Below are 57,671 nucleotides of genomic sequence, written 5' to 3'. Positions count from 1 at the left end.
GCCATTTGGTCGACCAACGCGCATTTTTTGAATGATCCTACCGAATTCGTTCATGCCCTTACTTTCGCGAAATCGATCGCTAACTACTTTTTCGACCACGACTACTTCGAGCAATTTGGCGCGATGCTGCATAGGCACGTGGGAAAATTGAGGGGGGAAGGGCTCTACGTTTCGTCCTTCAGCGAAAAGCCAGATCTTTTGAGTCAGTGGCGAGGATATTGTCCTGGCGGAAGCGGATACTGCCTCGGGTTTGATCGAAACATCCTCCAGCAATATTGCGACTCTCGAGGGTATCGACTTGAAAAATGCGTTTATGGCCACGACGATCAGCAGGCTGAGGTGACCGGTATCGTTACCACCGCAATGGCTCTATTCCCAGCAATGGAGGTCACACCGGAGCAGTTTCACGGCCTGCCAAATAAAGACAAGATGGAATATATGGTCGCTTTTCATGAGCATTTAGAAGGAGAAGGCGCCAATCAAGCATCCGGGGCAATAGCCTTGATATGCGAGTCGCTTCTTGAGCTGGCTCCCCGATTTAAAAATGCCGGGTTCGAAGAGGAGGCAGAGTGGCGAATTATCGTAAATGAGCCTGATACGAAGGCTATTTCCTTCCGCGCTGGCCCGTCCTATTTGATTCCTCACATAGCCCTAGATGTTATTAAGGCGAATCGAGATGTGGTACGCAGTCTGATCGTTGGACCAAATCCCAACCAAGCTAGGGCGGTGAAATCAGCGGAAGCTTTTTTCCAGTCCCTCGGTTACTCACCAAATCTTGTAACTGCTTCCAGCATTCCCTTCAACTACTGGTAATCAGGGGGGGGGAGCTCACAAGCGTGTAGCGCGGTGGAGGTCGAGCACTTCATGCTTGGCTGCTAAGTGAGCATTGGGCGACTCCGGGACCGGCTTGTGCATTTCATAGTCAATTGGTCGGCCCTGATACGGATCCCCTTGCCCCTGTAGCGGCGCCTCCGCCAGCGAGGGAGAAGATTGCTGTTGGCTGGCAGCACTGGATACGTCACGAAGGTCGTGAGCTTTGAGCTCAATGCCCGCTATGCTGAGGTGTAACACTTATTGATCATGTAACACCTCCTTTCGAGAGCACAGTACGAACGTGTAACGCCTATAAAACCATTTAAAATCAGGTGCTTAACGGTCCTCGTAACATGGGTAACACCCGTAACATGGTTTTTGAAGTGCATCCCCTAACCCCGTGTTGCAGCGACTCCCTCAGCGAGGCAGCCTGAGGATCAGTTCGAGCTTGCAGTCTTTGGCGTTAGTACGTTCTCACGCACCACCCGATTGGTTTTGTTATCAATCTTGTAGACGGTGGTACCGACTAGTAGAAACGTACTTTTTGCATCTGACACCACCAGTTTGCCAGTGAGGCGCTGCTTTTCCTTCGTGACAATGGTGTACTCCTTGTTGACGCCTCTGCTCCAATCCAATCCTGTATTTGATTGAAGTCCAACCTTTCCGCGTTCCAGGCCGTGCATAACACCCAAAACTGGAGCTATGAATAGTGTCAAAAGAAGAACCGCCCCAACCAGCGCCATCGAGAGGTTGTCAGCCATCTTCTTCACACCACTCATCAGCATCGTAACGAATGCAAGAGCGATGATAAAAAAGATGAAAACAGGCACAACTGGACCTAGATACGGGACGTCGTCAACTGAATTCATAATGCTTGAGAAACTGTAGCTATAGCCCGCGCTCAAGATTGTTGATGTGCCGAGCTCAAGCTCGCTGGTGTAGATTCCGAATTGCTCATAGAACGCTGAGAGCTCCAGATACCCGTAAACGGTCAAAGCTGTCTGGAGGAGAATCGCGAAGCCGGCCACCAGCTTAAATGCGAAATCTTTGTCCACAGTCTGTACAACTGCAGCGGGTGTACCGCTCTGCTGAAAGCTTGGGCAGTTGGCCGAGGTGATCATCACCGGTGTCACCATCTCTACCTGAATTCTCTTATCACTCTTCCAAAACATGTGGCATTCCTGAGTCGCGTTTCTTCAATCTAGGGTAAATCATGCGGGGGCCCCTGAGGGTTTTCGTTCCGCACGGGGTCGGAAACCCGCGTGACTGAGTTAGTGGGAGGTTTCCAAAGTTACTGAAATTTCAGTCATTGAAATTGAAAGAATTCGGTTGAAAAAGGGTCATCGTTACCGCATCGGTAATGATGACCCTTTGTGTTGCTGATTATCCACACACCGAGCCGTCAACCGAGTCAACCTGTCAACCAATGTAGAAAAATCAGCCACTACCAAGATCGCGCGGGTTTTGTTCCCCGTGTCCTTCAGAAATTCTCAGGGTCCCCGGCCACTTCTCGTAACCTTGTGCGATTGCACTGGTGAACTGTGAGTTCACCCGGTTCACCTGTTCACTAAGCTGGACACCTTTTCGCTAACACAGTCCCGCGGGTTTCCGACCCCGTATCCACTAGATAACCCCAGGGGGCCCCGGCCCGTGTTTGCTAGTAGCACTTCGATCATCGAACCGAGACATGCTCGGAAGTGTCCCCCGAACTCAAAGTCGAGGCGGTGTTTCCGCTGAGGGCGTCGCTACTCATGGGGTGTGGGGGAGTTTGTTCAGAAATTCGTGTTACGGGTGTTACGGGTGTTACGAATTACAAAAAGCTATTGAATTTATTGGGTTTAGATGCTGTTACACATTGGTCGTGGTTCACTTTCGCTGCGTGTTACAGATGTAATGCGTGTTACAACGCTCCAGCAACTCTGGGTTCGAGCTTAGGCTGCATTCGGCCAAAAACGGGCCGATATTGTAGTTGTGTCAAAAGCCTCCTGCCCCGACTTTTACCGTCAATTCTCTCCCCCTCAAATCATCCTATATAGCCGGCTCTCGGGACGACTCGAAAGGTGCAACCCAGATGCGCTCCTTCTTTATCTACTAGCCCTGCTTTGGAGGTTTTACCCATGGTATACAGCAGCTCTAGAATGGCTATCTACACCAGGCAGGCGACTGTACGACTATGAGGAAGCATTGATGAGAGATAAGCACCCGTTTCCTTTTGACACCGAGGCCAGAGGCGTCACGAGTGCCTTCATGCAGATAGTCGGAGAGAGATTTCGCCTTGCTCAAGAGAGCTATGTGTCAAGTCACAACGTCCAAATTTTCAGCCACGGCGGGGCTTGGCAATCTCATCATAGCTATGACCCTGATCGAGTTGATCAGGTAAAAACCCACCAACACGAAATGACCTTTGATATTAACGAAATCGTTCTAGGGCGATTGGACTACATCGAGCAGTCGCTAACGGAAATAGTGAACAGCATGGCAAATAGCTTTGCGCAGTCCTTCTACCAAGTGATATCGGACACCTGTGAGGAGCATGGCAACGTAGTGGAGGAAGCTGGCACCCTCGGTGAGCAATTTCTCAAGGCACTCGAGGGTATCGAACTCTCGGTGGATCGGGATGGTAATGTAAACCTTCCTGAGCTCAGGGTTGGAAGAGTGATGGCCGAACGCATCAAGAATGACGCCTCGTTACACTCGCCAGAGCATCAGGCAAAAGCCGACGCGATTACGCGGCTGAAATCGGCTAAAGCGATGGAAAGGGAAGCAGCTCGCAAAGCAAAGTTTCGCAAGGGAGAAGCATGATGTCCGCCAGGGTACTGTTGAGTATTGGTTGTGATGACTATCAGCACATGCAAAAACTCGGCGGAGCCGAGCTGGATGCGTCCTCGATTTATGGGGAGCTGACGTCTGGCGATCTGAGCTGCATCCGTCCGGAGGACGCGCAGCTATTGGCATCCCCCACTAAAGATCAACTGATCTCAGCCCTGCTTAATCTCCAGGATCAATATAACGAAATCGAGAGCCTCACTATCTTCTTCGCGGGCCATGGTGGTGAAGCGAACGGTAGCTACTTCCTTTGCTTGAGTGACAGCCGAGCGGATCGACTTTCGACGACCGGTTTTGCCCTGAGTCATCTCTTCGAGTACCTCAACGAGCTGAAAGCAGCCCATTGCAACGTTATTATTGATGCCTGCAACGCTGGTGGGATGATCTCGAACATGAATAGCTTGTTGAGGCCTGAGGTTATCGGAAAAGCGAAGACCTTCGGCGTCTCGTTCTTCGTGTCCTCTGCCTCGGATCAGTTCGCTTCCGAAGACAATTCGGGGGGATATGGGACTGGCGCGATCCTCAAGGTTTTAAGGGGGGAGATCGATACAGGTTCTAGAGGAAAATATCTAGACCTTGTGGACATTGGTCGACCCGCCGCGCAGCACGTCGATAAGATTACCTCCGGTGAGCAGATGCCCTCAGTGTGGGGAGTGAACCTCTACGGATACATGCCGATCTTTGGTAACCCGCATGCAAGCGAGACCTCCGCGTCATCATTACTCTCTATGACGGGTATATCTCCATCGTCACCCGCTGGACGTGCCATCAGCGAACATTCAGCAGCCCTTTACACCCTGATGTTCGCACCAGAAACCGAGCTGAACCCAGAGAAGCTTTTCCCTATTCTGTCCCAGTTCGTGCAGCGCCTGGAAAACATCCCAGGAGCTGCTGGTATTTTCGTAGAAGGCATCTGGCGGTCCTTGGAAAAGAATGCAAAACGCCAGACGAACTCGTTCGCTCCCATTGAGCTCTCTGCTACCTGCGTTTCGCTACTGCTAGCCTCATCTCAGCAAGACGAAAACTCGGCGAGATGTATCTGGGGCCTTGCTCACGAAATCGTTGACGAAAGCCATCGCCTCTTGCGGGAAATTGCCGTTGCGCTTCAAAAAAATCCCATGTCGCTCTGTCGTCATGGCATCCCGGATTTGTTCTACCTTCGCCAACGGATTACGAGAATTCTTGGTTGGGGAGGAGCTGCGCTCCATATCGCCCGCGACGTGGGGCTCGACACCAATATCTTGAGGCAACTGCTGAGTGAAATCAGCCGCCACCTGATGGAACACTATGCCTCCGCGTGTGCAGGCATGAGTGAGGCAGAGGCGCCATTCTGGGCCGCGTTTCTAACTGCTATTGACGACGGAGAAATGAATGGTATGGGGGAGCTTGTCGTGAGCACCCTGTACAACGCCCTGATCGAAAATGGCGGTGGATTGGCCAAGGCTGATCTGGACGCGGAGGATGTGTATGCGTACCTAGTTGCGCGCGCTCAGCAAGACCAGAAATCCCTCGAGCGCCTGAGCGGTTCTCCCTCAGAAACGCTTGCTCTCGTCATGCTTTCCAGCGTGCGCCACTCTCTTCGGGACGAGGTCGATGTGAACCTGGACAAGCTGGATCACGCCTATCTCAATATCTTCATCCCGAGTGACTATTTGGACTTCAGCCAGCCGTGCATTTCCGATGGCATCAACCATGTTTTTCAGATCGGCCATAAGGTCTGGACAGTGGAAAATTTCCTCGACCGCTGGGGAACTGTGTGCATGCCGCAGATCATACAGAGCGGGTCGCTCAACAGCCCCACGACGAGAATTGGGGCACTATGTTCAGCGCTACTCTTCCCGAATCGTGTGCCATGGTTTTTGTTCGCGGAATCAATCCAAGGAGAGCCTATGGACAATGTTCGCGGTAGAGAGAGCACCGCGTAAGCACGAAGGAATTTAGCTAAGAGAGCACAACGATCAAGAACTTAGCAAATCTATCTCTTTTGATAGTATCGCCTCTGTTGAGCTTACAGAGTGCCCAGGAAGCCGGGGGCGGTTCAGACTGAAAAACCGAAGATGCCTCGCTACCTATCAGGAGCTTCAAGAGTTGAGCGGCACATAGCGCGTGTTGCTCTGTGTCGACCGACAGCACTGTTGTTGCAGATAGTCTCGATATTGGCTTACCAATCGTTGTCACAAGTCCTGCTACTATCTGCGGAGAAGTACTACGAGTCAGTGCTCAGTGCCTGGAAGATAGAAGATGGATCACCTCGACGATCTACCAACGCGTCACAGAAACCATGCAACGGAAAGCAAGGCCGAAGCTGCGTTCCAGAATCTGCTATCGAACTCTGAAGACTTTGTCCTCCAGGCACCGGATCGCAAGGATTATGGAACCGATTGCCAGATCGAAGTTATCGAACGCGAAAGTGCGACCAACGTCAGAATCCACGTTCAATTGAAGGGAACGGAAGGGGACGTAAATGCAGACGGGTCGGTAAGTGTCGAGATACGGCGATCCAATCTTAATTACCTGCTGGCGCAGCCACATTCCTTCTTCGCCTGCTATCACGTTCCGACCGGCACACTTTGGTACTGCTCCGCCGACGCTGTGATACGGCGGTACGAACATAGTGGGCAGAGTTGGACTCAGCAGCAAACGCTAACCGTGAACTTCACGGAACTCCTTACTCGCGCACGCCTAAAGTCCTTGGCAGCTTTGGCGAGATCCGGCGCTGCATCATCGCGGGACACGCGGGTCGCACAAATAACCGCTCGTCCTGAAGATCTGCCCGGTATCGTAAAAGCTGTCCGCCCGGATTTGCATGTCCCGGAAAACGAAGCACAGGCTGCTGCGATTCTTTCCAGCTTATATGACAGTGGCGCGGATGGCGTTATTAGTTCCGCGTTTGAGAGGTTCGCCTCCGTCCTACCTCGCGACGATGATGCGATGATTTTTTGCTATATGGCGGAGATCAATCTCGGCATGGCTGGCATTCAAGTTAAGGCCGCACGCATTGAGGATAGCATTTCCTATCTCACGTCCAAGCTCGACACTGGTCGCTTTGATGTTGGACACCTCCACTACTCAATTGGCAACGGTTTCTCGGCGCTTGGACGTGAAGGTGAAGCCGTTAAGGCATATGAGGCCACTCTTAGGCATCTGACTGACGACAACAGCATCATATTGCTGGCGGAATGCTACAAGAACCTCGGTTCCAGCTACGAGAAATTAGGCGACGGAGAGCGTGCAGTCGCATCCTTCCGCGAGGCCTTGCGCCACAATTCCCAACTTCCAGAAGCGCACTACGCCCTAGGACTTTATTGTCACCGAAAGGGTGAGTATGGAGAGGCGTTGAAACATTTAGATCAGGTGGTTTTTTCCGAGCATACGCTAGGAAAACGATCGTCCATTTCGGGGTGGCGAATAAACGTCCTTTTCAATCTCGGTGACGGGATGGCAGCGTTTCGAGAGATCAATGTGTTGCTGAGTGATGCGGGGGAGGAAGCCTGGATCTGGCCATGGTGTGGTCAGCAAGTCACCAGCTTTGGGCGCACCTCGCCAGAGAATGCGAAGCTAAGCATTCCGTTCTGGGATCGATATTTGAAGGCGTATCCGAACTGTCCTAGCGGTGTACGGGAGCAGCTTCTAATCAGATTGTACCTGCGTTCGGAGGGGGGGGGCGTGGACATGACCTATACCGCGTTCAAGACTGAGTTCGAGGCAAGTATCCAGTATGTAGAAGGCGATTCAGCCGCTTATTTATGGGATCGCTTGGGGCATTGGGCGCAGGAAGAAGATAATTGGAAGGAAGCAGAGAGCTGCTTTCGGGTCGCGTATAATCTTGTCGGCGGGCACTACGGCTATTGCTTAGGCACTGCACTGAACTTCCTAAATCGACCCGAGGAGAGCCTGCCAATTTTGCTGTCCCAGGCCGAGGAGATCCAGCCGGACGATATGAGTTGGTTCCAGCTCGCAGTAGCTTACGAGAAACTGGGGCGCGTGCGCGATTCGATTGCTGCTTATAAGAAGGTCACTAAGCTGAACTCTAACTACGAGCTAGCGTGGTTCAACATGGGCGGTGTGCATTGGAACGCCGGAGAATTTAAAGCAGCAAGCCGGGTGTGGAAAACAGCTGTGAAAAAATTTCCAGATCACGAGCTAACAGCTCGGCTGCACCGCGACCTTCCCTTTGCCCTTCGTTAGTAGAAAAGTGCTTTATCGGATCAGTTATTTATAGCAGATTGGTCCCGGCAAGGTTTCAGCGTTGGGCTTTACCATCCCCCCCGAGCTTCTTCCCGCTAAGGAAATTAGGCGAAAAGCGGACGCTCGGATCGGGTCATCTTTCGGCCAGAATCAGCAGTAAAGGAGTCTAAAAACCCAGATGCGACGCACTAATCATCGCAGCAGCAATCATAAAAAATTCAGTGGTATATACGACGTCAGGGGCGGTTAATGTCTCAATCTATTGATTACATATTTTATGGGATTCAAGCTCAAAAAGACTGGTCGGATTGGTTTATACCAATTATGTCTGCAGTTCCAGCTTTCATCGCGTTATGGTTCACATACAGGCAAAACAGTCTAACCAAAAAACACAATAGGCTTATGGTGAAACCTCACTTGGATGACTTGACCCATGAGGATATCCATGGGTTTCAGTATAAATATTCAATTGTAAATAATGGTGTTGGGCCGGCCATTATTGCTGATGTAAAGGTGACCATCGATGGGGCTGTAATCGACTCTAAAAAAGATCTTCCAGATATTGTTAGAGTTCTTTTTCCAGATATCGCAGATGAGCAGTTTGGGCATCATTCAATAGCAGTTGGCAGCTATTTGTCACCCGGGAAAGATATATCAGTGCTTACGATAAATTGCGCCAGTAAAGCAATTTTGCTGGAGGTCAAAAATGGAATACGTGATAGGGCGCGGTTAGTTATTAACTACGAGTCTGTATATGGCGATAAGCTTGTATTCCGGTCGCACCCGTCAGAAAATTGATTAGGTAAGTTGGCATTAAGGCTGCGTCTTATGGCGGAGTATATTGAGGAAAGTAGCCGCTTTGGCGTTTCTGTATATTTTAATGGAAAACAGGCTTCTCGGCGTACTTCTGTCAGTCGACTTTTCCATCTAGGGTGAACATCTATTTTGGCCAAAAGCGGACTCTTCAGAATGTCCACTTTTGTCCCCAGCCTGCTTGTTGATTTAACTTGCAGTTAAATCTCGGAGAGCTCACGCTGGGCTTTATTTTCGTTTTTTCAGCTTGTTGTCTATCAGCCCCATTTCTGCATTAATTGCATTGATGGTGAGTTTTTGTATCGCGGTGCTTCTTTCGGGTTTGGTATCCATGATCTTGAGCAGGCCCGTTAAGTGGGCTTTTCTCGCTTTGAGCGTTTCGGAAATGGTTGAGCTGTTTTGTGTCGCTACGTTCATCACTTCGATCCTTGTAATTAATTAAACAGCCCGCGAAAGCAGGCTGTTTCAGGGTATATCGACAGTTAAAGCGAGAGCAGGTCCTGCACGCGATGCTGACGGCTTCGATCTGCTAGCTCACCCCATTTCCAACTCCCGAAGTTTTCACCTTGCTCGGGGATGTCCAGCTTCATTAAGGACACGGGGTCACGGCCTATTAGCCGAGCTGAGGCGTAAAGCTTACCTCCCACATCCAGCAGCGCTCGTGCCGCTTCATTCCACCTTTCCTCCAAGGCGTTATGGGCGAGGCGTAAAGCTTTTTGCTGTATGTTCTGGTGTTCCTCCTGAGCTTCGGTGATGTGTCGGTCTACGGTGACCAGCTCTTGTTCCAGTGCGGTGATGATTAAGTGCTGACGACGATTGTAGTGGTCAACTAATCCCGGACACGACGTTAAGTTTTTTCTCGGCCTGAGCTGGGGCCAGTCCGTTGTTGAATTGGTGCGGTCTAATCCAGTTGTACCGATGCATCAGGTAATGACTGATGTCGCGGTGCGCTTCTTGAGCTGTCATGTAGCCCACGGTTGGTATCCACTCAGTTTTCAAGCTGCGAAACACACGCTCCATCGGCGCATTATCCCAACAGTTTCCACGACGGCTCATGCTTTGGCGCATGCGGTAACGCCAGAGCCGTTGGCGAAACTGAAGGCTGCCATATTGCGAGCCCTGATCCGAGTGAAACATTAGCCCTTGAGGCCTGCCACGCTGCTCATAAGCCATGTCCAACGCCTTGATGACCAGATCCGCATCCGGCTTGTTTGACAGCGCCCAGCCCACAATCCGGCGTGCGTAGAGATCCAGAACGACTGCCAGGTAATGCCATTTCCCTTGAGCCCAGATGTAGGTGATGTCGCCACACCAGACCTGGTTGGGTGCCGGAACATCAAACTCTCGATTCAAGATATTCGGAATGTCAGGCCGCTCGACCGTCGCTTGTTTGTAGGCATGTGATCCAGGTTGTTTGCTGACTAGCGCCAGTTCCCGCATCAGGCCTCGCACCTTGAACCGCCCGATCTGCTCGCCGTCTTCCTGCATCATCGACACGATACTGCGGCTACCGGCAGCGCTTCGACTTTGCGTAAACAGTTCGTTGACCCGACTGCGCAACCGAAGCCGCTCAACGTCGGGACTTCGGCGCCTGAGGCGGTGGGCGTAGTAACACGAACGAGTGACATCAAAGACTGCGCAAAGCCAATCGACCGGCTCTTGGGTACTTAACTGATCAATCAGCGTGTGCGCTCGTGCTCTTCCGACATCAAGAGCGCGGTAGCCTTTTTAAAATGGATTTCTCCCGCTCAAGTCGAGCGATTCGAGCTTCCAATTCCTGGATTTTCTGTTGCTCTGGCGTCAGCGCTTTACTCTGCGGAGTAACGCCGGTGCGCTCCTGCTGAAGCTGATTAACCCAGCGGCGCAACGCGGACTCAACCACACCAAGCGAGCGGCTGGCTTCGATATGGCTATAGCCTTGATCGAGCACGAGGCCTGCGGCCTCGCGTTTGAATTCAGCGGAAAAGGAACGACGTTGTTTGGTCATCAGACACCTCTATCTGGCGAGCATTCTCGCCTAAATGGGTGACCGGTTTCATTAGACCACTACAGTTAATTCTCTTGTTCAACAATTAAGAGACGAGATCACCGCTTCGGATTCAGATCACCTTAAACGTCTTCTCGCACGTTTTGATTCTATTCGATAATGACTATGACTAAGTACTATGAGTACATGGATTGGGGGGAGTGGACCATGGATTTTCCCGAGCTGGATAAAACTCCTTACGGAGGGCCTGGCTGGGAGGATTACCCCGCATGACATATGGAGGGGCGTAGTGAAGATTCAAGACCTGCGCGACTTGAATCAATACATGAGTGCTGTGATTACCAGCACTCGCTGAGATTGAGATCATTCGGCTAGTTGTCGCCGTTCTCCTCGAACTTGCCAATCGAGGTGCTGACCCCGCTCAGCTGACGACGTCCTTTGACCTCATAGGTACGTCCACCGTCTTCCGGGTCTGGCTTGCGCACGGTCATTTGCGCAAATAATCCGTCCTTCTCGCTGTAGGCGCCGAACCAATTGTTCATCCGGCCGATAAAACACTCCTTGCCGATGAACACCGGGAAGTCAGCGACCGACTCGATGGCGTAATAGCCGGCTCCATAGCTGTAATACCCCTCAGTATCGGTGGCCGTTGGTGGAATCGGGCAGATCGGTGTTCTCTGCTCGCTGGCCTGAGTCTGACTTTCAGTTACATGAGTCAATGCTTGGTTGAGTGACTGATGCAGAGCTGGCTCCAGTTTGAATGTCGTCTTGCCGTCCTCATTGTGCTGAGTCCGGGGAACGCTAAGTCGGTAGTCGTAGCGAACCTCGATGATGGGCACTTCGTGGTTGATTTGCAGGGGGTTGAGCAAATACACCCGATCAACTCCGTACGCGCCGGCGCGATAAGCCGCGTAAACCTTGCCACCAATATTGACCCAGTTGACCGACTGGTTGGCGCCGCGGTCGTTGGTAGAGTAGAGCGAACCGCCAATGGATTCGCCGTCGGACGCCGGGGTTCTGCGGTTGAACTTGTCGCCCTCACGGCGAAAGGTCTCGACGAACGTGTACAGGCCGGTGCCGCCCGTGTAGGTCTCGACTATCAGGTCACGTTGCCGGTCACCGTCAAGGTCAATCAGGGTAAACATGGTCCGGCCCAGGGCCGTATCAGCGTCGAACTCGGTGGCGCTCAAGGCCTTCCATTCGTCTTGGGAAACGCCTTTGGGCCGAGTCTTGGGGAAGTGCGTTTTGTCTGAGAATTGATCGGCGTCCGGGTCGGCGGAAAACGTGGTCCCAGGGCTTTTCAATGACAGTGAGGCGAGTGTCCGTTCCAGGGCAAATTGCGGATCAGTTTTGCTCGCGGCCCGAATACTGTTTTGGAGGTCATCCAAGACCTGTTTATCAACACCATCCGGTTGATGGGCGGCGGACTGTGTCCACTGCGTTTGCAAAAGTTGCAGGCGCTCGCGATAGCGCAAATCCAGGCAGGTAACCTCGTCGGCGCACTCATTGCGTGTTTTCAACCAGCTACGCTGCGTTTGCTTCAGGTCAGGTTGGGCTTGCGCAGAGGTGGTCATCAGTTGCCGATAGAGCATCCCCATCTGCGCATCCAGGTCATACAACCCTTTATTCGCGCAAATCGTCTTTTCGACGGTATTCGAAGCTTTCGCACAATCCATTCCAGCCGCCATCGCTTGCTGGATAAACAGCAGCGCACAGGCGGACACGATGTAACGTCCTTTGATGTACACGAGATAAACCTTGTAGTGGAAAGGTAAGCCGGCGCGCAGGGTAATCGCTGTACGAGGAATCTTGAAGTGTCCGCTTCAGGGAACGTCACTTGTGGCCGATAACCCACTCGGTGACTTAAAAGTCGCGTGAAATCGCTTGATAGCATTTGGCCGGCAGCTATCATCTGCGCGCCTGAAATTGCCCTCACTTCAATTGCCTGGAAATCTTCGATGCTGTCGTATCACCAAAAGAGTTTTCTGATCGTCGATGATTTCTCGGATTTCCGCAGTTCCGTGCGTTCGATGCTGCGTGAGCTGGGGGTCAAGGATGTGGACACCGCCGATACCGGCGAGCAGGCGCTGAAGATGTGTGCGCAGAAGTCCTACGATTTCATCCTGCAGGATTTCCATCTCGGCGACGGCAAGAAGAACGGCCAGCAGGTGCTCGAAGACCTGATGTCGGAAAAGCTCATCAGCCATGAAGCGGTGTTTGTCATGGTGACGGCCGAGACCAGTCAGGCGATGGTGCTCAGTGCCCTGGAGCATGAGCCGGATGCGTACCTGACCAAACCGTTCAACCGTTCCGGCCTGGCGCAGCGCCTGGAACGTCTGGAGCAGCGCAAGACGTTGCTCAAACCGATTCTGCAAGCCCTCGATCGCGGTAAGCCGGTCGAGGTGCTCAATGCCTGTATTGCGCTGTGCAAGCAGGACATCCGCTATTCGCCGCTGTGCCTGCGTTATCGCGCCGATGCACTGCGTGACATGAACCAGAACGAAGCCCTTGAGCGCCTTTACGACGGCATCATTGCCGACCGGCCGTTGCCGTGGGCGTTTGCCGGGTTGGGCAAGTTGCTGTTCAAGCGCGGGCAGGTGGCGCAGGCCAAGGGCGTCTATGAGAAAGCGCTGAAAGTGTTTCCGATGATGCCGGCGTTGTACGACGGCATGGCCGATGTGCTGGTCGCCGAAGGCGATACCAAAGGCGCGCAGCGGGTGCTGGAAGAGGCGATCCGGTTGTCGCCGCTGGCGGTGCGTCGGCAAGCGCTGCTCGGCAAACTGGCAATGGCCAACGAAGACTTCGACACCGCCTCGCGCGCTTATCGGCAAGCGGTGGCGCAGGGCGCGCAGTCGCGGTTCAAGGATCCGGAAAGCAACCTTGGTCTGGCTCATGCGTTGATCAGCAAGGGCAGCGAGCGCGGTCTCGACACCCGCACGCGGCTGGAGATCAACACCACCCTCAGCGCGGTGGCCAAGGAGAACCCGACCGACCCTGGCCTGCAGATTCGTGCGCGCCTGATGAAGGCCACCAGCCTGTTGCTCAACGACGCGGAAACCGCTGACAAGCTCACCGAGCAAGCGCTGATGCGTCTGGACGGCATGGAGCAGTTCATGAGTCCTGAAGCGGCGCTGCTGGTCGCCAAGCAGTTGCAGATGCTCGGTCAGGCCGAAGCCGGCACGTCGATGCTCAAGAGCTGCGCGGAAATCTATGGGGATGATCCGGCGGTGATGAAGGACATTGCCAAGCTCACCGACGACCCGACTATCCTCAGTTCGAGCAACGCCGCCGCTGACCTCAACCGTCAGGGCGTGCGTGTGTACAAGACCGGCAACCTGGTGGAGGCCCGCGAGGTGTTCCGCAAGGCGCTGAAGATGCAACCGAAGAACATCAGTATCGCGCTGAACATGGCCCAGTCGCTGCTGCACGGCACCGACACCAATGTGCCGTCGGCGGAGCTGGAAGAATGTCAGGCCTGCCTGAAAATGGTCGGCCTGATGCCCGACACCGACGCGCGTTATGCGCGTTATCAGAAGCTGAAAAGCAAGGCGTTTGGCGAATGAACCAAGACGAGCAGGCGCTGGATTTCTCCACGGTGATTGCCTCCACCGTTCACGACATGAAGAACTCGCTGGCGATGCTGATGCAGGCCCACAGCCAATGGCTGGCGCGCTTGCCTCAAGCGCAGCGCAGCGGGGCAGAGCAGGGCGTGATCGACTTCGAGTTCGCCCACCTCAACGGCATGCTGGTGCAGTTGCTCGGGCTGTATAAGCTCGGCGTCAACCAGATGCCGCTGCAACCGGCGTATCACGAGCTGGATGATTTCATCGAGGCGCAACTGGCGGCGCATCAAGAGGTGTTCGCCAGTCGCGGCATTATCGCCACATATGAAGTCGATCCGCTGAGCCCGCTGGGGTTCTTCGATCGCGAATTGGTGGCGTCGGTGTTGGGCAACTGCATCAACAACGCCATTCGTTATGCCCGCGAGTCGCTGCTGATTACCGTCAGCGACGAGGCCGGGCAACTGGTGTTGAGCATCAACGATGACGGCGACGGTTACCCGGCCGAGATGCTCGAGCGCCAGGCCGATTACGTGCAGGGCATCAATCACAGCAGCGGCAGCACCGGCCTGGGCCTGTATTTCGCTAACCGCATTGCTGCTTTGCATCAGCGCAATGGCGTGGTCGGGCATACCGAAATCAGCAACGGCGGGCCGTTGGGTGGCGGGGTGTTCAGCCTTTATCTGCCGTGACCCGGATTTTTGTTTGACGCTGCTTGATATTCCGAACAGCCGGAGCCTATTTTGTACGGGTCGCCGTTCGCGGCTCGCACAATAACAAGGATTGCGTCATGACAACCGATGGCCAGCGTTCACTCGCGCAGCGACTGACCGGCATTGATGAGATTGAGTGCGTCACGCCGGATTTGAATGGCGTGCCGCGAGGCAAGGTGATGACCGCCGAGGGTTTCCTCGAAGGGCGGCGTTTGCAGATGGCGCGGGGAGTGCTGTTGCAATGCATCATGGGCGGTTATCCAGCGGCGCGGTTTTACGGCAGTGATGACGGCGACCTGGCGCTGGTGGCCGAGCCGAGCATGATCCATCCCCTGCCATGGAGCGACGAGCCGCGTGCCCTGGCCATCTGCGATGCCGATGAACTGAGTGGCGAAAGCTCCAATCTGTCGACCCGTGGTCAACTCAAGAAAGTTATCGCTCGTTACGCCGCTCGCGGTCTGGCACCGGTCGTGGCGACCGAACTGGAATTCTTTGTCTTCGCGCCGAACACCGATCCAACCCAGCCGTTCCGTCCGCCGGTTGGCCTCGACGGGCGTCGCGAGGATGGCCAGTCGGCGTTCAGCGTCAGTTCCAATAACGGTCTGCGGCCGTTCTTCAGCGAAGTCTATAAATGCATGGCGGCCCTCGGTCTGCCGCGCGATACCTTTATGCATGAGATGGGTGTCAGCCAGTTCGAGATCAATCTGCTGCACGGTGATCCGCTGTTGCTGGCCGACCAGACGTTCCTGTTCAAGCACCTGCTCAAGGAAGTCGCGCTCAAGCACGGCCTGAGTGTGGTGTGCATGGCCAAGCCGCTGGCGCACACACCGGGCAGTTCGATGCACATTCACCAGAGCCTCGTTGAGATCGCCACTGGCAAGAATGTGTTCAGCGACGAGAGCGGCCAGCCGACCGCGATGTTCCGCCATTTCATCGGCGGGCAGCAGGCGGGTATGGCGGATTTCACGGCGCTGTTTGCACCGAATGTGAACTCCTATCAGCGTCTGTGCCACCCGTTTGCGTCGCCAAATAACGCCTGCTGGTCCCACGATAACCGCGCCGCAGGGCTGCGGATTCCGGCCAGTTCGCCGGTCGCTCGTCGGGTCGAAAACCGGTTGCCGGGGGCCGACGCCAACCCCTATCTGGCCATCGCCGCCAGTCTGGCCGCCGGTTTGCATGGCATCGAGCATGAACTCGAACCGACCGAAGCGATTCAGGGCGAGTTCGAGGTGCCGGACAATCTTTCGCTGCCGTGTACCTTGCATGCCGCACTCGAGCGTCTGAAACGTAGCCAATTGGCGAGGGAACTGTTCGGACAAGAGTTCATCGAAGGCTACATCGCTTCGAAGACCATGGAGTTGACCAGTTTCTTTGACGAAATCACTCCCTGGGAACGGCGTGTTCTAGCAGCCCAGGCCTGACGTACTGTCGCCACCGGGCTATCGTTTTGATAGTCCGGTCTTTACTGCAAGGAGCCGCTCGGAACGCCGATGCGCCAAATCTGGAAATCCTTTCGAGCGCTGTATTTCGCCTCGCTGATGATGTTGATCGGCTCGGGCCTTCTATCTACTTATCTGGCGTTGCGCCTGGCCGCTGACCATGTCGACGGACTGTGGGTCGGTGCGCTGATGGCCGCCAACTATTTTGGCCTGGTGCTGGGCGGCAAGATCGGTCACCGCTTGATCGCCCGGGTCGGGCATATCCGCGCGTATTCGGCGTGTGCCGGGATCGTCGGCGCGGCAGTGCTCGGGCATGGACTGGTCGACTGGCTGCCGGCGTGGCTGGTGCTGCGGACCATCGTCGGCCTCGGCATGATGTGTCAGTACATGGTGATCGAGAGCTGGCTCAATGAGCAGGCCGACGCCAACCAGCGCGGCCTGGTATTCAGCGGTTACATGATCGCGTCCTATCTGGGGCTGGTGCTGGGGCAACTGATTCTGGTCATGCATCCCGGCCTGGGCCTGGAGCTGTTGATGCTGGTCGCGCTGTGTTTCGCCCTGTGTCTGGTGCCGGTGGCGCTGACTCGGCGAATTCACCCGGCGCCGCTGCATCCGGCGCCGATGGAGCCGCGCTTCTTTATCAAGCGCGTGCCGCAGTCGTTGAGTACGGTGCTGGGGGCCGGTCTGATCATCGGTTCGTTCTACGGTCTGGCGCCGCTGTATGCCTCGCAGCAGGGGCTGTCGACCGAGCAGGTCGGTCTGTTCATGGGTAGCTGCATTTTCGCCGGGCTGCTGGTGCAGTGGCCGTTGGGCTGGTTGTCCGACCGCTATGACCGGGCGCTGCTGATTCGTTGCTTTGCCGGGTTTCTCGCGGTGGCGGCATTGCCGTTGGCGATCCTGCCGCAGGTGCCGCTGGAGGTGCTGTTCGTGGTCGGCTTCCTCTGTTCGCTGGTGCAGTTCTGCCTTTATCCGCTGGCCGTGGCGTTCTCCAATGACCACGTCGAAGGTGATCGTCGGGTGTCGCTGACGGCGATGCTGCTGGTGACCTACGGGGTCGGCGCAAGTATCGGCCCGCTGCTGGCAGGTGTGCTGATGAAACTGTTCGGCAGCCAAAGTCTGTATGCGTTCTTCAGCTTCTTTGCACTGGTGCTGGTGTGGCGCATTCGTCCGAAAGCGGTGACCAATCTGCACCAGGTCGACGACGCGCCGCTGCATCACGTGGCGATGCCGGACAGCATGTCCAGCTCGCCATTGGTCGCCGCGCTTGACCCGCGGGTGGATGAGCAGGTGGTGCAGGAGCAGATGCAGACGACGGTGACGCCTGAGCCTGAGCCTGAGCCGGACAAAGAACCTGAATCTGAGCCCGTTGCAAACCCGGATGACGGCGGCGATAAACCTGCTCCGGACATCAGTGGTGCCAGGCCCTGACAGTTGAGCTGGGATGGAAATCTGTGGCGAGGGGATTTATCCCCGTTGGGCTGCGAAGCGGCCCTGAAGCCCGCAAATCACATCTTTACGACGCTCTGCGCTGAATGGTCTTACGCCTGCTGCGCAGTCGGACGGGGATAAATCCCCTCGCCACAGAATGTCTTGCCGAGCATTCATTCAGCGCAAAAAAAAGGGCAGTCCCGCCAAGGACTGCCCTTTTTCATTGTGCGTTCGACTCAGAGGTCGTCTTTATCGAAACGCCGTGCCTCACGCTGCAACTGGTACACGAAGCGCTCGACATTACGTGCCGCCGGGCCACTGATGTTGTGGAAGCGCAGGCCGGCGAAGGTGATGTTGAGTTTTTCTTCGAAGTGCAGATAGCGCAGTTCGACGGAGGTCGGCTGGTTGCCGAACAGCGGCGGAGCGATCAGCCGGTCATAGACCTGGCCCAGTTGCAGGCGGTCAGTGATGTCACCTTCGAAACGCAGCTTGCAGCCGGTCGCGGAGATATCCAGCAATTTGCCGTTGATTGGCGCCTTGAGCTTCTCGCCGCCCAGTTCGACGCTGACCAGATCGGTCAGTTTCAGCGCTGCGCGAAAGGCATTGCGGCGCTGGTGGTAAACCACTTCAGTGGGCAAGTCGCCAGTGTAGAAACGGTCGCCATCGGACTCTTCGATGTTCAGCCTGCCGGTGCATTCCCAGGCAATGCGCACGCCTTCGTGAAAGCCTTCGACCTTGAACGGCTCGCCGGCCAGCAGGAAGCGTTCGCCATCGCGCGGGATCATCTCGTCTAGGGCGATCGAGGCGCTGTCGCGGTCAACCTTGATCAAATAACTCTGGAAGCGCTGGCTGCGTTCATGGAAGGTGATGATCAGTGGATCATGACTCTCTTGCAGTTGGCGCAGGTTGCTGGAGATTTCCAGGGGCGTGGTCAGCACCTTTGGTGGCTGCGGAGCATCATCCGCGCTTAGGGCGTTTGGCACGTTTTCTCAATCTCCAGACAAAATTTGACGATGACTAGCCAGCATTTTGCCAGCATGCTTCACGTGTTGATAGTGCAGGCCCATCGAATGGCTCACGCCTGGCTGAACGTACGCGGCTTGACGGGCTTGGCGAAGGTTCCGCTGGCGTCGTAGAGCGCTGGCGGCTCGCCACCGGTGAGGATTTTCAGCTGATTGGCTGTGGCAGCCTGCTGGACCAGGATCGATTGGCCATTGTTGACGTTGGCCGCCTGGCATTGGGCAATGAGATCGGTGAGGACATCACTTTGACTGAGCAATTGGTCGCCGATGCTCGACTGGCTGGCCAATTGCTCAAGACCCTGCCGATTGGTCGGCAGGTTGAGGCTGGCGAGGATTTCGCTGCGCTTGCGGCCATGCTGTTCGAGCAGAATGATCAATGCCTGTTTGCGCGCCAGAATTTCTTCCAGCAGTGGCATGTCGCGACCGTGCAAGGCGAGGGACTCGTTTTGCAGCAACTCCAGCAATTGTTGAGCTGGAGCAAAGTCGTCGATGATCAGTTGCAATAAATTAGTGTCGTGCATGGCTGGCCTTGGTTTCTAAGCGTCCAAAAGCCTCGCGCTGGCGGTGGCCTAGCGCTGGGCTTCGAAGTTGAGCAGTTTGCTGGCTACACGGTTGCTGTCGACTTTATAGCTGCCATCGGCAATCGCGGCTTTCAACTCGGCCACACGGGCTTTGTCGACAGCAGGCTGATCGCGCAGCTTGTCAGTGACCTTCTGCAACTGTTGAGCCTCATTACTGAGGTGTACCGATTCCCCGCTTTTTGCGGTACTGGCCGATTCGGCCGGGGTATTCAGCGGTGCGGAAGTGCCGTTTTCAACGGTTTCCTTCGGCGCGCTGGTACGCGTACTGCCTGTAAGTGACGAGGAGCTGTTCAAACGGCTGAAATCGATGACCATGATAAAAAACCTCTGGGAATTTGGACGCTTGCCATGTTTTCGGCCATCCCCTGGAAAACTTTAGGCCCATTTGGCAATGAGCCTCATGTACCGGCGCGTGTCCTGCTGCGGCACAGTTTAGGGAAGCGGCGAGGTCGGCGCCAGTTTTCTGCTCAGTGGTTCACATGGCCACTTCCACTTGGCCGGGCGCGATGACCTGCGCCTTGATGACCCGCTGGGAGTTGAGGTTTTTCACCCGGATCTGCTCCTTCAAACCGCCGTTGGACAGGGCTTCGCCCGGCATTCGCACAGCCAGCGTACCGCTGCGGGCGATGATGACCACTTGATCGCCCTTGCGAATGACTTCTGCCTGTTCCAGGTGCACTTGGGTAATCACCTGATCGGCGACCGTTGGTCGGGTCAATTTCTGCCCGATCGCTTCGTCTACCGACGTCAGAAATCCCTGATTGATCAGGCTGACGTCGCGCTCGCGCAAGGTCACGTCCCGCGGCTCGATAATGCCGGCGCGTTTGAGCGGCCGAGTGGTGGTCACAATCTCGCGAAACAGGCGGACTTGAGCGGGCACGAACACGGTCCAGGGCGAGGTGCCTTCACAGCGAACCTTTACCGTTACCCGGCCCAACGGACGTGCCGGACTCTCCAGGCTGGCTGTCAATTCCTTGTCGCACATAGGCATGTGCATGCGGGGGTCGAGCTGGTTTACTTCGATTTCGTAGCGGCCTTCCGTTTGACTGGTAGCCAGATAGTCTTCTACGGTGAACTCAAGAAAGCCCTGAGTGACGCCGATAAGCATGTCAGGCAAGGTAACCGCATCAGCAATGGCAGGGCTGCCAGCGAAAAAGAAGCAAACGGCGGACACCGCGCAAAGCCCTCTGCGAAGGGAAGATGTCAGGCGTCGGAAAAATGTCGTTTGAGCGTTCATACGAGTTAAAAAGCAAGCGCCGTGCCGTTTAGCAATGAATGTGCGTCGCAACAACACTTGGCGTTGGTGTAGGAGTCTGGGCATGGCTGGTGTAATGGATTCGGTAAACCAGCGCACGCAACTGGTAGGGCAGAATCGCCTGGAGCTGTTGTTGTTCCGTCTCGACGGTCATCAGCTCTACGGAATCAACGTGTTCAAGGTGCGGGAAGTGCTGCAATGCCCGTCGCTGACGTTGATGCCCAAGTCCAGTCCTGTCGTGTGCGGGGTGGCGAATATCCGGGGGGCAACCATTCCGATCCTCGATCTGGCAATGGCGACCGGTTCCGGGGCGTTGAAAGACAAGAACAGTCCGTTCGTGATCATTACGGAGTACAACACCAAGACCCAGGGTTTCCTGGTTCGCTCGGTGGAGCGCATCGTCAACATGAACTGGGAAGAGATCCATCCGCCACCCAAGGGCACGGGTCGCGATCACTACCTGACCGCTGTGACTCGAGTGGACAATCAGTTAGTCGAAATCATCGACGTCGAGAAAGTGCTGGCGGAAGTGGCGCCGACGCCGGAAGCGATTTCGGTGGGTGTGGTCGACGTCGAAACCCAGAGCAAGGCGTTGTCGCTGCGAGTGCTGACGGTCGATGACTCGTCGGTGGCGCGCAAGCAGGTCACGCGATGCCTGCAGACGGTCGGCGTCGAAGTGGTGGCGCTGAACGATGGCAAGCAGGCGCTGGACTACCTGCGCAAGCTGGTCGACGAGGGCAAGAAGCCGGAAGAAGAGTTCCTGATGATGATTTCCGACATCGAGATGCCGGAGATGGACGGGTACACCCTGACGGCGGAAATCCGCAGCGATCCACGCATGCAAAAGCTTCATATCATCCTGCATACTTCGTTGTCGGGGGTATTCAATCAGGCGATGGTCAAGAAAGTCGGTGCCGATGACTTCCTGGCCAAATTCCGTCCTGATGACCTGGCATCCCGGGTAGTCGACCGGATCAAAGCAGCAGATATCAGCTAGGGGCGCTTTGCCCCTGGCGGTCAACACGATTTAAGAGGCGGCATCATTGTCTACGGGTAATTTGGATTTCGAACAGTTCCGGGTCTTCCTGGAAAAAGCCTGTGGCATTTTGCTCGGTGAAAACAAGCAGTACCTGGTCTCGAGCCGTCTCAACAAACTGATGGAGCAGCAAGGCATCAAATCCCTGGGTGAGCTGGTTCAGCGCATCCAGACCCAGCCGCGCAGCGGTTTGCGCGAGCAGGTGGTCGATGCCATGACGACCAACGAAACCCTGTGGTTTCGTGACACCTATCCGTTTGAAGTCTTGAAGAACAAGGTGCTGCCCGAGGCGATCAAGGCCAGCCCCAACCAGCGTCTGCGGATCTGGTCGGCGGCGTGCTCGTCGGGTCAGGAACCGTATTCGCTGTCGATGTCGATCGACGAGTTCGAGCGCAGCAACCTCGGCCAGTTGAAGATGGGCGTGCAGATCGTTGCCACGGATTTGTCCGGCAGCATGCTGACCAACTGCAAGACCGGCGAGTACGACAGCCTGGCGATTGGTCGCGGCTTGTCCGCCGACCGTCTGCAGCGTTACTTCGACCCGAAAGGGCCGGGGCGCTGGGTGATCAAGGCGCCGATCAAGAACCGGGTGGAATTCCGTTCGTTCAACCTGCTCGACAGCTACGCCAGTCTGGGCAAGTTCGACATCGTGTTCTGCCGCAACGTGCTGATCTACTTCTCCGCCGAGGTGAAGAAAGACATCCTGTTGCGCATTCACAGCACGCTGAAACCGGGCGGGTATCTGTTCCTTGGCGCTTCCGAAGCGTTGAACGGTTTGCCGGATCATTACCAGATGGTCCAGTGCAGCCCGGGGATCATTTACCAGGCGAAGTGATTGGCTGCAGCAACACAAAAAAACGGGAGGCCCTAAAAGGCCTCCCGTTTTTTTGTGCCTGGCATTCAGTCTCAATTCACCCCAAACCCCCTGTAGGAGTGAGCCTGCTCGCGATAGCGGTAGCACATCCAACATCATCGGCGCCTGCACACCGCTATCGCGAGCAGGCTCACTCCTCCAGAGGACATTGGTGGGTGAGAAGGGAGGGCAAGCGGCAGAAAAGCGGCATCCGGCGGAAACCGGTTGCCGCTTTTCTGGCATTGCCGCATTGCCGATCCCCCGCCAGGCCCCGGTTTACGGGGGTTCTTCTGTTTGGCACGGCCCTTGCTAAAGCTCAGGTACGAAAAACCGGTCACCTGAAGGTTCCCGACATGAGCATCAGCTTCGACAAAGCGCTCGGCATTCACGAACAAGCATTGGGCTTCCGCGCCCAGCGTGCCGAAGTGTTGGCCAACAACATCGCCAACGCCGACACCCCGAACTACAAGGCGCGGGATCTGGACTTCTCCAAAGTGCTCGAAGCACAGACCGAGAAAACCAAACGCGGTGGCACGTTTGCCCTGAACATGACCAACAGCCGTCACATCGAGGCCGAAGGTCTGGGCAATGGCGACGAATCGCTGATGTATCGCACACCGATGCAGCCTTCGATCGACCAGAACACCGTGGACGCTCAACTGGAGCAGTCGAACTACGCGGAAAACGCGGTCGGCTTCCAGGCCAGCTTCACCCTGCTCAACAGCAAATTCAAAGGGCTGGTGTCAGCCCTGCGCGGAGAGTAATCCATGTCCCTGTCCAGCGTTTTCAACATTGCCGGCAGCGGCATGAGCGCACAAACCACGCGTCTGAACACCGTGGCCTCGAACATCGCCAACGCCGAAACCGTTTCGTCGAGCATCGACCAGACCTACCGCGCCCGTCACCCGGTGTTCGCCACCATGTTCCAGGGCGGCCAGAACAGCGGCAGCAACTCGCTGTTCCAGAGTCAGGACGCTGCCGGTCAAGGCGTGCAGGTGCTTGGTGTGGTCGAAGACCAGAGCAACCTCGAAGCGCGTTACGAGCCGAACCATCCGGCCGCCGACGCCAAGGGCTACGTCTACTACCCGAACGTCAACGTGGTGGAAGAAATGGCTGACATGATTTCCGCGAGCCGTTCGTTCCAGACCAACGCCGAAATGATGAACACCGCCAAAACCATGATGCAGAAGGTACTGACCCTCGGTCAGTAATAAGGGGCGACTGCCATGAGTGTTTCCGATTCCACCAGCGGCGTGAATATCAAGGACGTCCTGTCCAATTCTTCGGTCAAGACCGGGACGACCACCGGCGGCCTGGCTGCAGCCACCAATAGTGCCACCGGCAAGCAGGCCCTGGGCAAAGATGCGTTTCTGCAACTGCTGGTCACCCAGCTGAAAAACCAGAACCCGCTCGATCCGCAGGACAACAGCGAGTTCGTCGCGCAACTGGCGCAGTTCAGCAGCCTGGAAGGCATCACCACGCTGAACACCACCGTCAGTGGCATCGCCGGCAACTACAACTCCTCGCAGGCCCTGCAGGCGTCGTCGCTGGTCGGTCGCTCGGTCATCGCTCAGACCGACAAGGCCGTGGTCGACACCAGCAAGAGCTTCAATGGCTCTGTGGTGGTTCCGGCGTCCGGCGCTGTCTCGGTCACCATCAAGGATACCGACGGCAAAGTCGTGCGCACCATCGACATGGGCACCCAGAAGGCCGGCAACGCCAGTTTCATCTGGGACGGCAAGGACGCGTCCGGTGCGGTCGCGGCCGCGGGCACTTACACGTTCACTGCCAGCGCCACTTACGACGGCAAGGCCACCTCGCTGATCACGTATCTGCCGGCCACCGTCAACAGCGTGACCATCAGCCAGACCGGCGGTGAGTTGATGCTGAACCTGGCGGGCCTGGGCAGCGTCGCGCTGTCCAAAGTACAAACCATTGGTATATAGAGCCGACTAACCGGCACAAAGGAGTGGAATATGTCTTTCAATATCGGCCTTAGCGGTCTCTATGCTGCCAACAAGCAACTGGACGTCACCGGCAACAACATCGCCAACGTGGCCACCACCGGTTTCAAGGCGTCCCGTGCAGAATTCGAAGACGTGTACTCGGCCACCCGCCTGGGCACCGGCAGCAAGACCGTCGGTAACGGCGTGCGTCTGGCCAACGTTTCCCAGCAGTTTGGCCAGGGTGACGTGAACAACACCGGCAACGTGCTGGACATGGGCATCCAGGGCAACGGTTTCTTCATCCTCAGCGACAACGGTTCCCTGAGCTACACCCGTGCCGGTGCGTTCAAGACCGATGCTGAAAACTACGTGGTCGACAACAACGGCAACCGTCTGCAGGGTTATGGCGTCGATGCCAACGGCAAGATCATGACCGGTGTGCTGACCGACCTGAAGATCGACACCTCGTCCCTCAAGCCGAACGCGACCACCAAGATCGACCAGACCATGAACCTGAACTCGGAGGACGTCAAACCTACCGTGGCGCCGTTCAGTCCCACCGATCTGAACAGCTATAACAAGCTGATTTCCACGCCGGTCTTTGACACTCAGGGTAACGAGCACCGCATGGATCAGTACTACGTGAAAACGGGTACCAATGCCTGGAGCGTTTACACCTACATGGATGGTCGTACGCCATCGGACCCGGCCAACAACACCCTGACGCCGCTGACCCACAACATCACCTTCAACTCTGACGGCACCATCAATACCGTGACGGCAGGTGCTGGCTGGACCCAGGCCGGCAACACCCTGACCATGACCGGTTGGGTACCAGGTGTCGTGACCAATCCGGCGACCACGCCTGTGACCTGGGGGCCGAACGGTTCCAAGGCTAACCCGACCGGTATCGCGTTCAACATGTCGTTGACCACCTCCTTCAACTCGCCGACCGCGCGTACGGCGCAATACCAGGACGGTTATGCGACTGGCCAGATTTCCAGCCTGACCATCGACTCGACCGGTGTGATGACCGCCAACTTCAGCAACCAGCAGACCAAGGCGATCGGTCAGGTAGCCGTGGCGAGCTTCGCCAACGAGCAAGGCCTGCAGCCGATTGGCGGTACTCGCTGGAAGGAAACCTTTGCTTCGGGTGTGGCGGGTGTTGATGCGCCGAAGACCGGCACCCTGGGGTCGATCGTGTCGAACTCGCTGGAAGAGTCGAACGTGAACCTGACCAATGAACTGGTGGACCTGATCAAGGCCCAGAGCAACTATCAGGCGAACGCCAAGACCATTTCGACCCAGAGCACCATCATGCAGACCATCATTCAGATGACCTGATTGTGTCGAAAGCGCTCTGCCACTGAAAACCGACGCCTTGGGCGTCGGTTTTTTTTACCTTGGGGAAATTCAAAATTTCAATAACCCACCGTTCGTCGGGTTGTTGGTTTGAAACTTGCACTCCGCACGCCCAAAGAAAGTTACGCGTCAAAACTTCATATGATTTGCTTCATTGAGCCAGGACATCGTTCGGCAACAAGGAATTCAGGAAGCTTTCGCACAAGGTTTCACCGTAGTTTCCAACCCACACAAGGAAGATGTAATGGCTGTAATTTATGGTTCTGATGGTGCAGATACTTTGATGGGTACTGCAGGAGACGATCAGATACGCGGGCTTGCCGGTGACGACATCATCAATGGTGGCGATGGCAATGACGTACTGATCGGCGGCGCGGGTGCCGACCAACTGATTGGCGGTGCCGGCATCGATACGGCCAGTTATGAGGATGACAATTCGGGGGTGGGCGTCACCGTCAACCTGAAGACTGGCGTCAACACCGGTCTGGCCAAGGGCGATACGTTCGTCGGGATCGAAGCCTTCCGGGGCACGGTGTACAGCGATAACTTCGTCGGTAATGCCGAGGCCAATACCTTCGACGGTGCCGGTGGTTACGACACCCTGAGCTACGCCACGTCCGAGCAGGCCGTGAACATTACCGTCAATGGCACCACCGGAAGCGGTCTGGGAGGGGACGCCCAGGGCGACCTGTTCAGCAACATCGAGGTCATCACCGGCTCTGCCAATGCCGACGTGTTTACCGTGAACTCCGGCAGCGTGACGCTCTACGGCGGCGCCGGTAACGATGTGTATATCCTCAATGGCAAAGATTCCATGGCTATTGGTGAACTGGCTGGAGGCGGCGACGACGAGATTCGTACCAACCAGGCCGGCATGGGGATGAGCGGCGAGATCGAGCGCCTGACCTTTACCGGTACCGGTAACTTCACCGGGCGTGGCAATGCCGGGGACAACATCATTACCGGCGGCGCGGGCAACGACGTGCTCATCGGGGGCGCCGGGGCCGACCAGTTGATTGGCGGCGCGGGTATCGACACGGCCAGTTATGAAGATATCGTTTCGGGTGTCGGTGTGACGGTCAACCTCAAGACCGGCGTGCATACCGGCATTGCCACAGGCGACACGTTCAGCAGCATCGAGGTGATTCGCGGTTCCAGCTACGCCGACAATTTTGTCAGCGATGCTGCGGCAACCACCTTTGATGGCGGCAATGGTTTCGACACATTGAGCTTTGCCGGCTCGGAACAGGGCGTCAATCTGACGGTGGCGAACTCAGCCGGCACCGGCAGCGGTGGCGATGCGCAAGGGGATGCCTTCAGCAACATAGAAGCTTTCTACGGCTCGGCCCAGGCTGACGTGTTCACCGTGACCGCCGGCAGCACCACCTTTTACGGGGGTGCCGGTAACGACGTCTACATCATCAATGGTGCGGGTACGGCCGGGGTTGTCGAACTGGCGGGAGGCGGTGACGACGAGATTCGCACCAACCTGACCAGCCTGACCATGGGCAACGAAGTCGAGCGCCTGACCTACACCGGCACCGGTAACTTCACCGGTCGCGGCAGCGCCGGCGACAACATCATTACCGGCGGTGCAGGCAACGACCTGCTGATCGGCGGGGCGGGGGCCGACCAGCTGATCGGTGGCGCCGGCATCGACACGGCCAGCTACGAGGACAGCCTCGCCACTGGCGTGACCGTCAATCTGAAAACCGGCGTTAACACCGGTTTCGCTGCGGGCGATACGTTCTCGGGCATCGAGATCATTGTGGGCAGCAAAAACGCCGACACCTTCGTCAGCGGCGTCGAAGCCAACATCTTTGATGGCGGCATTGCCGGGGGTGTCGACACGGTCGATTACTCGACCTCGACACAAGCCGTCAACATCACCCTGACCACGCTCGGCACAGGCAGCGGGCAGGGCGGCGATGCCCAGGGCGATACCTTCACCAATATCGAGAAAGTCGTCGGATCGGCACAGGACGATGTGTTCACCACCGGTGCCGGGACCTTCACGTTGCAGGGTGGGGCGGGTAACGACCTGTACGTGATCAACGGTCCTGCCTATCAAACGATCGTCGAGCTCGCCGGAGGGGGTGACGATGAGGTGCGTACTTCGCTGACGAACATGACGTTGAGCGCCGAAGTCGAGCGCCTGACCTACACCGGAACCGGCAACTTCACCGGTACCGGCAATGCCGGTAACAACATCATCACCGGTGGCGTCGGCAACGACGTATTGATGGGGGGCGCGGGTGCAGACGCATTCATCGGTGGCGCCGGCAACGATACCGTCAGTTATGACGATTCCTCTGTGGGCGTGACGATCAACCTTAAAACCGGTGCCCACACCGGCATCGCCACTGGCGATACCTTCAACGGCATTGAAGTGATTCGCGGCTCCAAATTCAGCGACACATTTATTGCCGGCAGCGCTGCCGACAAGTTTGAAGGCGGCGCTGTCACGACCGATAACGTCGACGTGGTGGACTACTCGCAATCGGCTGCCGGGATCAATCTGACCCTGGCATCCGGTGCTGGCACCGGCACCGGCGGCGATGCCGAAGGGGATTCGTTCTCCGGCATCGAGAAGATCATCGGTTCGGCCTACGACGACGTATTCAGCTCGAGCACCGGCGGCTTCACCTTGCAGGGCGGGGCGGGTAATGACGTCTACATCATCAACGGCAACGCTTCGCCGGTCATTATCGAGGTGGCCGGGGGTGGTAACGATGAGGTACGTACTTCGCTGTCGAGCATGACGTTGAGCGCCGAAGTCGAGCGCCTGACCTACACCGGCACCGGTAACTTTACCGGTGCCGGCAACGCCGGTAACAACATCATCACCGGCGGCGCGGGCAACGACAATTTGTACGGTGGCGGTGGCGCCGACACGTTTATCGGAGGGGCTGGCACCGACACCGTCGGCTATGACGACAGCAACGCGGCGATCACCTTCAACTTCAAGACCGGTGTGCACACCGGCATCGCCGCCGGCGACACTTACGTCGGTATCGAAATGATTCGCGGCACGCAGTACGGTGACACGTTCATCGCCGGTGCCGGCGCAGACAGGATTGACGCAGGTACCGGCAACGCCGTAGACGTGCTGGATTACTCGCAATCCGGCCAGGGCGTAAACCTGACACTGGGTGCGGCCGGCGCAGGATCGGGCGTGGGGACGGGCGGTGACGCCGAGGGTGACAGCTTTGTCGGCATCGAGAAAATCATCGGCTCGGCCTACAACGATGTCTTCACCGCCACTACCAACTCGACCGGTTTTACCGTGCAGGGCGGCAGTGGCGATGATGTCTACATCCTCAATAATGCGGCCTACGGCGCGATCGTCGAACTGGCCGATGGCGGCAATGATGAAGTGCGCACCAATCAGTCGTACTACATCCTCAATGCCGGTATCGAGCGATTGACCTACACCGGAACCGGCGCGTTCATCTCTCGGGGGAATGCGCTGGATAACGTGATCACGGGCGGGGCGGGTAACGACATTTTGTCGGGGGGCGAGGGTGCCGATACCTTCATCGGGGGCGATGGCTTCGATACGGTCAGCTATGACGACGCCGGCGCAGGCGGTGTGACGATCAACCTCAAGACCGGTGAGCACACCGGGATTGCCAAGGGCGACAGCTTCCAGAACATCGAGAGGTTCCTCGGTTCGTCACGTGATGACACGTTCTACGGTAACGAACAGGTCAACAACTTTGATGGCGGCAACGCTCGCGACACCGTGAGCTTCGCCTTGGAAGGTTCAGCTATCACGCTGGATCTCACCAAGCCACTGACGGGCGCGGCGGCTGGCGACACCTACACCAATATCGAAAACTGGGAAGGCACGGCTTTCAACGATACGTTGATCGGCGGCGCCGGTTCCGAGACGTTTATCGGTGGCAAGGGTGCCGACTTCATCGACGGCGGTGCCGGCACCTCCGATGCCGCCTGGTACACGGGGAGTTCGGCGGCGGTACAGGTCGATCTGCTGGCCAACACTGCCACCGGCGGCGATGCCACCGGTGATGTCCTGGTCAATATCGAAGGGCTGCATGGCTCCGCGTTCAACGACACCCTGACAGGCAACGCCACCTGGAACGAGATCTATGGGGGTGAAGGCAACGACCTGGTCTATGGCGGCGATGGCGACGACGCGATTTACGGTGGCAAGTATGAGCCTTACTCCATCAATGGTCCTGATCGCAGCGGCGCTGCCGAGGCCGATCAATTGTTCGGGGGTAACGGTAACGACACCCTATTCAGCGCGAACAACGATATCGGCAGTGTCTTGCACGGTGATGCCGGTAACGACCAGATCACCGTCTATGCAGGCACCGCCTACGGTGACGAGGGCAACGATATCCTGGAAGGCGTCGGCTCGGAGTATCAGCTGTTTGGTGGTGCCGGTGCTGACACCTTGATCCTGTCTGCCGGCGGTTATGCCTACGGCGGCGAGGGTGGCGACACTTACAAAGTGAATTCGTCGACCACGGTGCTGATCAAGGATGACGGGCTCTATGGCAATGACAAGGTCGAGTTGCAGAACATCAAGTCGTACGCCGATGTGATCATCAAGACCGATGGCACCAATGCCTACATCTTCAACGCGGTGGAGTGGAACGCCGGCAAGCAGAATAATGCGGTGATCCTCGCAGACTGGTATGCCGGTTCCAACACCATTGATACCTTTGTCACCAGCAATGGCGATACCTTCACCATTCCGGTGGTAGGGCAGGCAATGGCTGAGTCGTTTATGGTCTGACGCAGCACTGTAGAAACAACTGGCGGCGAAATCTGAACTTCAGGTTTCGCCGTTTTTTTTGTCCCCGGCTTTTTCCGGTCTGCCAGTCTCCCGTGGGAGCTGGCGCAGGTGCAAAAGAAAACCCCCGACAAACCAGAAGTCTGTCGGGGGTTTCTTTTATCCGGAGAGCATCAGGCGTCTCGCAACGCCTGATTGGCTCAGCTTATTGGCAAGCTTCGCAGTCCGGCTCGTCGATCGCGCAAGCCTTTGGCACAGGTGCCGGACCGGCCGGAGCAGCCAGTACGGAGTCGTCGCCGTGGTTGCCGCCGCTGGAAACAGCGTTCAGCTTGCCGGTGTTGATGGTCGACTTCTCGGTGCTGGTCGCGGCCAGGGCACGGAGGTAGTAGGTGGTTTTCAGACCACGGTACCAGGCCATGCGGTAGGTCGCGTCGAGCTTCTTGCCCGAGGCGCCGGCGATGTACAGGTTCAGCGACTGGGCCTGGTCGATCCACTTCTGACGACGGCTGGCGGCGTCAACGATCCACTTGGTGTCCACTTCGAACGCGGTCGCGTAGAGCTCTTTGAGTTCTTGCGGGATGCGCTCGATCTGCTGAACCGAACCGTCGTAGTACTTCAGGTCGTTGATCATGACCGAGTCCCACAGACCGCGAGCCTTGAGGTCGCGAACCAGGTACGGGTTGATCACGGTGAATTCGCCCGACAGGTTCGATTTCACATACAGGTTCTGGTAGGTCGGTTCGATCGACTGCGAAACGCCAGTGATGTTGGCGATGGTCGCGGTCGGTGCGATGGCCATGATGTTCGAGTTGCGAATGCCTTTCTGTACACGGGCGCGAACCGGTGCCCAGTCCAGGGTTTCGTTCAGGTCAACGTCGATGTACTTCTGGCCACGCGCTTCGATCAGGATCTGTTGCGAATCCAGCGGCAGGATGCCTTTGGACCACAGCGAACCGTTGAAGGTCTCGTACGAGCCACGCTCGTCAGCCAGGTCGCAGGACGCCTGGATCGCGTAATAGCTGACCGCTTCCATCGACTTGTCGGCGAACTCGACGGCAGCGTCGGAACCGTAAGGGATGTGCTGCAGGTACAAGGCGTCCTGGAAGCCCATGATGCCCAGACCGACCGGACGGTGCTTGAAGTTGGAGTTCTTCGCTTGCGGCACCGAGTAGTAGTTGATGTCGATCACGTTGTCGAGCATGCGCACGGCCGTGTTCACGGTGCGTTGCAGCTTGGCGGTGTCCAGCTTGCCATCCACGATGTGGTTCGGCAGGTTGATCGAGCCCAGGTTGCAAACGGCGATCTCGTCCTTGTTGGTGTTCAAGGTGATCTCGGTGCACAGGTTCGAGCTGTGAACCACGCCAACGTGCTGCTGCGGGCTGCGCAGGTTGCACGGGTCTTTGAAAGTCAGCCATGGGTGGCCGGTTTCGAACAGCATGGACAGCATTTTGCGCCACAGGTCTTTGGCCTGGATGGTCTTGAACAGCTTGACCTTGCCCGGGTACTCGGTCAGCGCTTCGTAGTACTCGTAGCGCTCTTCGAAGGCTTTGCCGGTCAGGTCGTGCAGGTCCGGTACTTCCGATGGCGAGAACAGGGTCCACTTGCCGTCATCGAAGACGCGCTTCATGAACAGGTCAGGGATCCAGTTGGCGGTGTTCATGTCGTGGGTACGACGACGATCATCACCGGTGTTCTTGCGCAGCTCGATGAACTCTTCGATGTCCATGTGCCAGGTTTCCAGGTAGGCACAGACAGCGCCTTTGCGCTTGCCACCCTGGTTAACGGCTACGGCGGTGTCGTTCACCACTTTCAGGAACGGAACCACGCCTTGCGATTTGCCGTTGGTGCCCTTGATGTACGAACCCAGTGCACGCACCGGCGTCCAGTCGTTGCCCAGGCCACCCGCGAATTTCGACAACATGGCGTTGTCGTGGATCGCGTGGTAGATGCCCGACAGGTCGTCCGGAACGGTGGTCAGGTAGCAGCTCGACAGCTGTGGACGCAGGGTGCCGGCGTTGAACAGGGTCGGGGTCGAAGCCATGTAGTCGAAGGACGACAGCAGGTTGTAGAACTCGATCGCACGGTCTTCTTTCTGCTTTTCTTCGATCGCCAGGCCCATGGCCACACGCATGAAGAAGATCTGCGGCAGTTCGAAACGCACGCCATCCTTGTGGATGAAGTAACGGTCGTACAGGGTCTGCAGGCCCAGGTAGGTGAATTGCTGATCGCGCTCGTGGTTGATCGCCTTGCCCAGTTTTTCCAGGTCGAAGGTGGCCAGCACAGGGTTCAGCAGTTCGAACTCGATACCTTTGGCGACGTAGGCCGGCAGTGCCTTGGCGTACAGGTCGGCCATTTCGTGGTGAGTGGCGCTTTCGGCGACACCGAGGAAGCCCAGGCCTTCGGCACGCAGGGTGTCCATCAGCAGGCGGGCGGTCACGAACGAGTAGTTCGGCTCGCGTTCAACCAGCGTACGCGCGGTCATCACCAGGGCGGTGTTGACGTCGTTCAGGGCCACGCCGTCGTACAGGTTCTTCAGGGTTTCGCGCTGGATCAGATCGCCATCGACTTCTTCCAGACCTTCGCAGGCCTCGGTGACGATGGTGTTCAGACGACCCATGTCCAGAGGCGCAAGGCTACCGTCGGCGCGGGTGATGCGGATCGACGGGTGGGCCTGTACCGGCTCTTCGGTGGTGCGAACGGCGCGCTCCTTGGAGCGGGCATCGCGGTAGATCACGTAGTCACGAGCGACTTTCTGCTCGCCGGCACGCATCAGGGCCAGTTCGACCTGGTCCTGGATTTCTTCGATGTGGATGGTGCCGCCCGATGGCATGCGACGCTTGAAGGTCGCGGTGACCTGTTCAGTCAGGCGGGCAACGGTATCGTGGATTCGCGACGAAGCAGCAGCGGTGCCGCCCTCAACTGCGAGAAACGCTTTGGTGATAGCGACGGTGATCTTGTCATCGGTGTAAGGAACGACAGTGCCATTACGCTTGATCACGCGCAGTTGACCAGGCGCGGTGGCTGCCAGATCCGAAGTCGAATCGGCGGCCTGCGGCAAGGTGCCCTGCGGGTTCTCGCGAGTTGTGTCGGTTTGCATGGGGGGTGATCTCCACATTCTCTATGTTTGTTTGGGCACCATCATGGTGCTCACCGTTCTGGTCCGAAGCACTACAACCGACGGGCGTCGGGTATAACAACTTCGGACCAGTAGGAAAAAGGCTAATGACGCCGCATCCTTGCCGAAGTTTTTGGCTGCGAGCCAGGGCTCGAGCCGGATTCCTTCCAGGGTGACAGTCATGACTGCAACACCCGTACCGTTCCGGTCGTTTCCAACCTGAAAAACGATGCCATCCGCAAGTGCGGTTTGGGCTTTGAAAAACTTGCTTGGTTCAACCGGAAACTGGCAATAAAGCGCTTGAGTTTCAGGTCCGAAATGTGGTTGGGCGTTTAAGCGGAAAACCCTATATGTAGGGTCTATCCTTGCGCCGTGCTACAAGATAATGCGTTTCGAGGGGGCTTGCAACGTACTAGCTGTGGATAAACCTGTGCGTAAATTGTGTAAGAAACACGGAATTCCCGTGTAGGCCGCGAACCTGCTGAGCTAGACCGTCTGTCACCGTTTTTTCCTTGGGAAAAACGCTTCAGCGGATTTTTAAGGGCGCGAACCCTATCACAAAAAACCGCCTTGTCCGAACGCATTTACCGACTTGTGTTCTGGCTGTACGCCGTTTATACAATCGGCCCACAAGTACGCATTCTTATCCTCCGAAAAGATGACAAAAAGACGGGGGACAGGATGTCAGTCAGTGACTGGCGCAGGGTTGCGGGAGCGGGCTTGCTCGCGAATGCGCTGTGTCATGGAGCCTCAATGTCGAGCGCGCCGTCGCCTTCGCGAGCAAGCCCGGTCCCACGGGGTATTGTGTTGAGTCAGGCGTACCTCCTTTATTAATAACAATGGAAAGCAGAGGTCAGCGGTGGAGCAACAAGCCTTTCAGGTATTGATCGTCGAGGATGACCAGCGTCTGGCCGAGTTGACGCGTGACTACCTGCAAGCCAATGGATTGCGTGTAGACATTGAAGGCAACGGGGCGCTGGCGGCGGCGCGGATCATCAGGGAGCAGCCGGATCTGGTGATCCTCGACCTGATGTTGCCGGGCGAGGATGGCCTGAGCATCTGCCGCAGAGTGCGCAGTCAGTACGACGGGCCGATTCTGATGCTCACCGCACGCACTGACGATGCCGATCAGATTCAGGGCCTCGACCTCGGTGCCGACGATTACGTGTGCAAACCGGTGCGCCCGCGCCTGTTGCTGGCGCGCGTTCAGGCGTTGCTGCGCCGCAGTGACACACCGGAACCGGCCAGCGAGAAATCCCGGCGTCTGCAATTCGGCCCGCTGGTGGTCGACAACGCCTTGCGCGAAGCCTGGCTGAGCGACACCGGCATCGAGCTGACCAGCGCCGAATTCGACCTGCTCTGGCTGTTGGTGTCCAACGCCGGGCGCATCCTGTCACGGGAAGAAATCTTCACCGCCCTGCGTGGCATCGGCTACGACGGCCAGGACCGCTCGATCGACGTGCGCATCTCGCGCATCCGTCCGAAAATCGGCGACGACCCCGACCATCCACGGCTGATCAAGACCATTCGCAGCAAAGGCTACCTGTTCGTCCCTGAAGCCTGCGCAGACCTGCCGCTGTGAACTCGATCTTCCTGCGCATCTACGGTGGCATGTGCGCGGCGCTGATTCTGGTGGCGGTGCTCGGCGTGCTGGCGCTGAACCTGCTCAATCAGGTGCGCAGCGAGCAGTACCGCGAGCGTCTGGCCCACGGCACGTTTTCGTTGATGGCCGACAACCTGCAACCGATGAACGAAACCGAGCGGCATCGTGCCTTGCTGGTGTGGGAACGATTGCTCGGCATTCCGCTGGCACTGAAAAAGTTTGCCGAGACCGACCTCGATCTGGCTCAGCGCACCCGCGTGCAGCGCGGCCAGGCCTTGGTAGAACAGACTGGCCCACACGCGGCCAGGGTCTTCCGGCTGGTCAGTGATAAAGAACAGCTTGTGCTGGTGGGGGAAGTGCAGCAGATCAGCGAACAACTGGCCCGGGCGACGATTTACCTGCTGGCCGATGAACTGGTGCGCGTGCCGGTCGGCGAACAGCCCAGGCGTCTTGCGCAGATAAAGGAAGAGAAAGGCTTCGGTTTTGATCTGCGCCTGGTCACCGTGGAAGACGCCGACATGGACGAAGACCAGAGCCGCCGCGTCGCCGAGGGCGATACGGTGATGGCGCTGGGCAAGGGCGGCGATTCGATCCGGGTGTTCGCCGGCATGGTCGGTACGCCGTGGGTGCTGGAAATCGGCCCGTTGTATCAGATGAATCCGTATCCGCCGCAATGGCTGGTGCTGATCGCGGCGCTCGGGCTGAGCCTGATCGGCCTGATCGTTTACCTGTTGGTGCGTCAGCTCGAGCGCCGCTTGCGTGGCCTCGAAGCCGCCGCCACGCGGATCGCCAAGGGCAGTCTGGAAACCCGCGTGCCGGCGCGCGGCGCCGACTCGGTCGGGCGGCTGGCGTCAGCCTTCAACAAAATGGCCGAGCACTTGCAGCAGTTGCTGGCCATCCAGCGTGAACTGGTGCGGGCGGTGTCCCACGAATTGCGCACGCCGGTGGCGCGTCTGCGTTTCGGTCTGGAAATGATCGGCTCGGCGACCACGCCGCAGGCGCTGGAAAAGTACCGCGAAGGCATGGATCACGATATCGAGGACCTCGATAAGCTGGTCGATGAAATGCTCACTTACGCACGTCTGGAACAGGGTTCGCCGGCGCTGACGTTCCAGCGCATTGATCTGGATGCGCTGGTCAATCAAGTCATCGAGGAACTGGCGCCGTTGCGTGCCGAAGTCACGGTGCAGCGGGGGTTGTGTCTGTCTGCTGCCGATAATGACGGGGCCTGGGTCGAGGCCGAGCCGCGTTATCTGCACCGGGCGCTGCAGAATCTGGTGAGCAACGCCATGCGCCATGCGCGTTCGAAGGTCACGGTGAGTTATCAGGTCGGGCAGTTGCGTTGTCGGGTCGATGTCGAGGATGACGGGCCAGGTGTGCCGGAGGTGGCGTGGGAGCGGATTTTCACGCCGTTCCTGCGCCTGGATGACAGCCGGACGCGAGCGTCGGGCGGGCACGGTCTGGGGTTGTCGATCGTGCGCCGGATCATCCATTGGCATGACGGCCGGGCGATCATTGGCAAGAGCAAGAGTCTGGGAGGGGCGTGTTTCAGCCTGAGCTGGCCGAGGAATCAGGAGCGACGTTGAGTATTTGTGATGGTTTTGCTGGCCCCGTCGCTGGCAAGGCAGCTTCCACAGGGCTTGCGCACGCCCGGAGCCTGGGGGAGCGGGCCGGCCGGCAATGGGGTCCTGAGCGGCGATAAAGATTTCAGGCAGGGATGCTCACCAGACTCAACAACTGCCCCTCCTGCACCCCAAATTGCGCCTCCAGCTCAGTGCCATGACGCCATTCTGCGGACAGATCGGTCAGCAGCCGCAGTCGCACGTGACCTTGCGCCGTCCACTCCAGCACTTCAGCGTGCTCGAAATAGAAACGCTGTTGCACGATCGGATACAGCGCCTTGAACAGGCTTTCTTTCACCGAAAAAGTCAGCGTCACGCACAGGCCCAACTGCTCTGGCGAGCCGGCGGCCATGCGCTGCAATTCCGCCGGCGTCAGGATTTCTCCGGCGAGGCGTTCGGCGCGCTCGCTGTCGAGCAGGTTTTCCAGGTCCATGCCCAGGCCGCGCCAGTGCTGTTTGTTGGCGACTATCGCCGCCGCACGCCCGGTGCTGTGGGTGATCGAGCCGCAGATGTGCGGCGGCCACACGGGTGCGCGATCTTCGCCAATCGGCGGGACAACCCCTGCGCCTTGCAGTTGTTGCAGCGCCGCACGGGCGCAGATACGCCCGGCCAGAAACTCGGCCTGACGCTTGGCGACCGAACGCTGAATACTCGGCGGCGGCACGACGGCGCTGCGCTGGAAATCATCCCCGAGCAGTTGCGCCGGGTCGAAATGGGTGCTGAGCAGGACGGTGTCGGGCAAGACGTTTGGCAACGGCCAGTGGGCGTCGAGCGGGGTGCAGCAGGCGGGAAGGATCGGGCTGACATTCATGGCGGGCATTTTGCCGGTTGATGTCGATGCTGGGTAGTAGGTCATGCTTTTTTGGCGAGGGAGCATGCTCCCTCGCGCCACAGGTCATCCTGCAGCGTTTGATCAGCTGAAGATTTTCTGGAAAAACGCCTTCATGTCCGCCCAGGATTTTTCATCGGCGGCCTTGTTGTAGCCGATATCCGGGCCACCGTGTTCGCCGTGGCTCAAGCGGTCGGCATCCGGATTGGTGAAACCATGTTTGGCGCCGTTGAGGCTGACGAACGTGTAGTCGGCACCGGCCTTGTCCATTTCCGCCTTGAACGCGGTGACGTTGTCGGCGCTGACCATGCTGTCCAGCGCGCCATGTTCGACCAGAATCTTTGCCCTCACACTGCCGGGCGTGGCCGGGGTCGTGGTTGCCAGTGCACCATGGAAACTCACCACACCTGCCAGCGGCACACCCTGGCGCGCAGCGTTCAGGACCACGCCACCGCCGAAGCAATAGCCGATGGCGGCGATTTTATTAATGTCGGTCTGCGGCTGTTTTTTCAGCAGATCCAGCCCGGCCTCGAAACGCTTGCTCGCAGCGGCCGCGTTCTGAGTCGCGGCCTGCATGAACGCCATCGCATCCTTCGGGTGCTCGGTGTTCTTGCCTTCGCCGTACATGTCGATCGCCAGTGCGCTGTAACCCAGCCCGGCGAGGTCGCGGGCGCGGCGCTTGGCGTAATCGTTCAGGCCCCACCATTCATGCACCACCACCACGCCCGGGCGCTTGCCCTTGATCGCGTCGTCGTAGGCGTAATAGCCGATCAGTTGTGTGCCGTCGGCGCTCTGGTAGGGAATCTCCTGAGTCTTGATCGCGGCGTTGGCCAGGCTGCTGACAGCGAGCAGGGTGAGTGCGAGGAACAGGCGCATGGTCGGTCTCCTTGTCGAAAGTGGTCAGGACAGCCTAGTCGATTTGATTCGGCGCCGGTTCAGAGAGTGTTCAGGGCAGGTACAGGGGCGGCTTGCTAACCTTGCACCCTACCGAACAGCAGTGAGAAAGTTGTTGCCTGTGCCGTCGCCTTCGCGAGCAGGTTCGCCCCCACAGGTAGGCTGTTGAAGTTGGAGCGTTTGATTTACCCGGGAGAGCGTTATGAAATTGTTGGTCGTCGAAGATGAAGCGCTGTTGCGTCATCACCTGCAAACCCGCCTCACGGAGAGCGGTCACGTGGTCGAGTCCGTGGCCAATGCCGAAGAGGCGCTGTACCAGACCGGACAGTTCAACTTCGATCTGGCGGTGATCGATCTGGGCTTGCCGGGCATGGGCGGTCTCGACCTGATTCGCCAGTTGCGCTCCGGCGGCAAGGCTTTCCCGATCCTGATCCTCACCGCGCGCGGCAACTGGCAGGACAAGGTCGAAGGCCTCGCCGCCGGCGCCGACGACTATCTGGTCAAGCCGTTCCAGTTCGAAGAACTCGATGCGCGGCTGAATGCCCTGTTGCGCCGCTCCAGCGGGTTCACCCAATCGACCATCGTCGCCGGGCCGTTGTTGCTCGACCTGAATCGCAAACAGGCATCGCTGGATGAAGAGCCGCTGGCGTTGACGGCCTACGAATACCGCATCCTTGAATACCTGATGCGGCACCACCAGCAAGTGGTGCCCAAGGATCGCTTGATGGAACAGCTTTACCCGGATGACGACGAACGCGATCCGAATGTCATCGAAGTGCTGGTCGGCCGTTTGCGCCGCAAGCTCGAAGGCCCGGCCGGGTTCAAACCGATCGACACCGTGCGGGGTCTCGGCTACCTGTTCAATGAGCGCTGCACTTGATTCGTTCCCTTCGCGTTCGCTTGATGCTCGCCGCCGCCACGTTGGCGGTGTTGTTCATGCTGGCGTTGCTTCCGGCGATGCAAGGTGCGTTCAGTCTCGCGCTGCAGGATTCGATCGAGCAGCGTCTGGCTTCGGACGTCACCACGTTGATTTCCGCGGCGCGGGTCGAGAACGGTCGGCTGCTGATGCCCGATCAGTTGCCGGACGAGCGTTTCAACCTCACCGACTTCCGCTTGCTCGGCTACATCTACGACCGCGAAGGGCATCTGGTCTGGCGTTCGCGAGCCACCCAGGAAGAACAGATCAATTACAAACCGCGCTACGATGGACTCGGCAACGAGTTCGCGCGGATTCGCGAGACCAACGGTCAGGAATTCTTCGTCTATGACGTTGAAGTCAAACTGCTTGGCGGCAAAAACGCAGCGTTCAGCATCGTCGCCCTGCAACCGGTGCGCGAATACGAAACCACCCTCGAAGGCCTGCGCGAGAATCTCTATCTGGGTTTTGGCGCGGCGCTGCTGGTATTGCTGGTATTGCTCTGGATCGGCCTGTCCTGGGGCCTCAAGGCCTTGCGTCAGCTCAGCCAGGAACTCGATGAAATCGAAGGCGGCACTCGCGAAAGCCTGACTGAACAACACCCGCGCGAACTGTTGCGCCTGACCGGCTCGCTCAACCGTTTGCTGCTCAGCGAGCGGCAACAGCGCAGCCGCTATCGCGACTCCCTGGATGATCTGGCGCACAGCCTGAAAACCCCGTTGGCCGTGCTGCAAGGGGTCAGTGAAGACATGGCCCAGCGCCCCAAGGACCTCGATCAGGCCTGGGTCCTGCAAAGCCAGATCGAACGCATGAGCCAGCAGATCAGCTATCAACTGCAACGCGCCAGCCTGCGCAAAAGCGGTCTGGTGCGCCATCAGGTGCGGCTACAGCCGGTGTTGAAAAGCCTGTGCGACACCCTCGACAAGGTGTATCGCGACAAACGTGTGCGCGTGGCGTTTGATCTGCCGGAGCATTGTTATGTGCCGATCGAGCAGGGCGCTCTGCTGGAGATGATGGGTAACCTGCTGGAGAACGCCTATCGTCTGTGCCTGGGGGAAGTGCGCATCAGCGTGCGCGAGACCCTGGCCGGGGTCGAATTGTGCGTCGAGGACGATGGCCCGGGCGTGCCACCTGATCAGCGTGCGCGAATTCTCGAGCGTGGCGAGCGCCTGGATCGTCAGCATCCGGGGCAGGGCATCGGGCTGGCGGTGGTCAAGGACATCATCGAGAGTTACAACGCCAAACTGATGCTGGGGGATTCGCCGATGGGCGGGGCGGCGTTCAGGATTCATTTTCCGGCGGTTTAGTCGCCGGCCTTTCGGGCGCCATCGCTGGCAAGCCAGCTCCCACAGGTTTCGATGTCGTTCGAGGGTTTTGTGTTCGGCCCGGACACTGTGGGAGCTGACAAGCCAGCTCCTTGTGCAGGTTTCGATGTCGTTCGAGGGTTTTGTGTTCGACCCGGAGACTGTGGGAGCTGGCTTGCCAGCGATCAGGCCAGTCAAGGCGCCACAGGCTGCGAGCAGATCACTGCTCCTGCGCCCGATAAGCCCCCGGCGTCAGCCCCGTCCACTTCTTGAACGCCCGGTGAAACGCCGACGGCTCGGAAAACCCGAGCTGCTCGGCGATCTGTTGCAACGACAGATCCGCGCGGCCCAAATGGTAAATGGCGATATCCCGCCGCAACTGATCTTTCAGCGCCTGAAAACTGGTGCCTTCCTCACGTAAATGCCGGCGCAACGTCTGCGGGCTGATGTGCAGGTGCGCGGCCACCGCCTCCAGATCCGGCCAGCGCGCGCTGTCGCGGCTGAGCAAGCGGCGCAGGCGGCTGCTGAGGCTGTCGCCGTCGTCGGGGCGCGAGAGCAGGTCGGCGGGGGAGCGCTCGAGGAAATGCTTGAGGGTGCGTTCGTCCTGCAACAACGGCATGTGCAGGTAGCGGCTGTGAAAGACCAGACCGCTCTGCCCGGCGCCGAAGGTCGTGGAGCAGGGGAACAGCAACTCGTATTCCGCACCATGGGCGGGGCGCGGGTAGCTGAACGTGGCCTGTTCGAGGCGAATCCGCTGGCCGATCATCCAACTGCCCAGGCGATGCCAGATCACCAGCAGGCTTTCGCTGAGAAAGTGATCCGGATCCCATAGCTGCGCATCATCGAGACTCAGGCGCACCCATTCGTCTTCACGGCGCAGGCTCAGGCGCGGGGCTTGCGGGAATAGGCTATAAAACAATAAACCGCGTTGCAGTGCCTTCTCCAGATTGCGGCAGTGAATCGAGGCATGGCACATCATGGCGAAACTGCCGGGTTTGCTGGGTGCATGGCCGAAACCGAGGTATTCGTCGTCCAGGGCCAGCCACAGGTTCTGGATCAACCGGGTGAATTGTTCCGGAGCTATGCGCGCGCGGGGTTCATCTAGCAATTCCGGGCTGATGCCCAGTTGCGACAGCAGGTTCGAATAATCGAAACCCAGGCGACGTGCGCCACCGAGGGCAGCACGGGCGAAATGACTGGCGATGGTGCGTTCGCGCATAAGCGGCAGATCCTTCCTCAGGCGCCGGATGGTAGCCGGGGCTTTCCATCGGCAACAAGGCGGATTTCCGCCAAATTGTAGGACGAGAGCCGGTGAGTTGGCGGAAATCCGCCATCCTTGAGTCACCGAACAGTGACACAGAAAAGCCTGTAAGTCCTGATATCAAAAGGCTTGCAGCGAATTGCACCAAGGTGGCACGGCGTTTGCGATAAAAGCGACAGAAGCGTGCGTTTTTCCCGTAGGAAAAGTGCTGCTCGAACAACAAATCCCTCCAGTGCAGGAGGGTTCGCAATTCAGGTTCTGCGTTCAACAGATGGATGTTGCCCGCGGGACGCTTGAGGACACTTGCAATGACGACTCGTCAGCCACTGTACAAATCCCTGTATTTCCAGGTGATCATCGCAATCATCATCGGTATTGCGCTCGGTCACTACTACCCGCAGTTCGGTGTCGCGGTAAAGCCACTGGGTGACGGGTTCATCAAACTGATCAAAATGATCATCGCCCCGATCATCTTCTGCACCGTGGTTTCCGGCATTGCCGGCATGCAGAACATGAAATCGGTCGGCAAGACCGGCGGTTACGCACTCCTGTATTTCGAAATCGTTTCGACCATCGCCCTGCTGGTCGGTCTGGTCGTGGTCAACATCGTGCAACCGGGCAACGGCATGCACATCGACGTCAGCACCCTGGACGCCTCGAAAGTCGCCACCTACGTGGCACAAGGCGCGGACCAGAGCGTTGTCGGCTTCCTGCTCAACGTGATCCCGACCACCATCGTCGGTGCATTCGCCACCGGTGACATCCTGCAAGTGTTGATGTTCTCGGTGATCTTCGGTTTCGCCTTGCATCGCCTGGGTGACTACGGTCGTCCGATCCTCGACTTCATTGATCGCTTCGCCCACGTGATGTTCAACATCATCAACATGATCATGAAGCTCGCGCCGATCGGTGCCTTCGGTGCCATGGCCTTCACCATCGGTGCCTACGGTGTCGGCTCGCTGGTGCAGCTGGGTCAACTGATGATCTGCTTCTACATCACCTGCCTGGCGTTCATCCTGATCGTGCTCGGCGGTATTGCCCGCATGCACGGTTTCAGCGTGCTGAAGATGATCCGCTACATCCGTGAAGAGCTGCTGATCGTACTGGGTACTTCGTCGTCGGAATCGGTACTGCCACGCATGCTGATCAAGATGGAGCGTCTGGGCGCGAAGAAGTCGGTTGTAGGTCTGGTGATCCCGACCGGTTACTCGTTCAACCTCGACGGCACCGCGATCTACCTGACCATGGCGGCCGTGTTCATTGCTCAGGCAACCGACACGCACATGGACATCACCCACCAGATCACCCTGCTGGTGGTGTTGCTGTTGTCCTCCAAAGGTGCGGCTGGCGTGACCGGTTCGGGCTTCATCGTACTGGCCGCTACCCTGTCGGCGGTCGGTCACCTGCCGGTGGCCGGTCTGGCGCTGATCCTCGGTATCGACCGCTTCATGTCCGAAGCCCGTGCCCTGACCAACCTGGTCGGCAACGCCGTCGCGACCATCGTGGTTGCCAAGTGGGTGAAAGAGCTGGACACCGACGTGCTGCAATCCGAGCTGGCCTCGGGCGGTCGTGGTATCGCTGACACCCGTCCTGAAGATGACCTGGGTGTGGCTGAAGGCGCGACCCCGAGCAACGTCAAGTAACACTCGGGTAATACTCTGTGGCGAGGGGGCAAGCTCCCTCGCCACAGATGCACTGAGAAACCCGCTTCGGCGGGTTTTTTCTTGCCCCTGATTTGAGCGTAACGGTCACACCCGCTGACATATCCGGTGATTGCCGGACGCGGCATCGCTGCCTAGGCTGGGTGCATTGCCCAAGGAGATCGCCCATGTCTGCGCCGCTGGCCTCATTGAAGATTCTGGATTTCTCGACCCTGCTGCCAGGCCCGTTCGCCTCGCTGTTACTGGCGGACATGGGCGCCGAGGTGCTGCGCATTGAATCGCCGAGCCGTATGGATCTGCTGCGGGTGCTGCCGCCCCACGATCAGGGCGTGTCGGCCAGCCACGCTTATCTGAACCGCAACAAGCGCAGCCTCGCGCTGGATCTCAAGCAGCCCGAGGCGCTGGAGGTAATCAGGCAGTTGCTGGGCGACTACGACATTGTTCTGGAGCAGTTCCGCCCCGGAGTGATGGAGCGCCTGGGCCTGGGGTATGAAGCGTTGAAGGCGATCAACCCGAAGCTGATTTACGTGTCGATCACCGGTTACGGCCAGACCGGGCCGTATAAGGATCGCGCCGGGCATGACATCAACTACCTCGCACTGGCCGGGCTGGCCAGTTATACCGGTCGCGCCGACAGCGGTCCGTTGCCGCTGGGCATGCAGGTGGCGGATATCGCCGGTGGTTCGCTGCACGGCGTGATCGGCCTGCTGGCGGCGGTGATTGCCCGGCAACAGAGCGGGCAGGGCACCCATCTGGACGTGAGCATGACCGATTGCGCGTTCAGTCTGCACGCGATGGCCGGTGCCGGTTACCTGGCCTGTGACGAGGAACCGCACTGGGAAGACCAGATGCTCAATGGCGGCAGCTTCTATGACTATTACCGCTCGCGTGACGGGCGCTGGTTGTCGGTGGGCAGTCTGGAGCCGGCCTTCATGCAGCAACTGTGTGCGGCGTTGGGCCGGCAAGAGTTGGCGGCGCAAGGCTTGTCGCCCAAGCCCGAGCAGCAGCGGTTATTGAAGGACGCACTGAAAGTGGAATTCGAGAAACACGACTTTGCCGAGCTGTGTGAATTGTTCGCCGGGGTCGATGCCTGTGTCGAGCCGGTGCTGAATCTGAGCGAGGCGGTGCTGCATCCCCAGTTGCAGGCGCGTGAACTGGTGACCCAGGTGCCGCGTGGGGATGGTACGACGCAGGCGCAGATTGCCTGTCCGCTGAAATTCTCCGAGGCGCTGCCGGCACCGCGACATGTCGGGGCGGGGTTGGGGCAGCATACGGAGCAGGTGTTGGGCGAGTTGGGGTTTGGTGCGCAGCGGATTGCCGAGTTGCGTGCTTCCAAAGTCATTCTTTAGGGCCTGTACCGGCCTCATCGCTGGCAAGCCAGCTCCCACAGGTTTTGTGTCGTATACAGAGCCTGTGAGCACCTGGAAACTGTGGGAGCTGGCAAGCCCGCTCCCACAGGTTTTGTGTCGTATACAGAGCCTGTGAGCACCTGGAAACTGTGGGAGCTGGCAAGCCCGCTCCCACAGGTTTTGTGTCGTATACAGAGCCTGTGAGCACCTCGAAAACTGTGGGAGCTGGCTTGCCAGCGATGAGGCCCTGCGGTCCAGCTGAAAACTGACTATTCCACCCGCATCTCACCACTGAATACCAAGGTGTTGCGGCATCTACGGCACAAATACCGTCGGCCCTGGCGCACCAGGCTATGACGCTGTGCCGAAAACGGAAAATCACTGTCGGCACACGGGCATTTGTAGATGTAGCGGGTCACGCTGCGGCGTTTGACGGCGTAGGTGTGGCAGCGATCCGGCGGCAGTTCATAGACCCCGCGCATGATCAGTTGCCACTCTTCGCCGTGTGGCTGGATGCGGTCGCCGAACAGTTGATGGGCGATCAGGTGCGCGACTTCGTGGGCCACAGTCTGCTTGAGGAAGTGTTCGGTGTTTTCCCGGTACAGCTGCGGGTTGAAGCGCAGCAGGTTCTCGTGCAGATGCGCGACACCGGCTTTTTGCCCGCGCAGCTTGAGGCTGACGACGGGGCGTTGGAAATGACGTTTGAAAAAGGCTTCTGCGAGTTGGTAACAGTCTTCGACGCGGGTATTGAGTTGCTCGGGCATGCTTGATGGATCTCCAGAGGCGTCGAGTATGCCGCAACCTCCCGGACTTGCGAATCGCCGACCTGCCGAATGGTCATCCGCCAAACGAGAAGGCCGCCTTGCGGCGGCCTGTATTGGCAGATCTTGTCGTTCTCGGGGGGGAATCATGTCAGTTGGTATACACCGGCCCTACGCCGAGGCCCCAGACAATCACGGTGAACGCCATGATGGCCACCAGCACCACCAGACCGACCGCGAGCACTGAGCTGGAAAACAGAAAGCCTTCGTCCGAGGGAATGTTCATGAACGTCGGCAACCCGACGTACAGCAGGTAGACCGTGTAGCAAATGGCCGCCGTGCCGACGATCATCCCCAGCCACATGTGCGGATACAGCGCCGCCAGGCCGCCGACGAACAGCGGCGTCGCGGTGTAGGTGGCGAACGCGACGCAACGGGCCAGGCTCGGATTGGCGTCATAGGTGCGCGCCATCCAGTGCACGAATGCGCCCATCACCGCGACCCCGCCGAGCATCGCCAGGTATGACATCACAGTCATCCAGATCGCGCTTTCGACGGTGAGCATCACCGGCGCCCGGTTGCCGATCACCCAGCCAACCTGGGTGGTGCCGATAAACGCCGAAACGGCCGGAATCGCCGCGAGAATCAGCGTGTGGGTCAGGTACATGTGGCTGATGCTTTCCTCTTGGTCGCCACGGATCTCCTTCCATTCCTGATCGGGGTGGGTAAACAGTCCCACTACGTGATGGATCATGCCAGTCACTCCTCTTGTTATTGCCATCGCCCCCCAGCGGAGCGCCTACGGGCCAAGGTGGCCGAGCAAATACAGGTCTTCAGATGTGTGCGACCTTATGACGCAGTATAGAAAGGTCTTAACCGCACTGGGACTGGGGGCTTAGAGCAAATCGCGCTGTAAATACGGGGCTTAATCGCCTTGGGGTCTTGGCATCAGCTCTTTTTTATCTTTGAAATACATTTGTGGTGAGGGGATTTATCCCCGATGGGGTGCGAAGCCGCCCCAAAACCTCAGAACTCTATTTTCCCGATACTTCGCGATGGATGGTTTGACGACTGCTGCGCAGCCGATCGGGGATCAATCCCCTCGCCACAGAGGGCAATGCAGACCTCGGAAGCATGGGGCAGACTCTCGGCCCTTCGCCCCCACGGGGTTTTTGCGTAAAATGCCCGCCTTTCGTCACACCTCACGGATTTCGCGTCATGGGCACTCTTACGGTCAACCAGAACAAACTGCAAAAGCGCCTGCGCCGCCTGGCCGGCGAAGCGGTCGCCGATTTCAACATGATCGAAGACGGCGACAAGGTCATGGTCTGCCTGTCCGGAGGCAAGGACAGCTACACCATGCTCGACGTGTTGATGCACCTGCAGAAGGTTGCACCGATCAAGTTCGAGATCGTCGCGGTGAACATGGACCAGAAGCAGCCGGGTTTCCCCGAGCACGTGCTGCCGGCCTACCTGAAAGAGCTGGGCGTCGAGTACCACATCGTCGAGAAAGACACCTACTCGGTGGTCAAGGAGCTGGTGCCGGAAGGCAAGACCACCTGCTCGTTGTGCTCGCGCCTGCGTCGCGGCACGCTGTACACCTTTGCCGACGAAATCGGCGCGACCAAAATGGCTCTCGGTCACCATCGCGATGACATCGTCGAGACGTTCTTCCTCAACATGTTCTTCAACGGCACCCTCAAGGCGATGCCGCCGAAACTGCGTGCCGATGACGGCCGTAACGTGGTAATTCGCCCGCTGGCCTACTGCAACGAGAAGGACATCCAGGCCTACTCGGACTTCAAGGCTTTCCCGATCATCCCGTGCAACCTCTGCGGTTCGCAGGAAAACCTGCAGCGTCAGGTGGTCAAGGAAATGCTTCAGGACTGGGAGCGCAAGACCCCGGGTCGAACCGAAAGCATCTTCCGCAGTCTGCAGAACGTGGTGCCGTCGCAACTGGCCGACCGCAATCTGTTCGACTTCACCAGCCTGAAGATCGACGAAACAGCGGCTTCGCGCTTCGTTAACGTCGTAAACCTGTAAACATACTTCAAATGTGGGAGCGAGCTTGCTCGCGAAGGCGTCGTGTCAGCCGACATCAATGTTGAATGGCATACCGCTTTCGCGAGCAAGCTCGCTCCCACAGTGTTTTGTGTTCAAAGGTAGAATTTCATTTTCATTTCCCGGGAGAGGGCATGCGCGATTACAAGTGGCTGCACGAATACTGTCTGAACCGCTTCGGTTCGGCGGCTGAACTGGAAGCCCATCTGCCCGTTCCCAAGACCGCGGCGCAATTGCGCAAGATCAGCGACGACCGCTACCTCTCGACCATGGCCCTGCGCGTATTCCGCGCCGGGCTCAAGCACAGTCTGGTGGACGCCAAGTGGCCGGCCTTCGAGGACGTGTTCTTCAAGTTCGACCCGGAAAAAGTCGTGCTGATGAGCGCCGAGCACCTCGAACGCCTGATGCAGGACGTGCGGATCATTCGCCACCTGGGCAAGCTCAAGAGCGTGCCGCGCAATGCGCAGTTCATCCTCGATGTCGAGAAGGAGAAGGGCAGTTTCGGCGCGCTGATCGCTGACTGGCCGGTGACCGATATCGTCGGTCTGTGGACCTACCTGAAAAAGCGCGGGAGTCAGCTGGGCGGGCTGTCGGCGCCACGCTTTTTGCGCATGGTCGGCAAGGATACCTTCGTGCCGAGCTACGACGTGGTCGCCGCGCTGAATGCACAAAAGATCGTCGACAAGGCCCCGACCAGCCTGCGCGATCTGGCGATTGTGCAGGAGACGTTCAACCAGTGGCATGAACAGAGTGGCGGGCGGCCGATGAGCCAGATTTCGATGATGCTCGCGTACACCGTCAATCATTAAGACCGCGTCGCTCTAATCGCTGGCAAGCCAGCTCCCACAGGGCCTGTGTTGAAACACAACTTTGTGATCGACACAGAAACCTGTGGGAGCTGGCTTGCCAGCGATAGCGGTTTGTCAGGCGACGGAGACTTCGCCTTCACCCGCCAGTTTGCGATTCAACTGATATCGCCACCGCACATACAGCAGCGCCGAACAGAACAGCGCCAGGCTGGCGACCATCTCCAACACACCAAACAGCTGCCGGCTCGGGTCATAGGCCGCCAGTGCGCCCTTGATGAAATACAGGTTCACCACAAAGCACATCCACGAATGCCCGCGGGCGCTGCCCATGATCATCGCCGGGGCGAGAACGATCCACGGGATCAGCTCGACCAGCAGAATCACCCACGGTCGGGCACCGTGCAGGTCGGCGAACATCAGGTAGTAAGCGGCGAGCAGCCCGGCGAGGCCGAAGAAGCACAGCAGGCTGATGATCCGCATTGCCTTGACGCGGGGTTCGAGCCACTCGACGGAGGGCAGGACTTTCGGCTTCTTCGCCACCCTCAGCCCTCCAGTTTTTGTGCGGTCTTGGCCAGGCGCAGGCCCAGCGCGCGACACAGTGCCATTTCGTGCTGATCGAGGCCTTTTTTACCGTCCGCCCCGGCGTGATGGCTGGCGCCGTAAGGCGTGCCGCCGCCCTGGGTTTCCAGCAGCGCCGACTCGCTGTACGGCAGGCCGGTGATCAGCATGCCGTGGTGCAACAGCGGCAGCATCATCGACAGCAGAGTGGTTTCCTGGCCGCCGTGCAGGCTGGCGGTGGAGGTGAACACACCGGCCGGTTTGCCCACCAGTGCACCGGTCAGCCACAGGTTGCTGGTGCCGTCGAGGAAGTACTTCAGCGGCGCGGCCATGTTGCCGAAGCGGGTCGGGCTGCCCAAGGCCAGGCCGGCGCAGTTCTTCAGGTCATCGAGGGTGGCGTAGAGCGCACCTTCGTCGGGAATGTCCGGGGCCACCGCTTCACACTCGGTGGAGATCGCCGGAACGGTGCGCAGACGCGCTTCGAGGCCGGCCTGCTCGACACCGCGAGCAATCTGCCGGGCCATCTCGCTGGTCGAGCCGCTGCGGCTGTAATACAACACCAGAATGTACGGCGCGCTCACGGCAGCAACTCCAGGATCTGCTCCGGCGGACGACCGATCACGGCCTTGTCGCCGACTTCGAGAATCGGTCGCTCCATCAGCTTCGGATGTTCGGCGATGGCGGCGATCAATTGCGCTTCGCTGAGGTTCGTGTCGGCCAGCTGAAGCATTTTGTATTCATCTTCCCCGGTGCGCAGCAACTGGCGTGCGCTGATCCCGAGCTTGCCGAGCAGGGCCTTGATTTGCGCCGCGTTCAGCGGGGTTTCCAGGTAACGCACGACATTCGGGGTCAGGCCGCGGGCTTCGAGAAGCTCCAGTGCGCCGCGGGATTTCGAGCAGCGCGGATTGTGATAAAGCGTCAGATCGGTCATGGCGGGTCGCTTCTGGCGTAAAGTGGCGGCTATTCTAACTGTGCAGCGCGCAATCCAGAACCGTCAGAGGCGTTGGGTCGCAGGCGCATTCAATTTTTGACCAGGGAATATGACATGACACGGCGATTGGCAGCGGCATTGACGATGATCGGGGCGTTGATGCTGGGGGGCTGCGGCAATGATTACGGGATCGACCAGAACGGCCAGAAAGTCGCGTCCGAGCGTTTGGACAAACAATGGGTGGTGCTCAACTACTGGGCTGAATGGTGCGGTCCGTGCCGCACGGAAATTCCGGAACTCAATCATCTGGCTGAGGAGCTGAAAGGCAAGAACATCGGCGTGTTCGGGGTCAACTTTGACAACGTGCAGGGCGAGGATCTCAAGTCTGCCAGCGAGAAGCTGGGCATCAAGTTCACCGTGCTGGCGCAGGATCCGGCGGACCTGTTCGACGTGCCGCGCAGTGAGGCCTTGCCGGTGACCTACATCATCGACAACAAGGGCAAGGTGCGTGAGCAGTTGATGGGCGAGCAGACGGCGGCGGGGGTGATGGCGAAGCTTGAGGCGCTACAAGCGACCAAGTAACGCCAAAAGCCCCTCACCCCAGCCCTCTCCCGGAGGGAGAGGGGGCCGACCGAGGTGTCTGGCGAGCTACACCGACCTGAGAGATCGAGTCGATTGTAGATTCGCCAAAGGAAAATCCAGCCGATTATGGATTCACCAAAGCAAAATCCAGCGGATTATGGATTCGCCAAAGCAAGGTCCAGTCGATTATGGATTCGGTGAAGGCCTTTCAGGTCGGCGTACCTCTTCAATATCCCCCAATCAGTCCCCTCTCCCTCTGGGAGAGGGTTAGGGTGAGGGCTTTGGCGGCCTGAGGGTTAACCCTCTTCCAGCCACCAGCGCAATGGCTTGCCTTCAGCCGGCCAGAAACGCATCTGCTCGATCGGCGACACGTCCCAGCGTTCGACGCCTTGCAGCGCCTGCAGGAAGCGTTGTTCCTGCTCCATCAACGCGGGTGCGCAGAGTTTGCGGGTCTTGCCGATTTTGCCGAAGCTCAGCTTGTCGCCGTCGAGGGTGTACGGCGCGAACCAGTGATTGCAGCCGCCATTGCCATACGCGCGGCCATCGTCGCCGAGGGTCACGGTCAGATGGCTGTAATCCATCAATGGTCGCTCGCCGATCCACTCCAGAATGTAGCTGCGGTTCTGCTGCAACTGCACAGGCTCCGCGGCGCAGCCAACCAGGCCTGCACCGATCAGCGCAGTCAGGGCCAGGCCTTTCATCACGCGGGCTCCTGGCATTTCGGGCACAGGTGCTTGTCGCCGACGGCTTTCCAGCCCAGCTCGGCGATGCGCGCCGTGGCGGCCGGTTGCTCGGCGGCCTTGCCCAGTTTGGCGTCCACGGCGAATTCGAAGCTCAGCTCTTTGGCGCAGCTGTCGCAGTTGACCTGCCAGGTATGAATCGCCAGTTCGCCGAACACCGGGCCCGTGGTCATCGCGGTCCATTGACCCGGCGGATTGATCAGGTGGCGCACGGTTTCGACGGTCAGGCGCATGGACAAGTCCTTGCTGCCTTTGAGGGTCACCAACAGGGTATCGCCGATGCGGATCGAGCCACCGTTGCCGGTAACCTGATAGCGGCCGGGTACGAGGGCGCGGCATTCGGTGAGGGTGTGTTGCGGGTTCATCAGGGTGTAGCGGAAATCGTGTTCGACCATGGGTCCTCCAAATATGCGCGACATGCTAGCACGGGCTCGATTGCAGAATGGTGCACGCGTGCGACCTTCGATCCGGTTCAAATCGACCGACGCTCATGGCAAACTGCCGCCCTCGACTCTGAAGGAACGGAACATGGCGCTGATCGAATGTTATGAATGCAAGCGGAGCATCAGCTCCGAAGCCCAGGCGTGCATTCATTGCGGGGCTCCGATGGCGGAGCAACCGGTACAGGCGCACGTGCAAGCGGGGCCGGCGCAGGCATCGACAATTTCGTTCGGTAGCCTGCCGCGCAACCGGGCAGTCCCCGAGGCTGCTGCCGTGCCTCCGGTCGCCGAGCCGCTACCGAAAGTGATGCCGGCCGCCGCGGGGCGTCGCCGTCGCCAGCAAGCCGCGCAAGCGGTGGAGGCTCAGGTCAATGCCGACGGCAGCCGTCCGGTGGAAGGCTGGCTGAAGATCATGGTGTTTCTGCTGCCGATGGTGTTCGTCTGGTTCCTGCTGCGCAACGGCCATTCGGCGAAACAGCGGCTGTTCGGTTTCGGCTGGCTGGGCCTGCTGATTCTGGCGTCCTCGCTCTCGCCGAAATAACCCTCAACCTTCGACCTGGTTCTGCGGCGTTCCTGCCGCCCAGGTCGCGATGTTGTGCAAGGTCGTCGCCGCGATCGCGCCCAGCGCTTCATGGGTCAGAAACGCCTGATGCGCCGTGACGATCACGTTGGGAAACGTCAGCAGACGCGCCAGCACATCGTCCTGCAACGGCAGGTCGGAACGGTCCTCGAAAAACAGCTGCGCTTCCTCCTCATACACATCCAGCCCCAGATAGCCCAGTTGACCGTCCTTCAACGCGTCGATCAGCGCCGGCGTGTCCACCAGACCGCCGCGTCCGGTGTTGATCAGCATGGCGCCCGCTTGCATGTGCGCCAGTGAGTCTCGGTTGATCAAGTGCCTGCTTTGCTCGTTGAGCGGGCAGTGCAGGCTGATGATGCGTGATTGCGCGAGCAGTTCCGGCAGGCTCAGATAACGCGCGCCCAACGCCAGCACGGCGGGATTGGGAAAGGGATCGTAAGCCAGCAGTTCACAGCCGAAGCCATGCATGATTTTCGCGAAGGTCGCGCCGATCTGCCCGGTGCCGACCACACCGACCGTTTTACCGACCAGATCGAAACCGGTCAGGCCGTGCAGGCTGAAATCACCTTCGCGGGTGCGGTTATAGGCACGGTGCAAACGCCGGTTGAGCGCGAGGATCAGCGCCACTGCGTGCTCGGCCACCGCATGTGGCGAGTAGGCCGGGACGCGCACCACCGACAGGCCCAGGCGTTTCGCCGCGACCAGATCGACATGGTTGTAACCGGCCGAGCGCAAGGCGATCAGCCGTGTGCCGCCGGCGGCCAGGCGTTCCAGCACCGGTGCACTGAGATCGTCATTGATAAAGGCGCAGACCACCTCGTGATGTTCGGCCAGGGCCGCCGTATCGAGGCTCAGCCGGGCTGCTTGAAAGTGCAGCTCAAGGCCGGCCGGACAGGTGGCGGCGAGAAAGCTCTCGCGGTCGTAGGTCTGGCTGCTGAAAACAATCGTGCGCATGAATTCCTCCTGGAACAGCGTGGCCGGTCAGTATCGACCTGCCACTACCTTAGCGTGAGCGCGCGGCATCGGCATTGTCGTGGATCAGGCGCTGATCCTCGCTTGAGCGGCGAGGCGATTGATCGCCCGCTCCAGTTCTTCCAGCGCCGCCACGGCTTTGGGGTCGCCTTGTTTGAGCAGGGTTTCGCTGCGTTGGCAGGCCGCGCGCAATTGCGGCACGCCGCAGTAACGGGTGGCGCCGTGCAGGCGATGGACGCGTTCGATCAGGGCGTTCTGGTCACGGCTTTCACACGCTGCACGAATGGCCTCGCGGTCGGCTTCCAGCGAAGCCAGGAGCATGGCCAGCATGTCTGCCGCCAGATCCGCCTTGCCCGCGGCCAGGCGCAGACCTTCTTCGTGATCGAGCACCGGCAGTTCATTGTTCGCCGCGGCGCTGTCGCTGACCCGCTCCGGTCCATGATTGCGCAGGGCCAGGCCGGTCCACTTCAGCACCACTTGCGCCAGTTGCCGCTCGCTGATCGGTTTGGTCAGGTAGTCATCCATGCCGCTTTGCAGCAGCGCACGTTTCTCGTTGGCCATGGCGTGGGCCGTGAGGGCGACGATCGGCAGCGGTGTGCAGTGCCGTTCGCTTTCCCACTGGCGGATGGCTTCGGTGCTCTGGCGTCCGTCCATGCCGGGCATCTGCACGTCCATCAACACCAGGTCGAAGGACTCGGCCTGTACCGCTTTCACCGCCGCGTAGCCGCTCTCCACCGCGAGCACCTTGGCGCCCATGTCTTCGAGCAGGGTCTGCACCAGCAGCAGGTTGGCCGGGTTGTCATCGACACACAGCACTTTCGGCGCGCGACTCGACAGCGGCTCGCCCGGCTCATTGCGCGGCTGGCGCGGGTTGGCCAGATCCGACAGCGCCCGGCGCAGCTTGCGCGTGCAGGCCGGTTTGGCCTGCAACTGGCTGTGCGGGTTCGGTACCGAGAGGTGAAACAACGTTTGTTCGGTGGTCGGGCACAGCACCAGCACTTTGCAGCCCAGGTGCTCGAGGTCCCAGACATGCTGGTTCAGGCGTTCCGGCAGCATGTCGCTGCTGGTGATGCCGAGCACCGCCAGATCAATCGCCTGATCGGTCTGGTGGGCCCCGGTGACGCCATTGGTCAGGGTTTCCAGGGTATTGAAGGTCGTGACGTCGAGGCCGCAGTCTTCCAGTTGATGCTGCAACGCCTGGCGCGCCAGTTCATGGCTTTCCAGCAAGGCGACGCGCCGTCCGAGCAGCGGCGCCGAAGGCAGGTCTTCGGCATCGTCACGGGTTTTCGGCAAGCTCAGGCTGATCCAGAACTCCGACCCTTCGCCCGGCGTGCTGTCGACCCCGATTTCACCGCCCATCTGCTCGATCAGGCGCTTGGAAATCACCAGCCCCAGGCCCGTGCCGCCGGGTTGCCGCGACAGCGAATTGTCGGCCTGGCTGAAGGCCTGAAACAACGCGCGCACGTCCTGATTCGACAGGCCGATGCCGGTGTCCTGAATGCTGATGCGCAGTTGCACGCTGTCTTCGTGTTCGTCCTCGAGCATGGCCCGGGCGACGATGGTGCCTTCGCGGGTGAACTTGATCGCGTTGCTGACCAGGTTGGTGAGGATCTGCTTGAGTCGCAGTGGGTCACCGACCAGCGACAACGGCGTGTCGCGATAGACCAGACTGACCAGTTCCAACTGCTTGGCGTGGGCGGCCGGAGCCAGAATCGTCAGGGTGTCCTGCAACAGATCGCGCAGGTTGAACGGGATATGGTCGAGCACCAGTTTGCCTGCCTCGATCTTCGAGAAATCGAGGATCTCGTTGATGATCCCGAGCAGGCTGTCGGCGGATTTTTCGATGGTGCCCAGATAGTCGAGCTGGCGCGGGGTCAGTTCGCTTTTCTGCAACAGGTGGGTGAAGCCGAGAATGCCGTTGAGTGGCGTGCGGATTTCATGGCTCATGTTGGCGAGAAATTCGGATTTGATCCGGCTCGCTTCCAGTGCTTCTTTACGCGCCAGATCCAGTTCGATGTTCTGGATTTCGATGGTTTCCAGGTTCTGGCGCACGTCTTCGGTGGCCTGATCGACGCTGTGCTGCAATTCTTCGCGGGCGTTCTGCAGGGTGCCGGCCATGCGGTTGATGCCTGAGGCCAGTTCGTCCAGTTCCTGACTGCCGAGGGGCGGCAGACGGGTTTCCAGATGGCCGTCCTTGAGTTGCGCGACGGCTTGCTTGATCTGGCCCAGCGGCCGATTGATGGTGCGGCCCATGCGCACGGCGAGCAGGGCGGCACCGGCCAGGCCGGCGGCGATCAGCAACAGGCTGGCGAACAGGCTGCGATATCCGCGCAGCAGCATGCCGTTGTGCGACAACTCCAGTTCGACCCAGCCGAGCAACCGGTCGGATTCGGCTGGAATCAGTTCGCCGGCGAGGTTGCGGTGTTTGCCGAAGACCGGCATCAGGTAGCGGGTCGCGTCATTGCCACTGCGCCGTTGCAACTGCGTGCTGTCGCCGGTGGGGGCCTGATTGAGCATGGTCGGGCCGGCGTGGGCCAGCGGCGAGCGATCCGGCGCCAGAAAGGTTACCGCGCGCACATCCGGTTGTTCGAGGGATTGGGTGGCGATGCGTTCGAGCAGGTCGTTGTTGCCATGGCCCATGGCGGGGGCGACCAGCGGCGCCAGTTGCTCGGCGATCATTTCGCCGCGCTGCATCAATTGGGTCTGCAAGTCGGACTGTTGCGTCCAGGTGAAGTAACCGCCCAGCACCAACGCCATCAGGCTGGTCGGCAACAGGGTCAGCAACAACACGCGACCTTTGATTCCCAGTTTCTTGAGCACGCCCATCTCCTGCATCCCGCTGATCCGTTGACTCATGCGTGCATCCGGCACGCGACATGGGCGCAGTGTAGCGATTTGCTCGCAGGCAATCTCCGGAAAAATGCGCGCGCCATCGGTCGCCGCGCCGGTGCGCGTTTGTCCGGCAGGTCAAGCTTGTGTTGCCCCACGCCCGGCAATCTTGAATAATCGCCGCTCAACTGAGAATGACTTGCAGATACTCATGACTCCTGTTTCCGTTGGCCAGCCGCGCATTCTTTCCATCGAAGACGATCCGGTCCTCGGCGCCTACGTTCACGAACAGCTGGGCCGCAGCGGCTTTCAGGTGACCTGGTGCCAGAACGGCCAGGAGGGCCTGAGCATCGCCCGACGCCAGCCGTTCGACGTGGTGTTGATGGACATTCTGTTGCCCGGGCTGGACGGACTGAATGTGCTGACGCAATTGCGCCAGAGCCATTCGACGCCGGTGTTGCTGATGTCGGCTCTGGGCGCCGAGGCGGATCGCATCAGTGGTTTTCGCCTGGGCGCCGATGATTATTTACCCAAGCCGTTCAGCATTGCCGAGTTGCACGTGCGCATCGAAGCGATCCTGCGACGGGTGGCCCTTGATCGGCGTCCGCCGGCGCTTGCAACGCCGTTGACCACGGGAACCCTGCGCTTTGACGACGCACAGTGCGAGGTGTTTTTCCGCGACCAGGCGGCCGGCCTGACCCGCAGCGAATTCCGCTTGCTGGAAACCCTCGAGCGCAATGACGAGGAAGTCTTGAGCAAGGCCTTCCTTTATCAGCACGTTCTGCAACGCGGCTATGCTGCACACGATCGCAGCCTCGACATGCACATCAGCCAGATCCGCCGCAAACTCAAGGCCATCGGCTACACCGAGCGGGAAGTGCGCACGGTGTGGGGCAAGGGCTACGTATTGAGTGGCCGTGCCGATGAAGCGCTCTGAATTGCCGGGGCGCCATTCGCTGTTCTGGAAACTGGCGTGTCTGTTGGTCGCGTTCTGTCTGCTGATGATCTGGCTGAGCTGGTCATGGGGCCGCTACATGGAGGAGCGCAACCAGTTTCTCTCCGACGAGGCGCGCGGCACGCTTACCCGGTACGCGGCTGAGGCCGAACGGGCCTGGCAGCGCGGTCAGCGTGACGGTATTGACAGCTGGTTGCAGAGCATGGAATTGCGTGAGGCCGCTTGGGCTGGCGTGATCGACCGCAACTTGCAGTCGCTGAGCAGCGAACCGTTGAATGATCAGGAAGTGCAGCGCCTGACGTTTTTGCGCGG

The 57,671-nt window shown here is 58.7% G+C and carries 49 protein-coding genes (2 of these 49 only partly in view); 28 read left to right on the top strand and 21 right to left on the bottom strand.

The window, feature by feature from the left end; all coding sequences use genetic code 11:
• Positions 1-813: the 3' portion of a DUF2971 domain-containing protein gene (locus HV782_RS21790; protein ID WP_186748717.1), read on the top strand. The gene continues 60 nt to the left of window position 1, outside the view; only the last 813 of its 873 coding nucleotides appear in the window; the start codon falls outside the window, past its left edge; it ends in the stop codon at positions 811-813.
• Positions 814-1,250: 437 nt separating this feature from the next.
• On the opposite strand, the gene HV782_RS21785 is transcribed toward HV782_RS21790, so the two are convergent.
• Positions 1,251-1,985, bottom strand: coding sequence for a hypothetical protein (locus HV782_RS21785; protein WP_186748716.1), 735 nt, complete (start codon positions 1,983-1,985; stop codon positions 1,251-1,253).
• A 1,015-nt stretch (positions 1,986-3,000) separates the two neighbouring features.
• Here HV782_RS21785 and HV782_RS21780 point away from each other — a divergent pair.
• From HV782_RS21780 to HV782_RS21765, 4 genes are all read left to right on the top strand, one after another.
• On the top strand, positions 3,001-3,615 hold the full coding sequence (locus tag HV782_RS21780; protein WP_186748715.1) for a hypothetical protein: 615 nt from the start codon (positions 3,001-3,003) through the stop codon (positions 3,613-3,615).
• Complete coding sequence (locus HV782_RS21775) at positions 3,615-5,564, top strand: caspase family protein (protein ID WP_186748714.1); 1,950 nt, start codon at positions 3,615-3,617, stop codon at positions 5,562-5,564. The genes HV782_RS21780 and HV782_RS21775 overlap by 1 nt, the downstream gene beginning before the upstream one ends.
• Positions 5,565-5,880: 316 nt before the next feature.
• The gene (locus HV782_RS21770; RefSeq protein WP_186748713.1) at positions 5,881-7,827 is read left to right on the top strand and encodes a tetratricopeptide repeat protein; all 1,947 of its coding nucleotides are present in this window, start codon (positions 5,881-5,883) and stop codon (positions 7,825-7,827) included.
• Positions 7,828-8,076: 249 nt separating this feature from the next.
• Positions 8,077-8,625 (top strand): hypothetical protein, encoded by a 549-nt coding sequence (locus HV782_RS21765; protein ID WP_186748712.1) that lies wholly within the window; start codon positions 8,077-8,079, stop codon positions 8,623-8,625.
• 243 nt (positions 8,626-8,868) lie between these two features.
• Here the strand turns inward: HV782_RS21765 and HV782_RS21760 are convergent, their stop codons facing one another.
• From HV782_RS21760 to HV782_RS21750, 3 genes are all read right to left on the bottom strand, one after another.
• Positions 8,869-9,057, bottom strand: a complete 189-nt coding sequence (locus HV782_RS21760) for a hypothetical protein (protein WP_186748711.1) — start codon at positions 9,055-9,057, stop codon at positions 8,869-8,871.
• A 408-nt stretch (positions 9,058-9,465) separates the two neighbouring features.
• Positions 9,466-10,627 (bottom strand): IS3 family transposase gene (locus HV782_RS21755; RefSeq protein ID WP_217890328.1). Its coding sequence is split into 2 segments (ribosomal slippage): positions 9,466-10,369 and positions 10,368-10,627, totalling 1,164 coding nucleotides; the frame shifts between segments, so codons are not numbered across the junction.
• Positions 10,628-10,998: 371 nt separating this feature from the next.
• Positions 10,999-12,375 (bottom strand): lysozyme inhibitor LprI family protein, encoded by a 1,377-nt coding sequence (locus HV782_RS21750; protein WP_186748588.1) that lies wholly within the window; start codon positions 12,373-12,375, stop codon positions 10,999-11,001.
• A 210-nt stretch (positions 12,376-12,585) separates the two neighbouring features.
• On the opposite strand from HV782_RS21750, the gene HV782_RS21745 reads away from it, so the two are divergent.
• From HV782_RS21745 to HV782_RS21730, 4 genes are all read left to right on the top strand, one after another.
• Positions 12,586-14,190 carry a tetratricopeptide repeat-containing response regulator gene (locus tag HV782_RS21745; protein WP_128614132.1) on the top strand — a complete coding sequence of 535 codons (1,605 nt, stop codon included), beginning with the start codon at positions 12,586-12,588 and terminating at the stop codon, positions 14,188-14,190.
• Positions 14,187-14,879, top strand: coding sequence for a sensor histidine kinase (locus tag HV782_RS21740; RefSeq protein WP_186748589.1), 693 nt, complete (start codon positions 14,187-14,189; stop codon positions 14,877-14,879). The genes HV782_RS21745 and HV782_RS21740 overlap by 4 nt, the downstream gene beginning before the upstream one ends.
• A gap of 200 nt (positions 14,880-15,079) precedes the next feature.
• The gene (locus tag HV782_RS21735) at positions 15,080-16,321 is read left to right on the top strand and encodes a glutamine synthetase family protein (protein WP_186748596.1); all 1,242 of its coding nucleotides are present in this window, start codon (positions 15,080-15,082) and stop codon (positions 16,319-16,321) included.
• 69 nt (positions 16,322-16,390) lie between these two features.
• Complete coding sequence (locus HV782_RS21730; protein WP_186748590.1) at positions 16,391-17,767, top strand: MFS transporter; 1,377 nt, start codon at positions 16,391-16,393, stop codon at positions 17,765-17,767.
• Between the two features lie 236 nt (positions 17,768-18,003).
• Here the strand turns inward: HV782_RS21730 and HV782_RS21725 are convergent, their stop codons facing one another.
• The 4 genes from HV782_RS21725 to flgA form a co-directional block, all read right to left on the bottom strand.
• Positions 18,004-18,750, bottom strand: coding sequence for a flagellar brake protein (locus tag HV782_RS21725; protein ID WP_123466963.1), 747 nt, complete (start codon positions 18,748-18,750; stop codon positions 18,004-18,006).
• Positions 18,751-18,842: 92 nt separating this feature from the next.
• Positions 18,843-19,310, bottom strand: coding sequence for a flagella synthesis protein FlgN (locus HV782_RS21720; protein ID WP_123466961.1), 468 nt, complete (start codon positions 19,308-19,310; stop codon positions 18,843-18,845).
• Positions 19,311-19,358: 48 nt separating this feature from the next.
• Complete coding sequence (gene flgM / locus HV782_RS21715; protein WP_123466959.1) at positions 19,359-19,685, bottom strand: flagellar biosynthesis anti-sigma factor FlgM; 327 nt, start codon at positions 19,683-19,685, stop codon at positions 19,359-19,361.
• A 160-nt stretch (positions 19,686-19,845) separates the two neighbouring features.
• Positions 19,846-20,607 carry a flagellar basal body P-ring formation chaperone FlgA gene (gene flgA / locus HV782_RS21710; RefSeq protein WP_123466957.1) on the bottom strand — a complete coding sequence of 254 codons (762 nt, stop codon included), beginning with the start codon at positions 20,605-20,607 and terminating at the stop codon, positions 19,846-19,848.
• An 82-nt stretch (positions 20,608-20,689) separates the two neighbouring features.
• On the opposite strand from flgA, the gene HV782_RS21705 reads away from it, so the two are divergent.
• The 7 genes from HV782_RS21705 to HV782_RS21675 all read left to right on the top strand — a co-directional run bounded on the left by HV782_RS21705 (position 20,690) and on the right by HV782_RS21675 (position 30,590).
• The gene (locus tag HV782_RS21705; RefSeq protein WP_186748591.1) at positions 20,690-21,622 is read left to right on the top strand and encodes a chemotaxis protein CheV; all 933 of its coding nucleotides are present in this window, start codon (positions 20,690-20,692) and stop codon (positions 21,620-21,622) included.
• A 46-nt stretch (positions 21,623-21,668) separates the two neighbouring features.
• Positions 21,669-22,496 carry a protein-glutamate O-methyltransferase CheR gene (gene cheR / locus HV782_RS21700; RefSeq protein WP_007963053.1) on the top strand — a complete coding sequence of 276 codons (828 nt, stop codon included), beginning with the start codon at positions 21,669-21,671 and terminating at the stop codon, positions 22,494-22,496.
• Positions 22,497-22,867: 371 nt separating this feature from the next.
• Positions 22,868-23,278: a flagellar basal body rod protein FlgB gene (flgB, locus tag HV782_RS21695; RefSeq protein ID WP_128614134.1), complete on the top strand. Its 411-nt coding sequence runs from the start codon at positions 22,868-22,870 to the stop codon at positions 23,276-23,278.
• A 3-nt stretch (positions 23,279-23,281) separates the two neighbouring features.
• Positions 23,282-23,725 carry a flagellar basal body rod protein FlgC gene (gene flgC / locus HV782_RS21690; protein ID WP_003227217.1) on the top strand — a complete coding sequence of 148 codons (444 nt, stop codon included), beginning with the start codon at positions 23,282-23,284 and terminating at the stop codon, positions 23,723-23,725.
• Between the two features lie 15 nt (positions 23,726-23,740).
• Entirely contained in the window at positions 23,741-24,460 is a 720-nt protein-coding gene (gene flgD / locus HV782_RS21685; protein WP_123466952.1) for a flagellar hook assembly protein FlgD, read from the top strand.
• A gap of 30 nt (positions 24,461-24,490) precedes the next feature.
• Complete coding sequence (gene flgE, locus HV782_RS21680) at positions 24,491-25,804, top strand: flagellar hook protein FlgE (protein ID WP_128614136.1); 1,314 nt, start codon at positions 24,491-24,493, stop codon at positions 25,802-25,804.
• A gap of 262 nt (positions 25,805-26,066) precedes the next feature.
• Positions 26,067-30,590, top strand: a complete 4,524-nt coding sequence (locus tag HV782_RS21675; RefSeq protein ID WP_186748592.1) for a beta strand repeat-containing protein — start codon at positions 26,067-26,069, stop codon at positions 30,588-30,590.
• Positions 30,591-30,792: 202 nt separating this feature from the next.
• Here the strand turns inward: HV782_RS21675 and HV782_RS21670 are convergent, their stop codons facing one another.
• On the bottom strand, positions 30,793-33,684 hold the full coding sequence (locus HV782_RS21670) for a ribonucleoside-diphosphate reductase subunit alpha (RefSeq protein ID WP_186748593.1): 2,892 nt from the start codon (positions 33,682-33,684) through the stop codon (positions 30,793-30,795).
• Between the two features lie 877 nt (positions 33,685-34,561).
• On the opposite strand from HV782_RS21670, the gene HV782_RS21665 reads away from it, so the two are divergent.
• Together HV782_RS21665 and HV782_RS21660 are read left to right on the top strand one after the other, a co-directional pair.
• Entirely contained in the window at positions 34,562-35,284 is a 723-nt protein-coding gene (locus HV782_RS21665) for a response regulator (RefSeq protein WP_186748594.1), read from the top strand.
• Positions 35,281-36,891: an ATP-binding protein gene (locus HV782_RS21660; protein ID WP_128614892.1), complete on the top strand. Its 1,611-nt coding sequence runs from the start codon at positions 35,281-35,283 to the stop codon at positions 36,889-36,891. The genes HV782_RS21665 and HV782_RS21660 overlap by 4 nt, the downstream gene beginning before the upstream one ends.
• 121 nt (positions 36,892-37,012) lie before the next feature.
• Here the strand turns inward: HV782_RS21660 and HV782_RS21655 are convergent, their stop codons facing one another.
• Together HV782_RS21655 and HV782_RS21650 are read right to left on the bottom strand one after the other, a co-directional pair.
• Positions 37,013-37,738: a 4'-phosphopantetheinyl transferase family protein gene (locus HV782_RS21655; RefSeq protein ID WP_128614896.1), complete on the bottom strand. Its 726-nt coding sequence runs from the start codon at positions 37,736-37,738 to the stop codon at positions 37,013-37,015.
• Positions 37,739-37,840: 102 nt separating this feature from the next.
• Entirely contained in the window at positions 37,841-38,632 is a 792-nt protein-coding gene (locus HV782_RS21650) for a dienelactone hydrolase family protein (RefSeq protein WP_186748595.1), read from the bottom strand.
• A 220-nt stretch (positions 38,633-38,852) separates the two neighbouring features.
• Here HV782_RS21650 and HV782_RS21645 point away from each other — a divergent pair, with 220 nt between their 5' ends.
• Positions 38,853-39,530: a response regulator transcription factor gene (locus HV782_RS21645; RefSeq protein ID WP_123466936.1), complete on the top strand. Its 678-nt coding sequence runs from the start codon at positions 38,853-38,855 to the stop codon at positions 39,528-39,530.
• The gene (locus HV782_RS21640) at positions 39,527-40,873 is read left to right on the top strand and encodes an ATP-binding protein (protein ID WP_123466934.1); all 1,347 of its coding nucleotides are present in this window, start codon (positions 39,527-39,529) and stop codon (positions 40,871-40,873) included. Before HV782_RS21645 ends, HV782_RS21640 begins: the two co-directional genes overlap by 4 nt.
• A 217-nt stretch (positions 40,874-41,090) precedes the next feature.
• On the opposite strand, the gene HV782_RS21635 is transcribed toward HV782_RS21640, so the two are convergent.
• A complete protein-coding gene (locus HV782_RS21635; protein WP_186745008.1) occupies positions 41,091-42,089 on the bottom strand; it encodes an AraC family transcriptional regulator in 999 nt (332 codons plus the stop codon).
• Between the two features lie 350 nt (positions 42,090-42,439).
• Here HV782_RS21635 and HV782_RS21630 point away from each other — a divergent pair, with 350 nt between their 5' ends.
• Both HV782_RS21630 and HV782_RS21625 read left to right on the top strand, forming a co-directional pair.
• A complete protein-coding gene (locus HV782_RS21630) occupies positions 42,440-43,774 on the top strand; it encodes a dicarboxylate/amino acid:cation symporter (protein ID WP_186745006.1) in 1,335 nt (444 codons plus the stop codon).
• A 185-nt stretch (positions 43,775-43,959) separates the two neighbouring features.
• On the top strand, positions 43,960-45,141 hold the full coding sequence (locus HV782_RS21625; RefSeq protein WP_186745003.1) for a CaiB/BaiF CoA transferase family protein: 1,182 nt from the start codon (positions 43,960-43,962) through the stop codon (positions 45,139-45,141).
• A gap of 269 nt (positions 45,142-45,410) precedes the next feature.
• Here the strand turns inward: HV782_RS21625 and HV782_RS21620 are convergent, their stop codons facing one another.
• Positions 45,411-45,905 (bottom strand): SprT family zinc-dependent metalloprotease, encoded by a 495-nt coding sequence (locus tag HV782_RS21620; protein ID WP_041067555.1) that lies wholly within the window; start codon positions 45,903-45,905, stop codon positions 45,411-45,413.
• Positions 45,906-46,053: 148 nt separating this feature from the next.
• Positions 46,054-46,656 (bottom strand): Yip1 family protein, encoded by a 603-nt coding sequence (locus HV782_RS21615; RefSeq protein WP_007917515.1) that lies wholly within the window; start codon positions 46,654-46,656, stop codon positions 46,054-46,056.
• A gap of 464 nt (positions 46,657-47,120) precedes the next feature.
• Between HV782_RS21615 and ttcA the strand changes: the two genes are divergently transcribed.
• Both ttcA and HV782_RS21605 read left to right on the top strand, forming a co-directional pair.
• On the top strand, positions 47,121-47,945 hold the full coding sequence (gene ttcA / locus HV782_RS21610; protein ID WP_123466926.1) for a tRNA 2-thiocytidine(32) synthetase TtcA: 825 nt from the start codon (positions 47,121-47,123) through the stop codon (positions 47,943-47,945).
• A gap of 152 nt (positions 47,946-48,097) precedes the next feature.
• Positions 48,098-48,772 carry a DNA-3-methyladenine glycosylase I gene (locus HV782_RS21605; RefSeq protein ID WP_186745001.1) on the top strand — a complete coding sequence of 225 codons (675 nt, stop codon included), beginning with the start codon at positions 48,098-48,100 and terminating at the stop codon, positions 48,770-48,772.
• Between the two features lie 114 nt (positions 48,773-48,886).
• On the opposite strand, the gene HV782_RS21600 is transcribed toward HV782_RS21605, so the two are convergent.
• Genes HV782_RS21600 through arsC form a run of 3 tightly spaced genes read right to left on the bottom strand, consistent with a single transcriptional unit; the run spans position 48,887 to position 50,261 of the window.
• On the bottom strand, positions 48,887-49,312 hold the full coding sequence (locus HV782_RS21600; protein WP_186744998.1) for a DUF2069 domain-containing protein: 426 nt from the start codon (positions 49,310-49,312) through the stop codon (positions 48,887-48,889).
• A 2-nt stretch (positions 49,313-49,314) separates the two neighbouring features.
• Positions 49,315-49,911: an NAD(P)H:quinone oxidoreductase gene (gene wrbA / locus HV782_RS21595; protein WP_123466919.1), complete on the bottom strand. Its 597-nt coding sequence runs from the start codon at positions 49,909-49,911 to the stop codon at positions 49,315-49,317.
• Entirely contained in the window at positions 49,908-50,261 is a 354-nt protein-coding gene (arsC, locus tag HV782_RS21590; protein WP_123466916.1) for an arsenate reductase (glutaredoxin), read from the bottom strand. The genes wrbA and arsC overlap by 4 nt, the downstream gene beginning before the upstream one ends.
• 114 nt (positions 50,262-50,375) lie before the next feature.
• On the opposite strand from arsC, the gene HV782_RS21585 reads away from it, so the two are divergent.
• Complete coding sequence (locus HV782_RS21585) at positions 50,376-50,843, top strand: TlpA family protein disulfide reductase (protein WP_123466914.1); 468 nt, start codon at positions 50,376-50,378, stop codon at positions 50,841-50,843.
• A gap of 296 nt (positions 50,844-51,139) precedes the next feature.
• Here HV782_RS21585 and HV782_RS21580 read toward each other — a convergent pair whose 3' ends face one another.
• Positions 51,140-51,544 (bottom strand): META domain-containing protein, encoded by a 405-nt coding sequence (locus HV782_RS21580; RefSeq protein ID WP_123466912.1) that lies wholly within the window; start codon positions 51,542-51,544, stop codon positions 51,140-51,142.
• Positions 51,544-51,978, bottom strand: coding sequence for a hypothetical protein (locus HV782_RS21575; protein WP_123466910.1), 435 nt, complete (start codon positions 51,976-51,978; stop codon positions 51,544-51,546). The genes HV782_RS21580 and HV782_RS21575 overlap by 1 nt, the downstream gene beginning before the upstream one ends.
• A 133-nt stretch (positions 51,979-52,111) precedes the next feature.
• Here HV782_RS21575 and HV782_RS21570 point away from each other — a divergent pair, with 133 nt between their 5' ends.
• Positions 52,112-52,564: a hypothetical protein gene (locus HV782_RS21570; protein WP_186744996.1), complete on the top strand. Its 453-nt coding sequence runs from the start codon at positions 52,112-52,114 to the stop codon at positions 52,562-52,564.
• 3 nt (positions 52,565-52,567) lie between these two features.
• Here HV782_RS21570 and HV782_RS21565 read toward each other — a convergent pair whose 3' ends face one another.
• A complete protein-coding gene (locus HV782_RS21565; RefSeq protein WP_186744993.1) occupies positions 52,568-53,557 on the bottom strand; it encodes a 2-hydroxyacid dehydrogenase in 990 nt (329 codons plus the stop codon).
• 84 nt (positions 53,558-53,641) lie between these two features.
• The gene (locus HV782_RS21560; protein ID WP_123467316.1) at positions 53,642-56,395 is read right to left on the bottom strand and encodes a response regulator; all 2,754 of its coding nucleotides are present in this window, start codon (positions 56,393-56,395) and stop codon (positions 53,642-53,644) included.
• Positions 56,396-56,615: 220 nt separating this feature from the next.
• Between HV782_RS21560 and HV782_RS21555 the strand changes: the two genes are divergently transcribed.
• Positions 56,616-57,341, top strand: a complete 726-nt coding sequence (locus tag HV782_RS21555; protein ID WP_123466904.1) for a response regulator transcription factor — start codon at positions 56,616-56,618, stop codon at positions 57,339-57,341.
• Positions 57,328-57,671: the 5' end (the start) of a sensor histidine kinase gene (locus tag HV782_RS21550; protein WP_186744991.1), read on the top strand. Its footprint extends 1,081 nt past the window's final position; 344 of the gene's 1,425 nt are visible here — the first part of the coding sequence; it begins with the start codon at positions 57,328-57,330; its stop codon lies beyond the right edge, outside the window. Before HV782_RS21555 ends, HV782_RS21550 begins: the two co-directional genes overlap by 14 nt.

The sequence above is a fragment of the Pseudomonas monsensis genome (assembly GCF_014268495.2).
Classification (GTDB): Bacteria; Pseudomonadota; Gammaproteobacteria; order Pseudomonadales; family Pseudomonadaceae; genus Aquipseudomonas; species Aquipseudomonas monsensis.
The sequence above is the reverse complement of the archived record's forward strand: the minus strand, read 5'-3'. Positions and strand labels throughout refer to the sequence as shown.

Excerpts from the sequence above, each read along its gene's own strand:
- HV782_RS21555 (WP_123466904.1), top strand. The coding sequence starts at position 56,616 with ATGACTCCTGTTTCCGTTGGCCAGCCGCGCATTCTTTCCATCGAAGAC.
- HV782_RS21780 (WP_186748715.1), top strand. The coding sequence starts at position 3,001 with ATGAGAGATAAGCACCCGTTTCCTTTTGACACCGAGGCCAGAGGCGTC.
- HV782_RS21745 (WP_128614132.1), top strand. The coding sequence starts at position 12,586 with ATGCTGTCGTATCACCAAAAGAGTTTTCTGATCGTCGATGATTTCTCG.
- flgE (WP_128614136.1), top strand. The coding sequence starts at position 24,491 with ATGTCTTTCAATATCGGCCTTAGCGGTCTCTATGCTGCCAACAAGCAA.
- HV782_RS21705 (WP_186748591.1), top strand. The coding sequence starts at position 20,690 with ATGGCTGGTGTAATGGATTCGGTAAACCAGCGCACGCAACTGGTAGGG.
- HV782_RS21655 (WP_128614896.1), bottom strand. The coding sequence starts at position 37,738 with ATGAATGTCAGCCCGATCCTTCCCGCCTGCTGCACCCCGCTCGACGCC.
- HV782_RS21585 (WP_123466914.1), top strand. The coding sequence starts at position 50,376 with ATGACACGGCGATTGGCAGCGGCATTGACGATGATCGGGGCGTTGATG.
- HV782_RS21605 (WP_186745001.1), top strand. The coding sequence starts at position 48,098 with ATGCGCGATTACAAGTGGCTGCACGAATACTGTCTGAACCGCTTCGGT.
- HV782_RS21570 (WP_186744996.1), top strand. The coding sequence starts at position 52,112 with ATGGCGCTGATCGAATGTTATGAATGCAAGCGGAGCATCAGCTCCGAA.
- HV782_RS21730 (WP_186748590.1), top strand. The coding sequence starts at position 16,391 with ATGCGCCAAATCTGGAAATCCTTTCGAGCGCTGTATTTCGCCTCGCTG.
- HV782_RS21785 (WP_186748716.1), bottom strand. The coding sequence starts at position 1,985 with ATGTTTTGGAAGAGTGATAAGAGAATTCAGGTAGAGATGGTGACACCG.
- HV782_RS21620 (WP_041067555.1), bottom strand. The coding sequence starts at position 45,905 with ATGCCCGAGCAACTCAATACCCGCGTCGAAGACTGTTACCAACTCGCA.
- flgD (WP_123466952.1), top strand. The coding sequence starts at position 23,741 with ATGAGTGTTTCCGATTCCACCAGCGGCGTGAATATCAAGGACGTCCTG.
- HV782_RS21650 (WP_186748595.1), bottom strand. The coding sequence starts at position 38,632 with ATGCGCCTGTTCCTCGCACTCACCCTGCTCGCTGTCAGCAGCCTGGCC.
- HV782_RS21635 (WP_186745008.1), bottom strand. The coding sequence starts at position 42,089 with ATGCGCGAACGCACCATCGCCAGTCATTTCGCCCGTGCTGCCCTCGGT.
- HV782_RS21765 (WP_186748712.1), top strand. The coding sequence starts at position 8,077 with ATGTCTCAATCTATTGATTACATATTTTATGGGATTCAAGCTCAAAAA.
- ttcA (WP_123466926.1), top strand. The coding sequence starts at position 47,121 with ATGGGCACTCTTACGGTCAACCAGAACAAACTGCAAAAGCGCCTGCGC.
- HV782_RS21675 (WP_186748592.1), top strand. The coding sequence starts at position 26,067 with ATGGCTGTAATTTATGGTTCTGATGGTGCAGATACTTTGATGGGTACT.
- flgM (WP_123466959.1), bottom strand. The coding sequence starts at position 19,685 with ATGGTCATCGATTTCAGCCGTTTGAACAGCTCCTCGTCACTTACAGGC.
- flgB (WP_128614134.1), top strand. The coding sequence starts at position 22,868 with ATGAGCATCAGCTTCGACAAAGCGCTCGGCATTCACGAACAAGCATTG.
- arsC (WP_123466916.1), bottom strand. The coding sequence starts at position 50,261 with ATGACCGATCTGACGCTTTATCACAATCCGCGCTGCTCGAAATCCCGC.
- HV782_RS21775 (WP_186748714.1), top strand. The coding sequence starts at position 3,615 with ATGTCCGCCAGGGTACTGTTGAGTATTGGTTGTGATGACTATCAGCAC.
- HV782_RS21735 (WP_186748596.1), top strand. The coding sequence starts at position 15,080 with ATGACCGCCGAGGGTTTCCTCGAAGGGCGGCGTTTGCAGATGGCGCGG.
- HV782_RS21615 (WP_007917515.1), bottom strand. The coding sequence starts at position 46,656 with ATGATCCATCACGTAGTGGGACTGTTTACCCACCCCGATCAGGAATGG.
- flgC (WP_003227217.1), top strand. The coding sequence starts at position 23,282 with ATGTCCCTGTCCAGCGTTTTCAACATTGCCGGCAGCGGCATGAGCGCA.
- HV782_RS21770 (WP_186748713.1), top strand. The coding sequence starts at position 5,881 with ATGGATCACCTCGACGATCTACCAACGCGTCACAGAAACCATGCAACG.
- HV782_RS21760 (WP_186748711.1), bottom strand. The coding sequence starts at position 9,057 with ATGAACGTAGCGACACAAAACAGCTCAACCATTTCCGAAACGCTCAAA.
- HV782_RS21670 (WP_186748593.1), bottom strand. The coding sequence starts at position 33,684 with ATGCAAACCGACACAACTCGCGAGAACCCGCAGGGCACCTTGCCGCAG.
- HV782_RS21720 (WP_123466961.1), bottom strand. The coding sequence starts at position 19,310 with ATGCACGACACTAATTTATTGCAACTGATCATCGACGACTTTGCTCCA.
- HV782_RS21645 (WP_123466936.1), top strand. The coding sequence starts at position 38,853 with ATGAAATTGTTGGTCGTCGAAGATGAAGCGCTGTTGCGTCATCACCTG.
- flgA (WP_123466957.1), bottom strand. The coding sequence starts at position 20,607 with ATGAACGCTCAAACGACATTTTTCCGACGCCTGACATCTTCCCTTCGC.
- HV782_RS21625 (WP_186745003.1), top strand. The coding sequence starts at position 43,960 with ATGTCTGCGCCGCTGGCCTCATTGAAGATTCTGGATTTCTCGACCCTG.
- HV782_RS21630 (WP_186745006.1), top strand. The coding sequence starts at position 42,440 with ATGACGACTCGTCAGCCACTGTACAAATCCCTGTATTTCCAGGTGATC.
- HV782_RS21740 (WP_186748589.1), top strand. The coding sequence starts at position 14,187 with ATGAACCAAGACGAGCAGGCGCTGGATTTCTCCACGGTGATTGCCTCC.
- HV782_RS21565 (WP_186744993.1), bottom strand. The coding sequence starts at position 53,557 with ATGCGCACGATTGTTTTCAGCAGCCAGACCTACGACCGCGAGAGCTTT.
- HV782_RS21580 (WP_123466912.1), bottom strand. The coding sequence starts at position 51,544 with ATGAAAGGCCTGGCCCTGACTGCGCTGATCGGTGCAGGCCTGGTTGGC.
- HV782_RS21575 (WP_123466910.1), bottom strand. The coding sequence starts at position 51,978 with ATGGTCGAACACGATTTCCGCTACACCCTGATGAACCCGCAACACACC.